The 55737-nt window shown below is 61.7% G+C and carries 55 protein-coding genes (1 of these 55 only partly in view); 14 read left to right on the forward strand and 41 right to left on the reverse strand.

Going from position 1 to position 55737, the window contains the following annotated elements:
- Window positions 1-380: 380 nt before the first annotated feature.
- Complete coding sequence (locus tag BQ4888_RS04495) at window positions 381-1085, forward strand: DNRLRE domain-containing protein (protein WP_092054201.1); 705 nt, start codon at window positions 381-383, stop codon at window positions 1083-1085.
- A gap of 105 nt (window positions 1086-1190) precedes the next feature.
- Here the strand turns inward: BQ4888_RS04495 and BQ4888_RS04500 are convergent, their stop codons facing one another.
- Window positions 1191-1883, reverse strand: coding sequence for a superoxide dismutase (locus BQ4888_RS04500; RefSeq protein ID WP_092054204.1), 693 nt, complete (start codon window positions 1881-1883; stop codon window positions 1191-1193).
- Window positions 1884-2079: 196 nt separating this feature from the next.
- Here BQ4888_RS04500 and rlmD point away from each other — a divergent pair, with 196 nt between their 5' ends.
- Window positions 2080-3492, forward strand: coding sequence for a 23S rRNA (uracil(1939)-C(5))-methyltransferase RlmD (gene rlmD, locus BQ4888_RS04505; protein WP_092054206.1), 1413 nt, complete (start codon window positions 2080-2082; stop codon window positions 3490-3492).
- Window positions 3493-3498: 6 nt separating this feature from the next.
- Here rlmD and BQ4888_RS04510 read toward each other — a convergent pair whose 3' ends face one another.
- Complete coding sequence (locus BQ4888_RS04510) at window positions 3499-3711, reverse strand: tetratricopeptide repeat protein (protein WP_092054209.1); 213 nt, start codon at window positions 3709-3711, stop codon at window positions 3499-3501.
- Window positions 3712-3840: 129 nt separating this feature from the next.
- On the opposite strand from BQ4888_RS04510, the gene yedF reads away from it, so the two are divergent.
- The 4 genes from yedF to selD all read left to right on the forward strand — a co-directional run bounded on the left by yedF (window position 3841) and on the right by selD (window position 8249).
- Complete coding sequence (gene yedF / locus BQ4888_RS04515) at window positions 3841-4422, forward strand: sulfurtransferase-like selenium metabolism protein YedF (RefSeq protein WP_092054211.1); 582 nt, start codon at window positions 3841-3843, stop codon at window positions 4420-4422.
- Between the two features lie 470 nt (window positions 4423-4892).
- On the forward strand, window positions 4893-5093 hold the full coding sequence (locus BQ4888_RS04520) for a hypothetical protein (RefSeq protein WP_092054214.1): 201 nt from the start codon (window positions 4893-4895) through the stop codon (window positions 5091-5093).
- Window positions 5094-5281: 188 nt separating this feature from the next.
- Complete coding sequence (gene selB / locus BQ4888_RS04525; protein WP_092054217.1) at window positions 5282-7201, forward strand: selenocysteine-specific translation elongation factor; 1920 nt, start codon at window positions 5282-5284, stop codon at window positions 7199-7201.
- A 7-nt stretch (window positions 7202-7208) separates the two neighbouring features.
- On the forward strand, window positions 7209-8249 hold the full coding sequence (gene selD / locus BQ4888_RS04530) for a selenide, water dikinase SelD (protein WP_092054218.1): 1041 nt from the start codon (window positions 7209-7211) through the stop codon (window positions 8247-8249).
- Between the two features lie 87 nt (window positions 8250-8336).
- Here the strand turns inward: selD and BQ4888_RS04535 are convergent, their stop codons facing one another.
- Both BQ4888_RS04535 and BQ4888_RS04540 read right to left on the reverse strand, forming a co-directional pair.
- Window positions 8337-9266, reverse strand: a complete 930-nt coding sequence (locus BQ4888_RS04535; protein ID WP_092054221.1) for a GGDEF domain-containing protein — start codon at window positions 9264-9266, stop codon at window positions 8337-8339.
- Window positions 9263-12562, reverse strand: a complete 3300-nt coding sequence (locus BQ4888_RS04540) for a PAS domain S-box protein (RefSeq protein WP_092054222.1) — start codon at window positions 12560-12562, stop codon at window positions 9263-9265. The genes BQ4888_RS04535 and BQ4888_RS04540 overlap by 4 nt, the downstream gene beginning before the upstream one ends.
- Before the next feature lie 342 nt (window positions 12563-12904).
- Between BQ4888_RS04540 and BQ4888_RS04545 the strand changes: the two genes are divergently transcribed.
- The 4 genes from BQ4888_RS04545 to BQ4888_RS04560 all read left to right on the forward strand — a co-directional run bounded on the left by BQ4888_RS04545 (window position 12905) and on the right by BQ4888_RS04560 (window position 17558).
- Window positions 12905-14002 carry a methyl-accepting chemotaxis protein gene (locus BQ4888_RS04545; protein WP_092054225.1) on the forward strand — a complete coding sequence of 366 codons (1098 nt, stop codon included), beginning with the start codon at window positions 12905-12907 and terminating at the stop codon, window positions 14000-14002.
- Window positions 14003-14089: 87 nt separating this feature from the next.
- The gene (locus BQ4888_RS04550) at window positions 14090-15385 is read left to right on the forward strand and encodes a diguanylate cyclase (protein WP_092054226.1); all 1296 of its coding nucleotides are present in this window, start codon (window positions 14090-14092) and stop codon (window positions 15383-15385) included.
- 119 nt (window positions 15386-15504) lie between these two features.
- Complete coding sequence (locus BQ4888_RS04555; RefSeq protein ID WP_092054229.1) at window positions 15505-15960, forward strand: Fur family transcriptional regulator; 456 nt, start codon at window positions 15505-15507, stop codon at window positions 15958-15960.
- 137 nt (window positions 15961-16097) lie between these two features.
- Window positions 16098-17558: a catalase gene (locus BQ4888_RS04560; RefSeq protein WP_092054230.1), complete on the forward strand. Its 1461-nt coding sequence runs from the start codon at window positions 16098-16100 to the stop codon at window positions 17556-17558.
- A gap of 90 nt (window positions 17559-17648) precedes the next feature.
- Here the strand turns inward: BQ4888_RS04560 and BQ4888_RS17490 are convergent, their stop codons facing one another.
- Entirely contained in the window at window positions 17649-17795 is a 147-nt protein-coding gene (locus tag BQ4888_RS17490) for a hypothetical protein (protein ID WP_170232953.1), read from the reverse strand.
- 67 nt (window positions 17796-17862) lie between these two features.
- Window positions 17863-18117, reverse strand: a complete 255-nt coding sequence (locus tag BQ4888_RS04565; protein WP_092054233.1) for a GSU3529 family protein — start codon at window positions 18115-18117, stop codon at window positions 17863-17865.
- Window positions 18118-18304: 187 nt separating this feature from the next.
- On the opposite strand from BQ4888_RS04565, the gene BQ4888_RS04570 reads away from it, so the two are divergent.
- Window positions 18305-18655: a PilZ domain-containing protein gene (locus BQ4888_RS04570; RefSeq protein WP_170232954.1), complete on the forward strand. Its 351-nt coding sequence runs from the start codon at window positions 18305-18307 to the stop codon at window positions 18653-18655.
- 46 nt (window positions 18656-18701) lie between these two features.
- On the opposite strand, the gene BQ4888_RS04575 is transcribed toward BQ4888_RS04570, so the two are convergent.
- From BQ4888_RS04575 to BQ4888_RS04705, 27 genes are all read right to left on the reverse strand, one after another.
- The gene (locus BQ4888_RS04575) at window positions 18702-19106 is read right to left on the reverse strand and encodes a hypothetical protein (protein WP_092054237.1); all 405 of its coding nucleotides are present in this window, start codon (window positions 19104-19106) and stop codon (window positions 18702-18704) included.
- Between the two features lie 131 nt (window positions 19107-19237).
- Entirely contained in the window at window positions 19238-19735 is a 498-nt protein-coding gene (locus BQ4888_RS04580; protein WP_420841976.1) for a DUF2442 domain-containing protein, read from the reverse strand.
- On the reverse strand, window positions 19678-19905 hold the full coding sequence (locus tag BQ4888_RS17950) for a DUF4160 domain-containing protein (protein WP_092054240.1): 228 nt from the start codon (window positions 19903-19905) through the stop codon (window positions 19678-19680). The genes BQ4888_RS04580 and BQ4888_RS17950 overlap by 58 nt, the downstream gene beginning before the upstream one ends.
- A 213-nt stretch (window positions 19906-20118) precedes the next feature.
- Entirely contained in the window at window positions 20119-22047 is a 1929-nt protein-coding gene (locus tag BQ4888_RS04590) for a RecQ family ATP-dependent DNA helicase (RefSeq protein ID WP_092054241.1), read from the reverse strand.
- A gap of 62 nt (window positions 22048-22109) precedes the next feature.
- The gene (locus BQ4888_RS04595) at window positions 22110-22544 is read right to left on the reverse strand and encodes a hypothetical protein (protein ID WP_240746402.1); all 435 of its coding nucleotides are present in this window, start codon (window positions 22542-22544) and stop codon (window positions 22110-22112) included.
- Between the two features lie 33 nt (window positions 22545-22577).
- The gene (locus tag BQ4888_RS04600; RefSeq protein ID WP_092054244.1) at window positions 22578-22925 is read right to left on the reverse strand and encodes a DUF6172 family protein; all 348 of its coding nucleotides are present in this window, start codon (window positions 22923-22925) and stop codon (window positions 22578-22580) included.
- Between the two features lie 53 nt (window positions 22926-22978).
- Entirely contained in the window at window positions 22979-24175 is a 1197-nt protein-coding gene (locus BQ4888_RS04605) for a vWA domain-containing protein (RefSeq protein WP_240746404.1), read from the reverse strand.
- 74 nt (window positions 24176-24249) lie between these two features.
- Window positions 24250-25311 (reverse strand): hypothetical protein, encoded by a 1062-nt coding sequence (locus tag BQ4888_RS04610; RefSeq protein WP_092054248.1) that lies wholly within the window; start codon window positions 25309-25311, stop codon window positions 24250-24252.
- Window positions 25312-25452: 141 nt separating this feature from the next.
- The gene (gene tpx, locus BQ4888_RS04615; RefSeq protein WP_092054250.1) at window positions 25453-25971 is read right to left on the reverse strand and encodes a thiol peroxidase; all 519 of its coding nucleotides are present in this window, start codon (window positions 25969-25971) and stop codon (window positions 25453-25455) included.
- An 88-nt stretch (window positions 25972-26059) separates the two neighbouring features.
- The gene (locus BQ4888_RS04620) at window positions 26060-27793 is read right to left on the reverse strand and encodes a radical SAM protein (RefSeq protein ID WP_092054251.1); all 1734 of its coding nucleotides are present in this window, start codon (window positions 27791-27793) and stop codon (window positions 26060-26062) included.
- Between the two features lie 154 nt (window positions 27794-27947).
- On the reverse strand, window positions 27948-29096 hold the full coding sequence (gene ftsZ / locus BQ4888_RS04625) for a cell division protein FtsZ (protein ID WP_092054253.1): 1149 nt from the start codon (window positions 29094-29096) through the stop codon (window positions 27948-27950).
- A gap of 89 nt (window positions 29097-29185) precedes the next feature.
- Window positions 29186-30418 (reverse strand): cell division protein FtsA, encoded by a 1233-nt coding sequence (gene ftsA / locus BQ4888_RS04630; protein ID WP_092054255.1) that lies wholly within the window; start codon window positions 30416-30418, stop codon window positions 29186-29188.
- A 22-nt stretch (window positions 30419-30440) separates the two neighbouring features.
- The gene (locus BQ4888_RS04635; RefSeq protein ID WP_092054257.1) at window positions 30441-31292 is read right to left on the reverse strand and encodes a cell division protein FtsQ/DivIB; all 852 of its coding nucleotides are present in this window, start codon (window positions 31290-31292) and stop codon (window positions 30441-30443) included.
- Window positions 31293-31308: 16 nt separating this feature from the next.
- A complete protein-coding gene (locus tag BQ4888_RS04640; protein ID WP_092054259.1) occupies window positions 31309-32244 on the reverse strand; it encodes a D-alanine--D-alanine ligase in 936 nt (311 codons plus the stop codon).
- A 37-nt stretch (window positions 32245-32281) separates the two neighbouring features.
- Window positions 32282-33187 (reverse strand): UDP-N-acetylmuramate dehydrogenase, encoded by a 906-nt coding sequence (gene murB / locus BQ4888_RS04645; RefSeq protein WP_092054261.1) that lies wholly within the window; start codon window positions 33185-33187, stop codon window positions 32282-32284.
- A gap of 4 nt (window positions 33188-33191) precedes the next feature.
- Window positions 33192-34562, reverse strand: coding sequence for a UDP-N-acetylmuramate--L-alanine ligase (murC, locus tag BQ4888_RS04650; protein WP_092054264.1), 1371 nt, complete (start codon window positions 34560-34562; stop codon window positions 33192-33194).
- Between the two features lie 62 nt (window positions 34563-34624).
- Window positions 34625-35695 (reverse strand): undecaprenyldiphospho-muramoylpentapeptide beta-N-acetylglucosaminyltransferase, encoded by a 1071-nt coding sequence (gene murG, locus BQ4888_RS04655; RefSeq protein WP_092054266.1) that lies wholly within the window; start codon window positions 35693-35695, stop codon window positions 34625-34627.
- Entirely contained in the window at window positions 35692-36798 is a 1107-nt protein-coding gene (ftsW, locus tag BQ4888_RS04660) for a putative lipid II flippase FtsW (protein ID WP_092054268.1), read from the reverse strand. Before ftsW ends, murG begins: the two co-directional genes overlap by 4 nt.
- A 9-nt stretch (window positions 36799-36807) precedes the next feature.
- On the reverse strand, window positions 36808-38157 hold the full coding sequence (murD, locus tag BQ4888_RS04665) for a UDP-N-acetylmuramoyl-L-alanine--D-glutamate ligase (protein WP_092054270.1): 1350 nt from the start codon (window positions 38155-38157) through the stop codon (window positions 36808-36810).
- A gap of 1 nt (window position 38158) precedes the next feature.
- A complete protein-coding gene (gene mraY / locus BQ4888_RS04670) occupies window positions 38159-39235 on the reverse strand; it encodes a phospho-N-acetylmuramoyl-pentapeptide-transferase (RefSeq protein ID WP_092054272.1) in 1077 nt (358 codons plus the stop codon).
- 9 nt (window positions 39236-39244) lie between these two features.
- Window positions 39245-40633, reverse strand: coding sequence for a UDP-N-acetylmuramoyl-tripeptide--D-alanyl-D-alanine ligase (locus BQ4888_RS04675; RefSeq protein ID WP_092054274.1), 1389 nt, complete (start codon window positions 40631-40633; stop codon window positions 39245-39247).
- Window positions 40630-42141 (reverse strand): UDP-N-acetylmuramoyl-L-alanyl-D-glutamate--2,6-diaminopimelate ligase, encoded by a 1512-nt coding sequence (locus tag BQ4888_RS04680; RefSeq protein WP_092054386.1) that lies wholly within the window; start codon window positions 42139-42141, stop codon window positions 40630-40632. Before BQ4888_RS04680 ends, BQ4888_RS04675 begins: the two co-directional genes overlap by 4 nt.
- A 46-nt stretch (window positions 42142-42187) precedes the next feature.
- Window positions 42188-44149 (reverse strand): penicillin-binding protein, encoded by a 1962-nt coding sequence (locus BQ4888_RS04685; RefSeq protein ID WP_092054276.1) that lies wholly within the window; start codon window positions 44147-44149, stop codon window positions 42188-42190.
- On the reverse strand, window positions 44149-44466 hold the full coding sequence (ftsL, locus tag BQ4888_RS04690) for a cell division protein FtsL (RefSeq protein WP_170232955.1): 318 nt from the start codon (window positions 44464-44466) through the stop codon (window positions 44149-44151). The genes BQ4888_RS04685 and ftsL overlap by 1 nt, the downstream gene beginning before the upstream one ends.
- A 22-nt stretch (window positions 44467-44488) precedes the next feature.
- Entirely contained in the window at window positions 44489-45442 is a 954-nt protein-coding gene (rsmH, locus tag BQ4888_RS04695) for a 16S rRNA (cytosine(1402)-N(4))-methyltransferase RsmH (protein WP_092054280.1), read from the reverse strand.
- Between the two features lie 3 nt (window positions 45443-45445).
- Window positions 45446-45916, reverse strand: a complete 471-nt coding sequence (gene mraZ, locus BQ4888_RS04700) for a division/cell wall cluster transcriptional repressor MraZ (protein WP_170232956.1) — start codon at window positions 45914-45916, stop codon at window positions 45446-45448.
- A gap of 179 nt (window positions 45917-46095) precedes the next feature.
- Complete coding sequence (locus tag BQ4888_RS04705; RefSeq protein ID WP_092054284.1) at window positions 46096-47355, reverse strand: HlyC/CorC family transporter; 1260 nt, start codon at window positions 47353-47355, stop codon at window positions 46096-46098.
- 149 nt (window positions 47356-47504) lie between these two features.
- Here BQ4888_RS04705 and ligA point away from each other — a divergent pair, with 149 nt between their 5' ends.
- Window positions 47505-49526: an NAD-dependent DNA ligase LigA gene (gene ligA / locus BQ4888_RS04710; RefSeq protein ID WP_092054287.1), complete on the forward strand. Its 2022-nt coding sequence runs from the start codon at window positions 47505-47507 to the stop codon at window positions 49524-49526.
- Between the two features lie 2 nt (window positions 49527-49528).
- On the forward strand, window positions 49529-49807 hold the full coding sequence (locus tag BQ4888_RS04715; protein WP_092054289.1) for an acylphosphatase: 279 nt from the start codon (window positions 49529-49531) through the stop codon (window positions 49805-49807).
- Here BQ4888_RS04715 and BQ4888_RS04720 read toward each other — a convergent pair.
- The 5 genes from BQ4888_RS04720 to rnhB all read right to left on the reverse strand — a co-directional run bounded on the left by BQ4888_RS04720 (window position 49804) and on the right by rnhB (window position 54095).
- Window positions 49804-50187 (reverse strand): response regulator, encoded by a 384-nt coding sequence (locus BQ4888_RS04720; protein ID WP_170232957.1) that lies wholly within the window; start codon window positions 50185-50187, stop codon window positions 49804-49806. The genes BQ4888_RS04715 and BQ4888_RS04720 overlap by 4 nt on opposite strands.
- A complete protein-coding gene (gene rsmI / locus BQ4888_RS04725; RefSeq protein ID WP_092054295.1) occupies window positions 50159-51028 on the reverse strand; it encodes a 16S rRNA (cytidine(1402)-2'-O)-methyltransferase in 870 nt (289 codons plus the stop codon). Before rsmI ends, BQ4888_RS04720 begins: the two co-directional genes overlap by 29 nt.
- Before the next feature lie 3 nt (window positions 51029-51031).
- The gene (locus BQ4888_RS04730; RefSeq protein WP_092054297.1) at window positions 51032-52987 is read right to left on the reverse strand and encodes an NAD(+) synthase; all 1956 of its coding nucleotides are present in this window, start codon (window positions 52985-52987) and stop codon (window positions 51032-51034) included.
- 107 nt (window positions 52988-53094) lie between these two features.
- Window positions 53095-53457, reverse strand: coding sequence for a YraN family protein (locus BQ4888_RS04735; protein WP_092054300.1), 363 nt, complete (start codon window positions 53455-53457; stop codon window positions 53095-53097).
- Window positions 53454-54095 (reverse strand): ribonuclease HII, encoded by a 642-nt coding sequence (gene rnhB, locus BQ4888_RS04740; protein WP_092054302.1) that lies wholly within the window; start codon window positions 54093-54095, stop codon window positions 53454-53456. Before rnhB ends, BQ4888_RS04735 begins: the two co-directional genes overlap by 4 nt.
- Window positions 54096-54190: 95 nt before the next feature.
- Between rnhB and BQ4888_RS04745 the strand changes: the two genes are divergently transcribed.
- Entirely contained in the window at window positions 54191-54382 is a 192-nt protein-coding gene (locus BQ4888_RS04745) for a hypothetical protein (protein WP_092054304.1), read from the forward strand.
- Between the two features lie 84 nt (window positions 54383-54466).
- Here BQ4888_RS04745 and rplS read toward each other — a convergent pair whose 3' ends face one another.
- The 3 genes from rplS to trmD all read right to left on the reverse strand — a co-directional run.
- On the reverse strand, window positions 54467-54814 hold the full coding sequence (gene rplS / locus BQ4888_RS04750) for a 50S ribosomal protein L19 (protein WP_092054307.1): 348 nt from the start codon (window positions 54812-54814) through the stop codon (window positions 54467-54469).
- A gap of 95 nt (window positions 54815-54909) precedes the next feature.
- The gene (locus tag BQ4888_RS04755; protein ID WP_092054309.1) at window positions 54910-55464 is read right to left on the reverse strand and encodes an RNA methyltransferase; all 555 of its coding nucleotides are present in this window, start codon (window positions 55462-55464) and stop codon (window positions 54910-54912) included.
- Window positions 55461-55737, reverse strand: the 3' end of a protein-coding gene (gene trmD / locus BQ4888_RS04760) for a tRNA (guanosine(37)-N1)-methyltransferase TrmD (protein ID WP_092054312.1). The gene runs 467 nt beyond the window's last position; only the last 277 of its 744 coding nucleotides appear in the window; its start codon lies beyond the right edge, outside the window; it ends in the stop codon at window positions 55461-55463. Before trmD ends, BQ4888_RS04755 begins: the two co-directional genes overlap by 4 nt.

Consider the following 55737-nt stretch of genomic DNA (forward strand, 5'->3'; position numbering starts at 1 on the left):
AGAACATCGGAAAGCCGTGTGCGGGAAAACCGCACGCACGGTTTGATGAGGGAGGGCTGGTCCAAACAGCCACGGCAAGGCCATTTAGACACCGTCGGACGAAAGGGACGGAAACGGATAAGCCGAGCCTAAAGCTGTGTAAACCTGCCCTCTACTCTACCCGACCATGGAGGCTTGAACCGGCTCGTGATTCGTCGAGAAGAAACCTTTGTTTACCGTAAGGAAATCCGGACATGACCGTCGGGAAATCTTACACATTATCGAGGCAACGTCGCCACCGAGAACCAAAAAGATCGAAAAAACGGCAGATTAGAAAAAGGCGCGGTTCTTGCTAATCTTTCTGATAGATATGCTTTCTTTTCCTCAAAAGGATGGAGCCCATGAGACATTTAATGACCGTTCTTGCCGTCGCCCTCTTCACGACCCTCAGCTTTTCCACGGCTCAGGCCCTGACCCTGACCGCCGCGAAAGACTCTTATATTGAAAGCGGCCTGCCATCAACGAACTTCGGTACCGCCCCCGTGGATCTCATCAAACGGCAGGACAATACCGTCTGGACCCGCATCAGCTATTTCGGTTTTGATCTGAGCAGTCTCTCCCATACGGCGATTGCCGATGCCACGTTTTCCCTTAATTTCATCGACAGCGCTCGGGGGATAACCAGCGACACGATCAACTATTCGTTCGAACTTTTCGGCCTGACCAATGAGAGCCTCGACGGATGGGGAGAGAACAGCATCACCTGGGACAACTCCCCCAGCCGGGTTTATACGAACGCCGACGGCCTTGCCTCACTCGGCACCTTCAGTCTCACCGGCAAGGGGTTAGGCGCTTTCGACTTTACCAGCCAGGCATTTGTCGACTTCCTGAACAGCGATACCAACGACATCGCCACCCTCGTCCTGGCGCGAACCACCAACCAGATCGGCGACAACAATTACATTCACGCCGTGGCCTCCCGGGAAAATACCGCCGTTGCCGGCCCCAGGTTGGCGGTAACGCCGATTCCCGAGCCCTCGACCCTGCTCCTTCTCGGCGCGGGGCTGGTCGGAATCGGGCTGATCGGCCGGCGCAAGAGAAACTGAAGCCCCACGCCCAGGGACAAGCGCTCCTAACAAAAACAGCCGCTCGCGGGATTCGCACCCCGGAGCGGCTGTTATTTTTGACAGTTCTTGTAAACGGCTTGCTTTCTAGCGTAGCGCCTCGGCGAAGCGGCGGTTGACTTCGTTCCAGTTCACCACCTGCCACCACTGGTTGAGATAGGCCGCCCGGCGGTTCTGGTAGCTGAGATAGTAGGCATGCTCCCAGACGTCGATGGCGAGGATCGGGGTACCCTTGACCTCGGCGATATCCATGAGGGGGTTGTCCTGGTTGGCGGTGGAGGTGACGGCGAGTTTCTTTTCAGGAGTGACGATCAACCATGCCCAGCCCGAGCCGAAACGGGTCGCGCCGGCCTGGTTGAACTGTTTTTTCAGCTCATCGAGGGAACCGAAGGCCTGGTTGATCGCCGCACTCAGTTCCGCCGAGGGCGCCCCGCCGGTTCCTGCCGGCGCCATGACCTTCCAGAAGAAATCGTGATTGTAATGGCCGCCGCCGTTGTTGCGTACCGCTGGGTTGAAGCTGGAGATTTTCGCCATCATGCCTTCGAGGGCCATCCCTTCCAGTTCGGGAAAGGTCTTGACCTGGGCGTTGAGATTGTTGACGTAGCCCTGATGATGCAGACCGTGGTGGATCTCCATGGTCAGTTTATCGACATAGGGCTCCAGGGCATCGCTGGCGTAGGGCAGCGCGGGCAGCGTAAAGGGCTGCGCCAGGGCGGCGCCGGTCATCACGGCCATGGCACAAAAAAGGGCCAGGGCGAGGAGGAAAATGCGTCTTTTCATTTGCTGTCTCCTTGGTTGAATGGGGATTGTTCGTTGACCTCTCTCATAATTTGACCAAAAAAGTCAGAAAATGCAAGGAGGAGCCGAACAAAGGGGGTGCCGTGCTGAAAAACACCCTTTCGAACAAATTGACAGCATCCGGGACACAAGGTAAGGTGCCACATCCCTTTACCCCGATCCGACAGGTATGAAATAGATGGCCAAACCACCGGTAAAACCACCGAAAGATCAGAAATCGAAACGCCGCGTTCCGGAGCCTCCCATCGAGTTGGATATCAACCGCCTCGACGACGAGGGGCTCGGGATCGGCTATTACCAGACCAAGGAAGTGCTCATCGCCGGCGCCCTGCCCGGCGAAAAGGTGACCTTCGCCATCGAGCATGAAGGGCAGCGGCGCATCATCGGCCAGTTGCGCAAAGTGCTCCGCAAGAGCGTCGAGCGAGGCGTGCCGAGTTGTAAACGCGCCCAGGACTGCCAGGGCTGTTCGCTCATCGCCATGAACTACCCGGCCCAGTTGCGCTTCAAGGAAGCCAAGGTCCGTCGCCACCTGAGCAACCGGACGCTGCTTGCCGAAGTGCCGGTACTCCCCATCCTGGAAGCCGAGCAGCGCCTCGGCTACCGCACCAACGCCAAACTGGTGATGGCCAAGGAACGGGGGGAAGTCAAGATCGGCCTCTATCGCCGGGGCAGCCACGCGGTGGTGGATATCGCCGACTGCCCTCTGCATCATCCCCTGATCAACCGCATCGTCGCCGTGGTCAAGGAAGAGATCGCCCGGCAGGATGTCTATCTATATAACCCGCGCAGTAAACGGGGTCTGTTGCGCTACCTGACGATCAAGGTCGCTCCGGCGGCGAACCGGGCGATGGTCACCTTCGTCTGCTCCGAGCGCAATTTCCGGGATCTCACCCATCTCGGCAAGTGGCTGATGAAAAAGGTGCCGGAGGTCGTCTCGGTGCAGCAGAACATCAACAGCGCCGAGGGGAATGTGATTTTCGGGCGGGAAACGCTGAAAATGCTGGGAGTGCCCGATCTCATCGATCAGGTGGGGGAGATCCGCCTGCGCATTGCGCCGACTTCTTTCTTTCAGGTGCACAACGAGCAGGCGGCACGCATCTATGCCCAGGTGCGCCAGTGGGCCGGACTGAAACCGGGAGAGATCGCCGTCGATCTTTACTGCGGCATCGGCGGTATCGCCCTCAATCTGGCCCGGGACGCCGCCCGGGTGATCGGCATCGAAGTCAGCGAAGAGGCGGTACGCAATGCCCGAGAAAATGCCCGCATGAACGAGCGCAACAACTGCGCCTTCATCGCCGGCGACGCCGCCGAACTGATCCACGACCTGGCCGGGGAGCTGCCGCCGGGGAGCGTCGCCGTGCTCAATCCCCCCCGGGGCGGCTGCGCCGAGGAGGTTTTGACCGAACTGGCGGGCCTGGAGCCGCGCACGATCATCTACGTCTCCTGCAATCCCGAGACCCTGGCCCGGGACTTGGAGATCCTGCACCGCCTCGGCTACGGAACCGAAGCGGTCCAGCCGGTCGACATGTTCCCCCAGACCCCACACGTGGAATCGATCGCCCGGTTGGCGCCGCTACCAAGAACAATCTGAACGGCTTTAGGGTTTTTCCAGTTCCGCCAGACGCTCCCGGGCCTGGGCGGCGTAGGGGGAATCGGGATATTTTTGCAGGATTTCCCCGTAAAGCTGCCGGGCGTGCTCAGCGTTATACTGCCGCTCTTCGAGTTGGGCGGTGTCGTAAAGATCTTTCGCCCGGTCGCCACAGGCGCAGAGCAGAAGCGCCAGGCACCCGGCCAAAAACATTTTTTTCATGACAATCCTCCGTGATGGCTGTTGACGTTCGCGACCGGCCCTGCCGATCCCCGACACCATGCCGCGCCAGGAAACGCTTGTCAAAAAGATTTCGAATCCCAAGCCCAGGAAGAAGGAGGTTTTTCGCCGATGAAAACCCTTGATTGCCGCTTGCAGAAATGCCCCGGCCCGGTGGTCGAGACCCGCAAACAGTTGCTGGCCGATCCGGATGAACCCCTGACCGTGCTGGTCGGCGACGACACCGCCCGGCAGAATGTCTCCCGCCTCGCCCTGAACCTCCGTTGTCAGGTCCAGGCCACTGCCAACGAAGACGGCTTCGCCCTGGAGATTACCCCCGGCGCCCTGCCTAGCGCAGAGGCCGTCGTCCCGGCCCAGGGAAAAACCGTCGTTTATGTGGCCGCCGACGTCATGGGTGCGGGGGATAACGACCTTGGACATATTCTGATGAAAAACTTCATTTTCACCCTGGCCGAACTGGAGACACCTCCCGACGCCATCCTCTTCGTCAATGGTGGGGTCAGACTGACCACCGAAGGCTCCGACGTCATCGAACCGCTGGAAAAACTCGCCTGCAACGGTGCCGACATCGCCTCCTGCGGCCTCTGCCTGGAATTTTTCGGGCTTAAAGACAAACTCAAAGTCGGCCGCCCCACCAATATGCTCGACACCGTCGAGCAGCTGACCCGCGCCGGGCGCGTCGTCCGCCCCTGATCCGTCCCGCCTCCCCCATGCCGCCGGGATGTTCCATTCCGGCGGCATTTTCACAAACACCTCTTCAATCTTCAAAACACTCTCCAAGAACGAACCGTTCATCTTCCCCCCAACGGCATCCGGCACGATCCGCCACCACGGAATCTTTCAAATCTATTTGATTTATAAGAAAATTCTTTCTTGTAAAATAATAAAACGATGTATCATTGTTACCAGGTACGCGGCATCGCGGTTTCGAGTCGGGCATTTCACCGCCTACCCCGGGATGGATCAAAATTGATCAGCGATGGGGCATTTTGACTCACAAATAGACCAAGAGGGCGGAAGAACAAGCATTCACTGCGCGCGAAGACCGGACTTTTCCTGGCTTCATGCTCAACAAGAATCTTGGCCCGCATCTTGCTAACATATAGTTTCAACCTTGGTCATCATCAAAAATCCATCATCTTCAATAAAGAAAGGCTCAACCCATGCGCGTCGACTTTCCTCTGGAACAGATTTTCGGCCGACCTCCCCGCGAGGTCGAACAACTCTTTCGCTCCCAAGGGATCGATCCTGAGCTGCCCTACAGCTCCAAAATCACCTTCGCCGGAGTGACGATCGAGCAGGATGTCCCCCGCGACCAGCGGCCTTCACGCTTCTTCATCCCCATTCCGGCCCGCACCTACTGATTCATCCTTCGGGGTGTCCCGTCACCGACGGGACACCCCGCCCCCTCCGCCACGCCTGCCTTGTGCTTTTCCCCCCGCCATGCTATTTTTCCCCGACTGATCCATCGCATTATCTCTATCTATCAACCTGAAGACCGACTCCGGCCCCAGATTTACAGGGGCGAGAGCCTCCGCGGGAATCCAGACGCATGTCCCAACAGCGCCATATCATCATCGGCACCGCCGGTCACGTCGACCACGGCAAGACCGCCCTGATCCGCGCCCTCACCGGCCAGGAAACGGACCGCCTCAAAGAAGAACAGGAACGGGGCATCTCCATCGACCTGGGCTTCGCCGCCTTTCGCTTGCCCGGCGGCCAGGTGGCCGGGGTGGTCGACGTCCCCGGTCATGAGCGTTTCATCCACAACATGCTCGCCGGTATCGGCGGCATCGATCTGGTGCTGCTGGTGGTGGACGTCAACGAAGGGGTCATGCCCCAGACCCGTGAGCACTTGCAAATTCTGCAACTGCTCGACGTCCGCCAGGGGATTCTCGTTCTCACCAAATGCGACCTGGCCGAGCCGGACTGGATCGACATCGTCGAGGAGGAGATCCGCGAGGAGGTCGCCGCGACCTTTCTCAAAAACGCCCCCTGCCTGCGGGTTTCGTCTCTGACCGGCGAAGGCATGCCGGAACTGACGACGGCCATCGCCGAGGCGGTGAAACACCTGCCGCCCAAGGATGCCGACGGCCCCTTGCGTCTGCCGGTCGATCGCCACTTCAGCGTCGCCGGTTTCGGCACCGTCGTCACCGGCACCCTGCTCTCCGGCACGGTGCGGCCGGGGGACGCGGTGGAGGTCATTCCGCCCGGGCTGACCGTGCGCGTGCGGGAAATCCAGGTGCACGGCAACAAACTGAGCGAGGCCCGGGCTGGGCAGCGGGTCGCCCTCAACCTGGCCGGACTCGACCGCGACCGCCTGCAACGCGGGGCGGTAGTCGGCGCGCCGGGCATCTTCGAGCAGACCGAGCGCCTCGACGCCCGACTGACCCTGCTCCCCTCGGCCCCCCGCCCGCTCAAGTTCCGCGATCCCGTCCATTTCTATCTCGGCACCGCCCGGGTCATCGGCATCGTCGCCCTGCTCGACCGCGACCAACTGGAGCCGGGGGAGAGCGCCCTGGTGCAGATCCACCTCGACCGGCCGCTGGTCGCCCACCGCCAGGACCGCTTCATCATCCGCTCCTATTCACCGATGACGACCATCGGCGGCGGGCTGGTGATCGACCCGGCGCCGATCAAACATAAACGCTTCCGCGACGAGGTGATGGCCGCGCTCAAAGCGCTGGAATCGGGGGAGATGGCCTTTCTGCTGCAAAAGCTCAGCGAACAGACCTGCGCCCGGGTCAAGGATCTGGAACTCGCCTCGGGCCTGGGACGGGAGCGCATCGAGCAGCACCTGGCGAGCCTGGGTGAGGACGGCCGCGCCGCCCGCCTGGGGGATCAATGGCTGACGACGGAGACCTCGCGCGCCTGGCGGCGGCGCCTGACCGAGGCAACCCGCCAGTATCACGAGCAGCACCCCTTGCAGCCCGGCATCCCCCACGCCACCCTCAAGGGAGCGCTCCCCACCAAGCTCGCCCCCAAGGGCTACGAGCAACTGCTGGCCGAGGCCCTGGCCGCCGGCGAACTGGTCCAGCAGCAGGAATGGCTGCGCCTGCCGGACTTCGCGCCGACCCCGACGGCGGCCCAGCAAAAGGTCATCGACCTGCTTGAAGCGACCTACCGCGCCGAGGGAGTGCAGGCCAAGAACCGCAACGCCATGCTCGAACAGCTGCGCCTCGACCCGGACACGGCCGAGGACTGCTTCACCCTGCTCTTCGCCGACGGTCGGCTGATCAAGCTCAACGAAGAAAGTTTTCTCCACCGGGACTGCTATAATCAGGCCCTGACCCAATTGATCGGGCACTTCGCCGCACATGAGACCCTGACCATGGCCGAGTTCCGCGACCTGCTCGGCAGCGCTCGCAAACAGACCCAAGCGCTGCTCGAATATTTCGACCGGCAGAAATACACCCTGCGCAAGGAAGACCTGCGGGTGGCCTGGCAACTGCCGAAGGTTCCCGAAAGATGAGGATAAGATGACCGATCAGCCGATCAAGCTCACCGCGCTCTCCAAAACCAGCGGCTGAGCCGCCAAGCTGGCCCCCGGGCCACTGGCGCAGGTGCTGCGCCAACTGCCGGTTTTCGAGGATGAAAATCTCCTTTCCAACGCGATCCCCTACGCCGACGCCGGGGTTTATCGCCTCAGGCTGGATTGCGCCCTGGTCCAGTCGATCGACTACTTCACGCCGATCGTCAACGATCCCGCCACCTTCGGCCGCATCGTCGGGGCCAACGCCCTGTCGGACATCTACGCCATGGGCGCCCGACCGTTGACGGTGATGAATCTCATCGGCTTCCCCCGCTGCCTGCCCCAGGAGATGCTGGTGGAAATCCTGCGCGGCGGCGCCGAGAAGGTGCGGGAAGCCGGGGCGGTGATCGTCGGCGGGCATACGGTGGAGGACGACGAACCCAAGTACGGCATGGCCGTCACCGGGCTGGTCGACCCGGCGCGACTGGTCTCGACCCTAGGCGCGCTCCCCGGCGACGCCCTGATTCTGACCAAGCCCCTCGGCACCGGCATTCTGGCCACCGCCCTCAAGGGGGAGGTGCTGAGCGAAGGGGATATCGCCGACGCCATCGCCGGCATGCAGCAGCTCAACAAGGCCGCCGCCGAAATCATGCTCGACATCGGCATCCATGCCTGCACCGACGTCACCGGTTTCGGCCTGCTCGGCCATGCCCTGGAACTGTCCGAAGCCAGCCGCGTCCAGATCGAGATCGAGGCGGCCGCCCTGCAGGTCTATCCCCACGCCGTGGAGATGGCCGCCATCGGCCTGGTCCCCGAGGGGAGCTACAACAACCGTCAGCATTACCTGCCCCAGGTCGTTAACGGCGCCGACCTCCCCCCGGAACTACTCGACATCCTCGCCGACCCCCAGACCTCTGGCGGCCTGCTCATCGCCGTTGCCCCGGAAAAGGCCGCCGAGTTGCAAGGGCGGCTGCGCGCCGCAGGCCTTGGCGACTTCCGCATCGGCACGGCCAGGGAGGGGCAAGCGGGCAGCGTGAAAGTGACCTGATTCGCCGCAACCCGCCACCTTTCCAATAAAAAAAAGGGCCGTCGACGCGGCCCTTTTTTGTTTCCCTCAAACTGTCTCTGAATTTATCTAGTCGCCCGGCGCGGCATCCGCCGCCTCGCTGCGGTTGCGCCCGTTCGCCTTGGCCCGGTAGAGGGCTTTGTCGACGGCCGTGATGCACTCTTCCAGGCTCATACCGGGGCGATAGGAGCCGACCCCGAAGCTGAGGGTGACGGCTATGGGCTTTTCTTCCCAGACCGTCACTAGGTCCGCCACCGCCAGGCGCAGCTTTTCCGCCGCCGACAGCGCCGCCTCCTCGTCGGTATTGGCCAGCATCAGCAGAAACTCCTCCCCCCCCCAGCGGCCGCAGACATCCTCGGCGCGGCTCGATTTCGCCAGCACGGCGGCGACGCGCTTGAGCACCTGATCCCCCGCCGGATGGCCGAAGGTATCGTTGACCAGCTTGAAGTGATCGATGTCGGCGAGCAGAAAGGAAAAGACGCCGCCATGCCGCTCCACCCGGGCGCTCTCGGCCTTGAAGCGGTTCATCAGTTCGCGGCGGTTGGCCAAGCCGGTCAGGGGATCGGTCTGAGCGGCGCTGTGCAGATCATCTTCCAGGCGCAGACGGCGCGCGCATTCCAGCAGGGTCCGTTGCAGGTGCAGGCCGTCGACCGGCTTGGTGACATACTTGTCGACACCGATGTTGATCGAATTCTTGAGATATTCGATCTGCTCGAAGGCGGTCAGCAGGATGATCGGGATTTTCCGGTCGACGGCGCGGATCTCCCGGGCCATCTCCAACCCGTCCCGAACGGGCATGAGGATATCGGTGAGGATCATGTGCGGCGCCTGGTCATGGTAAATCGCCAGCCCCTCCTCGCCGTCGCAGGCAACCAGCAGCTTGCCGACCAGTCGCGAAAGAAACCGGACGAACTGCGCCCGCACCTCCTCCTCATCCTCCACATACAGGAGAGTGAGCCCCTTCAAAAATGCTTGATCCTTTTCATCGATAGTCGTCATGGCTGCTCCGCGAGCGGCAGGGCCACGGAAAATTCGCACCCGCCTTCGATATTACGGACAGAGATGATCCCGTGCATATTGCGCTCGATGATCGTCTTGGACATATAAAGGCCGATGCCGGTCCCCATGCTCTTGGTGGAAAAATAAGGGTCGAAAATCTTGTCGATAATCTTTTCCGGCACGCCGCCGCCGTTGTCGCGCACCCGCGCCACCCCCTGCCCCTGCTCGACGGCAAGGCTGACGACCACCTGCCCGGAGTCCGGACGGCGTTGCAGAATGGCATCCTTGGCGTTGCCGAGCAGGTTCAGCAACACCTGGGAATATTCGTTGGGAAAGCCCTTGACCAGGCAATCCTCCTCGTCCTCGACGGCAAGGGCGATGTTGTTGGCCTTGAAACCCGACTCCACCAAGGCGATTGCCTGGCGGATCTGGCTGAGAGCGGAGAAGGTCGTCAGCACCTTGTCGGGGCTGAAGAAGTCGCGGAAATCGTTGATGGTGGTCGACATCTTCTGGATCAGGCGATGGGCGGTGGCGGCCGATTCTTCCAGATAGTCGTCGCTGAGGTCCCCGTCCCGCCAAGCGAACTGCAGATTGGTGATGAGCATGGCCAGGGCGTTCAAGGGCTGCCGCCACTGGTGGGCGATGTTGCCGATCATTTCGCCCATGGCCGCCTGCCGCCCCTGGCTGATGAGCACCTGATCCTTCTGCCGCAGCTCGGCGACGGACTTTTCCACCTGATCGCAGAGGGAGCGATTGAGCATTTCCAGCTGCTCCTGCTTTTCTCTCAGCTCCTCTTGCGTGAGAATACGCTGGTTGATCTCCTGCTTGAGCATGGCGCTCTTGGTCTGGAGTTCTTCTTCGATCATTTTACGCCGGGTGATGTCGGCGTGGGTGCCGGCGGCGCGCAGCGGCTTGCCGGCGGCGTCCCATACGACGATCTTGCCCCGGTCGAGAATCCATTTCCACTCCCCCTCCTTGGTTTGCACCCGGTATTCGGCCTCGATGTAGGGAGCGTGTCCCTCCAGATGGGCCTGAATTTTTTCCATAGCCTCGGGCATGTCCTCGGGATGCACCAGCCGCTCCCAGGACTCGCCGTACGGTTCGAGTTCTTCATGGGTATAGCCGAGCATCGCCGCCCAATGGCGGCTGAAGTCGATCCGGTCATGGACCAGGTCCCAATCCCAGAAGGCGTCTTGGGCGCCGTCCAGCACCAGATTGAGCCGCTCTTCACTTACCGCCTTGGCCCGCTCGCTCGCCTCGGCGGCCTCCTTCGCCCGACGCAGTTCGCGCTCGGCCAGGATGCGCTCGCTGATATCCGTGGACATGCCGCAGACCCCATTGACCCGCCCTTCGGCGTCGTGGGTAGGGAACTTGATGGAGAGGAAGTGACGCACGCCCTGGGGTCCGTCCATAGTTTCATCGAAGACCACCAGCCGACCGCCGGCCATAACCTCTAAATCGTTTTCCCGGAAGCAGCTTGCAACCTCCCCAGGAAAGAGCTCCTCATCGCTGTGCCCAAGGACGGCCTCCCGGGCCATCCCCGTCACCTTTTCGAGGGAACGATTGACGATGGTATAGCGCAGCTCGCGATCCTTGACGAAGATCACCGTGCCGCTGTTTTCGATAAGGTCGGCCAGAAAGCGGCGATTTTCCGCAAGTTCGGCGGTACGTTCGGCGACCCGTTCCTCCAGGCACTCCTTCATGACGGTCAGCTCGTCGAAACTTCCCTGCAAGGCCTCTTCCATCCGCCGAAAGTTCTCTTGCAACTCCTCTTCTTCCCGGGCGATGGCCGGTGCCCAGTCGATGCGCTCCCCCCGTAGAAGGCGATCGGGAAGCTGTCGGGTCGCCTGGCCGAGAACGGCGATCGGTCGTAGCAGCCGCCGACTGGCCCAACGGGACAAGGCAAAAACGAGCAGCATCACCAGGGCGAGCGCCCCGAGGTTGAGCGAGGTCTGGTGGGTGAGAAGCCGGATGGTGGGGGCGACGGATATCTCCACCACCAGCTGAAAATCGTCGTCCGCAGAAAGATCGACCTCGCGCAGGAGGAAGGAGCGGCTCCAGCGTTTTACGGCCCCGACCCCGGGGCGGGCCTCGGGAAGCCATTGCATGACAGCGCCGGAAGGAACCAGCTTGCCATCGGCGGGGAGGGTGAAAGGTTCGAGGGTTTTCCGCTCCGACCGCGTCGAGAGAATCACCTGGCGATCGTTGTCGACCAGCGTGATGTCGATGACTCCTTCCCGATGTACCACCAACCCGCGCAGCAACTCTTGCGGATGCTCCAGGGACAGGGCATGAGAGATGGCTCCCCGGTATTCGTTCCCCGACCAGAACGGCGCGAAGACGAGCAAGCGGGGGCCGGGCGTGCCGATGCTGCCAACAAAGGCCTCATGCAGCACGGGGCGCCCCCGTTTGCGCAGATGCTCGACATAGGGGCGATCGCCGAGATCGATTCCGACCGTGCTCCGGCCGAGGTCATCGCGAGCCGGAGAAAAGGCGCGGGTGACATGGCGGCCGTCTAGCACCCCGATCCGGAAGGAATCACTGTGCGCCGCGCGGAAAGCGTCGAGAATCCGTTGCATCTCTTCAGGAGAAGCGGTCTCCGGATCGCGGATCAGGTCGGCGAGAAAAAGAACCTTGTGCCGCTCCTCCGCGAGCCAGTTGGCGACGGCCAGCCTGGCGACATCCGTGGCGCGGACGGCCGTTTGCCGCATGAATTCCATCTGTGTGCCAAAAGAGTCGGCGATATCCGCATAGACCACGAGAAAGGCTGGGACCAGCACCACGCCCTGCAAGATGATGCGTAAGCGTTCGTGGAGGGAAAAGAGAGGCCCCCGCTCCCGCCCACGCCGGATCAGCAGGAAAACGAGCTCGGCGATAAGCACATTGAAAATGCCGTTGACCCCCTGCTTGAGGGCGATGAGCAGGGCCGAGCCGTGGGGCAGATCGAGCAGATGATGATAGCAGAACCAGACCAGTACCAGGCCAACCGTGCTCCAGAAAAGCAGGGCGCCGGCCATCAGCCCCATCCGCCGACGGGTCAACAGCAGCCCGACGCAGAGGGCTTCGACACTGAAGGAGAGGATCGCCCAGGGATGCAGCCAATGGAGCCAGGTGCAGCTGGCGGCAACCACCGCCGCGAGCACGCCCGCCCCCAGGCCAAAGCGCAGCAGGGCGTACATGCTCAGAATCGAGCCAAAAAGGAAGTCGACGTCGAAGAAGAGGGGCAGCTTGAACCAGTTGACGGCAAAGCCGACCAGTCCCAGCAGCAGTCCGGCAATCAGGTCACGACGCGACATGGATGAAGTCCTGAAGAGCAAGGGGAGGCCACAGTCGGACGAATGACACGGCAGGGAAAGAGTCGATGTCAAATTTCCGGCAAATGACCCAAAATATCCTTAATTGTCTTTTTTCGAGCAACTAGCGTACCAACGGCAATACTCAGATCGAATTGAAGAGGCCAGAATCCTGGAAGAAAAGCGCCAAACCCCAGAAAAAGAGGTCCGCTAATTGCAAATCATCGCCACCAAACCCCGGTTCAAAACCGTAAAACCTTTCTATCCTTTCAAAGAAACCATTTACCTTCGCCCTATCGCCCGAACCAACCGGCGATTACGCGGCTGAAGAGGGGGAAATCGCGGATGGCGCTCTTTCGTTTCTACATGGATCTCAGCATCAAAGCCAAACTGGCCCTGATGGTCGCCTGCTACTCCTGCGGGTTGGCCGCCACCGGAATTCTCAGCAACTTTCTGCAGAACCAGCGGTGGCTGTCGGCCTTCGTCGCCGCCGTCATCCTGCTCGGCCTCTTCTTCGGCTACATCATCATGCGCAGCATCGTCGTCCCCCTGCAACAGGCCCTGGCTCTGCTCGATCAGGTCGCCCAAGGGGATCTGTCGGTGCGCATCGCCGCGACGGCGCAGAACGAAACCGGCCATCTGCTGACCTCATTGCAAGGGATGATTGACCGTCTGCGGAGGACCATCGCCGACATTCGCGCCGTGACCGGACGCCTGACCGAAAAGAGCGCGCAGATGAACGAGACCTCCCGGGAATTGTCCCAGGGGGTCTCCGACCAGGCGGCGTCGGTGGAGGAGACCTCGGCCTCCATGCATGAAATGGCTTCGAATCTGCGCCAAAACGCCCACAATGCCGCCCAGACCGAGACAATCGCCAACCGGGCCGCCAAGGACGCGGCCTTCGGCGGCGATGCCGTCGGCAAAACCGTCGACGTCATGAACGAGATGGCCCGCAAGATCACCATCATCGAAGAGATCGCCCGACAAACCAACCTGCTCGCCCTTAACGCGGCCATCGAGGCGGTCCGGGCCGGCCAACAGGGCAAAGGCTTCACGGTCGTCGCCGGGGAAGTCCGAAAATTGGCGGAGCGGTGTCAAAAAGCCGCCAGGGAGATCAACGACCTGGCCGGCGGCAGCGTCCGGGTCGCCGGTGAAGCCGGAGAGTTGCTGACGCAGATGGTGCCGGAAATCGAGCGCACCGCCACCCTGGTTCAGGAAATTTCCAGCGCCGTCAAGGAGCAGGATCTCGGTCTGGCGCAGATGACCGTCGCCATCGACCGCCTCACCCAACTGACCCAGAAAAACAGCCATGCGGCCGAGGACATCGCTTCGGCGGCGGAAATTCTCGACGCCTATTCGCAGGAACTTGAAGCGTCCATCGATTTTTTCACCCTCGGCGAAGCGCAAACTATTAAAATACAACGATGTGAAGAACGAGGATAAACGCCCCCTGACTGACGCGGCCTGTTCTCGGCGACAAATTATGATAGAATCTCTCCCAAATAGCTCACGCCGACAGAGGCCCCCCACATGATCGAACCGCGCTTGACCGATTCCCTTGAGCACTCTTCCAGCAGCAGCTTCGTCCGCAAGTATCTGGGGGGGATCTTTCTCGCCATCTGCCTGATTCTGGTCTCGGTCTTCTGGGGCTTCAGCTACAAGGCCAACCAACTCATCGAAGACCAACTGCGCCAACAAGGGCAGGCGTTTTTCCAGGAGGTGGTGCTGACCCGCGACTGGCTCGCCCAGCACGGCGGGGTCTACGTTCCCCTCACCCCGGGAATGGAGGTCAACCCGTACCTGCTGAAAGTTCCGGGACTGAAGGTCGTCATCCAGGACCAGGAGGGGAACCATTACACCCTGAAAAATCCCGCCCTGGTTACCCGCGAAATTTCCGAGATCGCCGCCGGTCAGGGGCTCTTCCGTTTCCACATCACCAGCATCTTGCCCCTGAATCCGCAAAACTCCCCCGACGCCTTCGAGCGCCAAGCCCTGGAAAAGTTCGCCCGGGGAGAGACGGAGGCTTACGGTTACGTTGAGGAGGGCGGGCGAAGCATTTTCCGCTACATGGCGCCGCTCCCCACCAAGGAGAGCTGCATGGCTTGCCACGCCGCCCAAGGCTACCGCCCCGGAGTGGTTCGCGGCGGCATCAGCGTTTCTCTCGACGCCACGGCGACTCTGACGCAGATGCGGGAAAACCGCTTTTACCTCATCGCCTCGGCGATCGGCCTGGTCGCCCTGATCCTCGCCGTCATCCTCTTTATCTCCCGGGTCTTCATCAAGGATTTGAAAAAAGCGGAAGAACGGCTTCTGGAGATGGCCACCCGCGATTTTCTCACCGGCCTGCTCAACCGCCGTGAAACCTACCGCCGCCTGCAGGAGGAATCCCGGCGCGGTACCCGCTTCGGCGACCCCCTTTCCGTCATCCTGCTCGACATCGACTTTTTCAAAAAGATCAACGACAACCACGGACATCTCATTGGCGACCGTTTTTTGCAGGAAACCGCCGAGGTGCTTCGCAACACCTTGCGCGAATACGACATTCTCTGTCGGTACGGTGGGGAAGAATTTCTCGTGGGGGCGCTCAAGGCCAACCTGGAGCAGGCGGCGCAGGCCGCGGAGCGGGTACGCCTGCGGATGAAGGATCTGCGGGTGCCCGGCGGAGACGGCGGCGCCATCGCCGTCACCATCAGCGCCGGGGTCGCCCAGTTGCGCCCCGGCGAAAGCATCGACGGCCTCATCGCCCGCGCCGACGAAGCCCTCTACCGGGCCAAGGGCACCGGCCGCGACCGGGTGGTGACCAGCGGAGAAATCGAGACGCCATGAGCGATTTTTCGAAAATTGCCCGCAAAAGAAGTAAACAATGGGTGCTGCACTTGACATATAATTCTTTTTAGTTATTTTTCTTATCAAATAACAATTCGTGACAGATCAGGAAAACGATTATGCCTGGCACAGTGAACATCCCCGGAGAAATACTGGCCGCCCTAGAAGAGGCCCTGAAAGCCGCCGGTCTGCGCCTCACCCACCAGCGTCTGGAGATTTATCGGGAACTGGTGGCGGCCTGCGATCACCCCTCGGCGGAAACCTTGCATCAGCGCCTACGCAAGCGCATTCCGACACTCTCCCTGGATACGGTCTACCGCACCCTGGCGACCCTCGCCGAACAGGGGCTGATCAACCGGGTCGAAACCCTGGAAAGCCAGGCGCGCTTCGAGGCGACGAGCCGCCGCCATCACCATTTGATCTGCCGGAAATGCGGGAAGATCGCGGATTTTCAGTGGCCGGACATCGACTCGGCGGCGTTGCCGCAAGAAATTTCAGAGTGGGGACGGATCGATCTGAAAAATGTGGTGATTCACGGCATCTGCCGCAACTGTCTGGAGGGGGAGGAAAAGTAAATTTTTTTCTTCATTATCAGGAATAATTACTAACTTGTAAATATCAGCAAAAGCCTGTCGTCCTCTCGAATCGTTCGAGAATCTCGTCGTTGTGACCTTGGCCCCTGGGCCGCAACCGTCCCTTTCAAGGAGGAAAAATGTCCAAGAAAAAACTCACCACCAATGCCGGTGCCCCCGTCGTCGACAACCAGAACATCATGACCGCTGGACCGCGCGGACCGGCCCTCTTGCAGGACGTCTGGTTCCTGGAAAAACTCGCTCAGTTCGACCGCGAGGTCATTCCCGAGCGGCGCATGCATGCCAAGGGCTCGGGTGCCTTCGGTACCTTCACCGTCACCCACAACATCACCCAATACACCCGGGCGAAGATTTTTTCCGAGATCGGGAAGAAGACCGAGCTCTTCGTGCGCTTCTCCACCGTCGCCGGCGAGCGCGGCGCGGCGGACGCCGAGCGGGACATTCGCGGCTTCGCCATGAAGTTCTACACCGAGGAGGGAAACTGGGATCTGGTCGGCAATAACACCCCGGTCTTCTTCCTCAAGGACCCGAAGAAATTCCCCGACCTCAATCACGTGGTCAAGCGCGACCCGCGCACCAACCTGCGCAGCGCCAAGAACAACTGGGATTTCTGGACCCTGCTCCCCGAGGCCCTGCACCAGGTCACCATCACCATGAGCGACCGTGGCATCCCCCGCTCCTACCGGCACATGAACGGCTACGGCAGCCATACCTACAGCCTGCTCAACGCCAAAAACGAGCGGATCTGGGTGAAGTTCCACTTCAAGACCGAGCAGGGCATCCAGACTCTAACTGACGCCGAGGCCGAGGCGATCATCGGCAAGGATCGGGAAAGCAATCAGCGCGACCTCTACGAGAGCATTGAAAAGGGGGATTTCCCCCGCTGGAAGATGCAGATCCAGGTGATGACCGATGAGCAGGCGAAGAGCTGCCCCTTCAATCCCTTCGATCTTTCCAAGGTCTGGCCCCACGGCGACTATCCGACGATCGACGTCGGTGTGCTCGAACTCAACCGCAACCCCGACAACTACTTTGCCGAAGTCGAGCAGGCCGCCTTCAATCCCGCCAACATCGTCCCCGGCATCGGCTTCTCGCCGGACAAGATGCTGCAGGGGCGGCTCTTTTCCTACGGCGACGCCCAGCGCTACCGCCTCGGCGTCAACCATCACCTGATTCCGGTGAACCAGCCGCGCTGCCCCTTCCACAGCTACCACCGCGACGGCGCCATGCGCGTCGACGGAAACCATGGCAGCACTCTCGGCTACGAGCCGAACGGCTACGGCGAATGGCAGGAGCAGCCGGAATTCGCCGAACCGCCGCTGGAACTCTCCGGCGCCGCCGCTCATTGGAACCACCGAGAAGACAATGACGATTATTACAGCCAGCCCGGGAATCTCTTCCGGCTGATGAGTCCGGCCCAACAGGAAGCCTTGTTTGGCAATACCGCCCGGGCCCTGGGCGATGCCCCGAAAGAGATCAAGATCCGCCACATCGGCAACTGCCTGAAAGCCGATCCGGCCTACGGCAAAGGGGTCGCCGACGCCCTCGGCATATCCTTGAACGAAGTTCCCGGGAACTAAGACTTTCCAGGATTGAACCAAAAAGAAAGGCGCTCCGCTTGGGGCGCCTTTCTTTTTAGTATTTCGCGAAGAAGCGTTCGGGATTTTCGCTTACTTGCCCAGGGGTTTCCCGACATGAGAATGACACTCACCACAGGTCTTGCCGGTCTTTTCCGCCCGGTCAGGGGTCGCCAGGGAGTTCCCCGCCAAGAGACAGATCATGCCCAGTACCGCCGCCATCGCCAAAAACTTTTTCATTTGCCACCTCCCGGTAAAGTATTTAAAGCGTTTATAATAAATAAAGTCAAACAATGTCAAGGGCGGATTACAGCGACGGGTCCAGTTCTTGCAGAGTTCTCTGAATATCGGCGGCGCTGGCGCTCTCGCAGAAGCAGCCGACCCCGGCGTAAAGGTCGAAAGAGACGAGTTGACCGACGAGTTTGTCGACCAGTTCCTCTTGTCGGGAATATTTCTCCGGCTGCGCGGCAACGGCGCGCAGTGCGGGAAGAAGGGTCTCCGGCAGTTCGCCCACGACGGCGGGATCTTCAAGCAATTGCAGCAGTTTCTTCCACGAGCCCATAGGGTACCTCCTGATATGTTGCGATGATGTGCCCGCTCGCGTACGCCAAAATCTCGACAGGAGCATCGAGCCGGGACGGGGTCCTCACGACCAAGAACAAAGACGGACAAAATAGCTGGAGTCCATGAGGGAAGATAGGTTACCTTCAGTATAAACCCTTAGCCTATGAACCCGAAAGGAGATGTTCATGCAGGAAAAACGTAGGTTCGGCCGCATTCCCTTTGGCGCCATCGTCAGCCTTTCAGCCCAGGACCAGACCTACAAAGGGGCTTTGCACGACATTTCCCTGAACGGCGCCAAAATCCTGCTCGACGCCCCCGACAGCCCCGAGCTGAACAGCCACTGCCGACTCAAGTTGCCCCTCTCCGAGGATCTGGTCCTGGAATTCGCGGGTGAAGTCGTGCACGCCTTTGAGAGCGTGGTCGGTCTGCGCTTCACCGAGAGCGATCCGGAAAGTTTCGGCCACCTCATCCGCCTGATGGAACTGAACACCGGCAACGCCGAAAAAGTCCACGACGAGTTGCACCACATCGATTGACGGCGGCGCGCCGCCCGCCAACCATTCACCACCCAAAAGGGGACCGTTACAGGTCCCCTGTCAGTTTCTGCAGCAGGAAAATCTTCGGATTGAGGTCGCGAACGCAGGCAATAAGCGCGGCGAGCGCCGCTTCGTCGAGTCCTTCCTCGCTGTCCCGCCCCTGAAAGTAGGCATGCCCCTTGGGCAGGGTCGAAAAACGCCCGTCCCGCAGCAGGGAAACATCGACCTGATCGTTGACCCGCCCCTGCTCCTCCCAAGCCTCGCGATAATTGAACTGGCGGGCAACCACATGCAGCATCAGCCCGTTGGCGAAAGCGCCTTTGACTTCAAAGGTGAATTCCCGCGGCGCCCCGTAACTCTCGGTACGCCCCCCTCGGGAAGCGACCCGCGCCCCCGCCTCTTCCAGCATCCGCCGCACCGTTTCCTCGGTCATCGGCTTGGGTTGATTCATAATGAAACCTCCATGTGCAAATCATCGAAGCAGATCAAAGCGACCTTGTCAAAGCCAACCCCCTTCAGAGGGTACCCGCCGGCGCAATCCATCCCGCGCTGCGCTCCATTGAAATCGGAACCGTTAACCTTTCAAGCGGATTTCCTTCGTTGTTCTTCTTCCCAGCCAATACATGCAAGTTCGACCGTGCGCGGAATCGGGCGAGCACCGGAACCATAGGCGCTTACCGTGCGGACGGTGACGCCGAGCTCACGACCGGCGGCCGCCAGAGACAGGCCATTTCGGATTCTCCAAGCGGTGAAACGATCCGCCGGAGTTTGCGAATGCTGATCGAGCATATCCGCGAAGAGCGTGTCGGCGCCAATCTGAATGTCAAACCGAGGCCACTCGGCTTCCCACCCGTATTCTCCTAAAACGGCGGCGGAAAAAGCCTCCGGATCGCGAAGCGGGGCAAGACCGGGCAAAGAAAAGACGGAGTCCTTAAGGCTCACAATGCCGCCGGACCCGTCGGCAAAGCACACTTCGAGAGCATAGTCGGACACAGGTGTTACAGCCGTCAATCTCGGACGTGTTATCCGTGTAGCGCGTGCCATTGTTCCATCAACTCCTCTCTGTTGTCCGCAATCCATTTCAGGGCATGACGCAACACCTTTGTCGGCGCGGAACCATCCATGACCGCGAGCGTCATAAGACTTATTACCGCTTCAAAATCAGGCCCCATAAGGTGAACATGGGGAGGATTATGATCTTTCGCCCGCAAGGTGATCCTGAAATTTGAAAAGCGATATTTTGTCGTCATAATCAGAATTATAGAAATTTTTTCTATATGTCAAGAGAGTACCGACAGAAAAGGAGAAACTTGGGCTGCAGCGAAAAAGCGAATTCGAGAATTGAAAAGCCTGCCTCCTTGAACCTTTTTCGCATTGACCAATGTTTTCATCTGGTCTCGCTTGGCCTCTGGCAGGGCTAGACCTGGCCCCGCGTCTCTGCTGCTTTTCGACCGGGAATTTGGTCAATCGGGTCCAGGGGAAACCAGATCCATCACCTTGCGAAAAGGAAACTGCTCCAGAGCACCGAAATCGCTGTGGCGGCCGAGGCGGGCGCGGTTGGCAGCGGGGCTGGTGATGCCGCAGAGAAAGCGGGCAAGTTGGCGGGGATGGGAGAGGGGCGCATGGCCTTCGTCCTGTACCCGGCGGGCGATGGCGGCTTCGGCGGGGCCCGGCTCGAGGGGAGCGGTGCGGGAGAGGCGCGCTCCTTGTCCGCTGCGGCAGCGACTGCAGTCGCCGCAGTCGGCATCGATCGCCTCGCCGAAATAGTTGAGCAGGTGGCTGGTCAGGCAGCGGCGCTGCTCGGCGTAGGCGAGCACCTCGCGCAGTCGGGCGATGTCCTGGATTTCCCGTTTGGCGAAGGTCTCTTGCAGGCCGGCGATGAGGGTTTCAGGATCAGCCTCCTGCCGTTCTCGGCGGTAGCCGTGGCGCAGGCCGGTGACCTGTACCTGGATCTCCCCTTGCTCCTCCAGGTAGTTGATGGCGGCGGTGATCCGCCGGCGCGGCTCGTTCAAGGCCGCCGCGCTCTCGCCGGGCATCAGCTGATACCAGAGCCGCCCCTTTTTTGCAGTGGCGAAGAGGGCCTGCAGGAAGGCGACACGCTGCGGGTCGAAGCCGGCCAGGATCTCTTCTTGCGGCCGGTTGAACCGGATCTTGTAGCCGTCGTAGAAGGGCCCGGTTGAGCGCAGCACCCCTTGCAGTTCCAGGTAGGTGAAGACGGTGGCGATCACCAGCGGGCGGATGTCGAACTCCCCTGAGAGATCGTAAAGGGAGACATCGAAAACCTCGCCCTGGCGCAGCAGCTGTTCCACCAATTGCCGCAGGGCCTCGGGGGTGGGGGTATCGCCGTAGCTGAAATTGGCCAGCACGGTCAAGTCATCGGCGCAGGCCAGAATCTCGCAGCGGGAGTCGCGACCGTCGCGGCCGGCGCGGCCGATCTCCTGCATGTAGTTTTCCAGGGTCTTGGGGAGGTTGTAGTGGTAGACGGCGCGAATATCGGCCTTGTCGATCCCCATGCCGAAGGCGATGGTCGCTACCACCACCTGCAGGGTTCCAGCCATGAAGGCGTCCTGCACCGCCCCGCGCACCTCGTTCTGCATCCCAGCGTGGTAGGCCTTGGCGGCGATCCCCTCCGCCTCCAGAAACTTCGCCACCGCTTCGGCGGTGCGCTGCAAGGTGACGTAGACGATGGTCGCCCCGCCCCCCTGTTCGCGCAGCCGTTGCAGCAGCAGGGCGCGGCGCTGCGGGGCCGGGCAAGGGGTCACGCTGAGATGCAGGTTGGGGCGGTGAAAAGAGGTACGGATTTCGTCGCCGTCGGCGATGGCGAAGGCGCGGCGAATGTCGGCAGCCACCCCAGGGGTGGCGGTGGCGGTCAGAGCCAGCACCCGACCGACGCCGATCTCCTGGGCGAGGCGGGCGATCTTCATATATTCGGGGCGAAAGTTGTGCCCCCATTCGGAAATGCAGTGGGCCTCGTCGATGGCCAGCAGGTCGATGGTGCTGCCGCGCAGGCGGTGCAGAAAGCGCTCGTTGGCCAACCGCTCCGGGGCGATGTAGAGCAGCTTCAGGCTGCCGGCTTCGAGCTGGCGGTAGATCGATTGCACCTCGGCCGCGCTGATACTTGAGTCAAGGCGGGCGGCGGCGATGCCGCGAGCCTGCAGGGCGTCGACCTGATCCTTCATCAAGGCGATCAACGGCGAAATGACTAGGGTCAACCCGTCGAGGAGTAGGGCCGGCAGTTGGTAGCACAGACTCTTGCCGCCGCCGGTGGGAAAGATCGCCAGGGCCGAGCGCCCGGCCAGCAGGCAGTCGATGACCGCCTCCTGCCCGGGGCGAAAGGTGGAAAAACCGAAGTTCTGTTGCAGGCAGTGGTGAAGCGATGGTTCGGCGGGCATGGGAACCTTCCTTAACTCGACAGACGTTTCCAGATCAGTCGCAAGCCCTTCGCTGGGATGGATCAGACCGTTTGCCAATAATCCTGCCAGTTCCGTCTCGCCGCCTTCCGACTGAAAGCTTCGGGCACCCGGCAGAGACAACCCTGGGGTTGAGCAAGGGTCGCTATCAACGGGATCAGTGCCAGGCACTGGCAAGGCCGCTCGGCGACCGAGAAGCCACAACCGTCGGAGCCTTGAAACGCGCAGCCAGTGGCCAACGACCGGGGGGCGGGAACCGGCACCCCCGAGTTCTCCCAGAGCACCAACCCCAATTCAGGCAGACGACCGCGCAGTTGATCCAGCGTCAACCGTTGCGCGGCAAAAAAAAGCGCAAAAAACCGCCCTGGGTCGACCCAGATACCGGGACTGCCCTGGCAGCAACGCCCGGCGCATTCCTGGCAGAGGGGCAGATCCAGGGATATCCTTTCCTCTAACAACAACAGCGGCTGTTTGCTCAAAGATCCCCCACCAGCGGCCCAAGGCCCCGTTTCCTACTCGTCTCGCTCTTGGTCCTGACCGGCTGAATCCTCTTCCTCGATGACCTGCCCGTCCTTTGGTTTCTTGCTGCGATGACCGGGCTTGGCCAGAACTTCAAGATAAAAAGAGGGGAGTTCTTTGGCTTCGGCCTCGGAAATGGACTTGTTGATGGCGGAGATGTGAATCACCTCGGCACTGGCTTCATTGGCGCCAAAGCGGCAATCAAAATCCCAGAAATCGACTCCCGGGGGGAGGGGTTTTCTCCGCTCTCGTTGGATGTATTTTTTGACTTCATGCTTGATGGCTTCGACCAGACGAGGAACCTTGATCTTCGGGTGGCTCATTTGAAAGGTTTTTTTCATAGGGCTTCCTGTAAGTGCGAAGAGCGTGAATAAAAAGAATTCTGGAGCGGGAATCAGACATCGAGCCGCAGCTCGACGCCCCATTCCACCGGTTTTTCACCCTCGCGGGTCAGCACCCAGAGGGTCGGATAGTCCATCTGTTCCGGCGCCGGGCCGATGCCATCGGTGAGGTAAATGACCGCCGCCGGGCGCGGCTGCATGGTGCGGGCGTAGTCGAAGACCGGACGCAGGTCGGTGAAGCCCCCGCCCTCGAAGACTTCCACCACTTCGGGCGCCCCGCGAAAGCTGTCAATGCGCTGGATACGGCTGCCGGCATAGAGGACGGTCAGACGGCTTTCCCGCCCCCGGGCGATCTGGACCAGTTCCCGGGCAAAGGTTTCGCGCATATCCTTCTGATTGGTCGAGTCGCTGACATCGACACCGATGAGCAGATTCAGCCGTTGCCGCTTGCGGATGCCCGGGGTCTCGTGGACGAAACGCCGGTGCTCGCGCTTCCAGGTAGAGCGGCGTCCGACCCGGCCGGCGGCGGCGACGAACTGGCGCAGCACCTCTTTCCAGGGGATTGGCGACGGCGCCAGCAGCCCCTCGACCAGCGGGCGCAGATCGCCCGGCACTTCGCCGCCGCTCTTGCGATAGGCTTCCCGGGTCAGACTGCGGACCATTTCCTCGGCCAGCGCCTCGGGAGTGCTGTCCGCCTCGGCCCAGATCTCGTGATCGTCGATGGTGGACAGCTCCGCCGCAGTTTCAGGCAAAGGCGCGTCCTCCCCCTCGCCGCTCCCCTGGCCGGCGTCGACGGAGGCATCCCCCAGTCCCTGTCCTTCGAGGTTCCCGGGATCGAAGCGCCGGGTGAGCAATCGATAGTATTCCTCCGCCGCCAGGCCTTCTTCGAGCTTGAGCTTCCAGGGAAAAGCGGCCTGGAGGGGCAGATCCTCGATGGTCGGATTGATGGCGAGATCGCAGGCGATGTCCCAGTCGTAAAGGTGGCGCCCCTTGCGCCGCGCCATATGCAGATGGAGGACATGCTTGATCAGGTGTTCGAGCAGCGCCCGCTGTTCCTCCGGGGAGAAATCGGCCAGCCGCGCCGGATTGACGCAGAGCACCGGCGTGCCGTTGGCGATCGTCACCCCCAACGCGGTGCCGTCGGCCGTCTCGCGCCGGCGAAAGCCGATGAGAAAATGGCCGTAAAAAGGATGGCTCTTGAGCAGCCGCACCAGGGCATTTTCCAGGCCCCGCAACCCTTCACTCCTCACTCCTCACTCCTCACTCCTCACTCCTCACTCCTCACTCCTCACTCCTCACTCCTCACTCCTCACTCCTCACGCGCTCAAGAGGCTTCCCGGCTGATTTCGCTGATGGCGTCGAGAATGACCGCATCGTATTTGTCCTGCACCAGCACAGCGGCCACCGGTGGGTTTTTGACCAGGGACTTGACCAGGGCGAAACGCATGTCGCGGGGAAGGATAGCGATATAGGCGACCAGATTCTCCTCCTGACTCGACGAAAGCCCCGGCTCGACTTCGAGACTGGTGATGAGATCGTTCATCGTCACCGCCTGGGCATCGTCCCGCTGTTTCCGAACGCGCGGAGCGACCTCCTGCCAGTGATCCAACACCTCCCGGGCGAGCACCGGGCGGGCCTGCTGATCGGCGCACCAGCGCAGAAACATGATCGCCGCCTCTTTCCCGACGATCCCGGCGTAGACTTCCATCTCCAGTTCGGCGGGGAAACGACAGCTCTGGCGCAGGGTACTTACCATCTCCCAGGCCCGCTCCGTCGGCTCCATCTGCATATCCAACGAGCTGCCCTGTTTGGCCAGCAGTTGGGGATGGCCGGCGAGAAACTGCTGCACGCCGCTGTCCAGCTCCCGGGACTTGGCGTAGCGGGCCCAGCAAGCGTAATCGGTTTCCACGTAGAGCATAACCATGCGGTCGAGCAGAGCGCGGTCGAGGGTCGCCACCTGATAGGTACCGTCGGGGGGATTGATCGACACCACCACCTTGTGCTTGGGATCGAGCTGGTGGGTGTGGAGGGCGCGACACTGCCCTTCCGAGGGGGGCTCGACGAACTGGAAAATCGCCTGCAAGGTATCCTCCTGCTGGGCGCGGTTGAGCTCGTCGCAATGGATGACGGTCTCGGGAGCCTCGGAAGTTGGCCACCAGCTGGGGCGGGACCAGTGCATCACCTCTGCCTGCCGGTAGGGGATGCCGACCAGATCGCCGACCTCCATCTGACCGAGGCGCAGCGAGGTATAGCGGCGGCCGATTTCCCGGCAGACCTGAATGATCCCCGCCGTCTTCCCCACCCCGCGATGGCCGACGACGCAGGGGGTGAGGCTGGTTTTGACGAGGATTTCCTTGAGCACGATTTTCATCTGTTCGACGTTCATGATTCACCTTTGTCCAGGGGATCGGCAATCGGCCGAGCATAGCGCGAAAGGACCGGCCAAGTCCATCCTTGAAGGACTCACGCAAAACGGGGAAGACCGCGCGGCCTTCCCCGTTTGTTCCTGAAGAAGCGCTCCGCTCGCCTAGAGCAGGGCGCGGGCCGCCGCCAACGCCGCAGTGTAGTCGGGCTCGGCGGTCACTTCCTTGACGATTTCCTGATAGGCGATCGTCCCCTTCTGATCAATGACCAGGACCGCCCGGGCGAGCAGCTTGAGTTCGTCGATAAGCAGGCCGTAGTTGAGGCCAAAGGACCGCTCCTGGTAATCGGAGAGGGTCTTCACCTTCTCGATCCCGGCATTGCCGCACCAACGCTTCTGGGCAAAGGGGAGATCGAGGCTGACGGTGTAAACGACGACGTTCTCGGGGAGCTTGGCCGCTTCCTCGTTGAACTTGCGGGTCATGGTATCGCACACCGGGGTATCAAGAGAAGGGACTACGGTAATCACTCGCACCTGCCCCTGGCTGTCGGCCAGGGTCACCGGCTGCAGGCCGTTATCGACGACCTTGAATTCGGGAGCGGCGGCACCGATCTTGAGCTCGGGGCCGAGCAGGGTCATGGGGTTGCCTTTAAAGGTAATTACGCCGGTCTTTTTCTGAGTCATGTCAATTCCTCCTGGGATAATTATGATCTTTTTTGTCTTCTTTTACCGTCCTTTGCCCAATTTGTCAACCGTCAACCCGGAAAATAATTCATTTTTCCCGGCAGACCCCGCAATCCACACAGCCATCAAAGCAGCGCCGGGAGCGCGCATGGGTTAGGGCCGCCTGGTATTCGCGGTAGAGAAAATCCCGACGCACGCCGCTCTCGATGATCTCCCAGGGGAAGACTTCATCAGCGCCGCGCTCGCGACTGACGTAGAAATCGGGATCGAGCCCTTGCTGACGGCAGGCGGCCTTGAGATTCTGCCCCGCGGCAAGCAAAGGAAGCAGACGCCCGACCCGACGGTCGCCGCGCGCAAGGAGCGCCTGCAACGCCGCGCTGCGGGCCGATTCGAAAATGATGTCCGTATTGGCCATGCGCCCCACCGCCGCGCGCAGTCTCTGAAAAATCCCCTTGAGCCGCTTTTCGGGAGCCATCCCCGCCCATTGAAAGGGGGTAAAGGGTTTGGGGATGAAGGGATTGACCGAGATCGTCAGGGTGCCGAGACGCCCCTGCTTTTTTCCTTCCTCAACCCAGATGCCGCGAATCTCCGCGAGCAGATCGAGCATTTCGTCGATATCCCCGTCCGTCTCGCCGGGCAATCCGACCAGGAAATAGAGCTTGAGGTTGAGGATCCCCCCCGCGCCGAGCAGCCGGACGGCAGCGAGAATCTGCTCGCGGGTCAGACCCTTGTTGATGGTATCGCGCATGCGCTGGCTTCCCGCCTCGGGCGCCAGTGCCAGGGTGCGGTGGCCGGAGGTCTTGAGCGCCGCGACCTCCTCGGGCGTCAGGGAATCGATGCGCAGGCTTGCCACCGAGACCTTGCCCCCCCGATCGAGAATCGCCTGATCGAGTTCGGCGATGCGCGAGTAGTCGGAGACCGCCGCACCGACCAGCCCGACCTTCTCCCGTTCACAAAGACCAAGATCGACCTGCGCCAGCAGCACATCGAGAGAACGCTCCCGGGGGGGCAGGTAGATGTAACCGGCGGCGCAGAAGCGGCACCCTCGACCGCAGCCCCGGGAAATCTCGGTCAGGGCCATGTCGGAGAATTCCGTCGCCTCGGTCAGGACGAAGGAGCGGCTGGCACTGCGATCCAGATCCCGCACCCATTGGCGCGCCACCCGCGCAGGGACCACCGGCTGCCGGAGCCAACCCTGGAGCGTGCCGTCTGCGGCCCATTCGCATTCGTACAGGGAAGGGACGTAAATACCGGGAGTGCCGGCCAAACGGTCCAGCAACTCAGGACGCGTCAGCTCGCTCCCGGCTTTGAGCGTCGCGACCAACTCCGGCAGCATTACTTCCCCCTCGCCGACGGCGAAAAAATCCATGATCTCCGCCAGGGGTTCGGGATTGAGAAAGGCGCAGACCCCGCCGGCCAGGAGCAGCGGGTAGGAGTCGCCCCGATCAGCGCGCCACAGGGGGAGCCGGGCCAGTTCAAAAATAATCGGCAGGTTCAGATAGTCGTTTTCGAAGGAGATGGAAAAGGCGATGAGGTCGAAATCGGTGAGAGGATGTCCCGATTCGAGGGAAAAGAGGGGATAGCCGGTCTTGCGATGTTCCGCCAGGGCTTCGGCGTCGGGCAGGAAGAAACGCTCGCAGAGCACATCCTCCCGCTGGTTGAGCAGATGATAGACGGTGAGAAAACCGAGGTTGCTCATCCCCTGATGATAGGTGTTGGGAAAAACCAGGGCGACGGTCAGCCGCCCCCCCCAGGGTTTGACCTGGCTCCCCGATTCCCCGGCCAGCAGCTTCCGGGCCTGGTCGATCAGCTTACGGGACATGGGCTCCACGATCCGGCATTCGGCCGTCTGAAATAGAGACGGGGACCGCGCTCCGCGGCCCCCGTGTCGAGTGAATCATCTGTTGCTTTCATTCCGCCGGCCAGCCGGCATCGTACCAAGCCAGGCACCGAAACAAGCCCTCGGGCCGCGCGGATCAGTCGACCCGGCGGCGGAGGAAGGTCGGGATGTCATATTCCTGCTCTTCGCTCATCGGAGCGCGCATCACGCCTCGGGCCGGCTCGCGGGGAGCCCGGTCGCGCAGGAAGGTCGGAACGTCGTGCTCGTTCTTGCCCGGGGGAACAATCGTACGCCCCATGAAATCGCCCGGCTTGCGCGCCTTGTCGAAGGAGGCGCCGAAACCGGTGGCGATGGCGGTAATCTTCAGCCGGTCGCCGAGATCCTCGTCGATGACCAGACCGACGATGATGTTGGCGTCTTCATGGACCTTTTCATGGATGATGCGGGAGGCTTCTTCGAACTCTTCCATGGTCATGTTGGAAGAGCCGGAAATGTTTACCAGCACCCCTTTGGCGCCAGAGATGTCGATATCTTCGAGAAGCGGGCTGCTGATCGCCTGATGAGCGGCCTCGGAAGCGCGCTTTTCCCCTTCGGCCATGCCGATACCCATCATCGCCATGCCGCGCTCGCTCATGATCGCCTTGACGTCGGCAAAGTCGACGTTGATCAAACCGCTGGTGGTGATCAGGTCGGAGATGCCCTGCACCGCCTGGCGCAGCACATCGTCCGAAGGCTTGAAGGCATCGAGGATGCTCATATTTTTGCCGGCCAAGCCGAGCAGACGGTCATTGGGGATGACGATCAACGAGTCGACCACCTTCTTCAACGCCTCGACGCCATCCTCGGCTTTTTTCAGGCGCTGACGCCCTTCCCGGCTGAACGGCTTGGTCACCACGCCGACAGTCAGGGCGCCCAGTTCCTTCGCCACCTCGGCGATGACCGGCGCGGCGCCGGTGCCGGTGCCGCCACCGAGACCGGCGGCGATGAAGACCATATCGGCCCCCTCCAGAAGCTCGGCCAGCCGCGTCCGATCCTCCAGAGCGGCTTCCCGCCCCATCTCGGGGTTGGCGCCGGCGCCGAGTCCCTTGGTCAGTTTGCCGCCGAGTTGAATCTTTATCGGCGCACGGCTGACACGCAGGGCCTGGGCATCGGTATTAGCACTATAAAATTCGACCCCGTCAATCTTTGAGGTGATCATGGTATTGACGGCGTTGCCGCCACCACCGCCAACGCCAATCACTTTAATCCGCGCGGTCTGATCTATTTTTTCGTCAAATTCGAACATGAAACCCTCCGTTCGCTATGCTCGGGCGCCACTCTTCGCGGCGGCGTCCAATCGGTTGGCATCCTAACATATTCCGAATGTTGATTGCCTTAAAAAAACTCTCCGAACCACTCTTTCATCCGCCGGAAAACCTTGTCGAAAACATTCTCCTGACCGATGCTGAAATTCTTGGTCTGCAGGTTCTTGCTGCCGTATCTCACCAGGCCCACGCCGGTAGCGTAGACCGGAGAATTGACCACGTCGGAGAGCCCGCCAATGTCCCGGGGCAGGCCACGACGTACCGGCAGATTGAAGACCTGCTCGGCCAGTTCGGGCATGCCCGGCAGGATGCAGGTGCCGCCGGTGATAACCACGCCCGAGGCGATGAGATCAGAGAACCCACTCCGCACGATTTCGCGGTTGACCAGGGTAAAGATCTCCTCGACCCGAGGTTCGAGGATCTCCGCCAGCAGCTGTCGGGAGAGGATGCGCGGCTCGCGCCCGCCGACGGAAGGGACTTCGATCGTTTCGTCCTTGCCGACCATGGAGGTCAGGCAACAGCCGTACTGCTGCTTGATCTTCTCGGCCTCACCGACCGGGGTGCGCAAGCCGACGGCGATGTCGTTGGTCAAATGGTTGCCGCCCAGGGAAAGGACGGCGGTATGCTTGATGGCGCCGTCGACGAAGATGGCGATATCGGTGGTGCCGCCGCCGATGTCGATCATCGCCACACCCAGCTCTTTTTCGTCCGCTGACAAGACCGCTTCGGCCGAAGCGAGCTGCTCCAGGACGATGTCGGCCACGTCGCAACCGGCCCGTTGGCAGCTTTTGACGATATTCTGGGCGCTGGCGATGGCGCCGGTGACAATGTGCACCTTGGCTTCCAGCCGGACCCCGCTCATACCGAGCGGTTCCTTGATCCCGTCCTGGTCATCGATGATGAATTCCTGGGGGAGGATGTGAATCACCTCGCGGTCCATGGGGATGGCAATAGCCTTGGCCGCATCGATGACCCGACGCACGTCGTCGCTCGTCACCTCGCGGTTCTTGATGGCGATCACCCCCTGGGAATTGAAGCCTTTGATGTGCCCGCCGGCGATGCCGGCGAAGACCGACTTAATTTCACAGCCGGCCATCAGTTCGGCCTCGCGAATCGACTTCTGGATCGCCTCGACGGTGCTGTCGATGTTGATCACCATCCCTTTGCGCAACCCCTTCGACGGGCTGGTGCCGATACCGACAATATCCAGGCCGTCCTCGGTCAGATTACCGATGATCGCACAGATCTTGGTGGTGCCGATGTCAAGACCGACAATCAAATTGTCTCCTCTTCTGCTGCTCATATCACTCCCTTCCCCCTGGATGCTAACCCTTGCGGGTGATCCCGGTTTCCACTTTGACAACAATCCGGTCGATGACGTTCAGATCGATATATTTGAGAGCCCGCAAGCGCGGCTTGAGTTCCGCGTAAATGCGTTCCAGGTGATCCAGCTTGGCGCCGTAGTTTCCGTCGCCCATGCGTACCGGCACCCCGCCGGCACAGGTATACAAAACGATTTCCCCTGTTTGGTCAAGGTGAATTTCCGAAACATCCTGCAGTCCGAAAATCCGTCTGCCCGTCAGTTCCCCGACCAACCCCACCATCTCCTTCAGACTGCTTTGCGCCTCTTCCGGTTTCTCCAGCAGGTCCTTGCGCTCCAGGCCGGTGATGACGGGGAAGTCGAGGCTGTCGTCGGCTTCGAGAACTTTGAAAATCTCGCCGTCGCCATCGACATAATAGAGATAGTCGAGATTGATGACCGCTTTCGGGCTGCGTTCCTCGACCTTGATGACCACCGTTCGCGGGAAGAGCCGCCGTACTTCGGCGCTCTTGACCCAAGGGTTCTCCTCGATCTTCCGACCGATGCGGGGAAGGTCGAGCTCAAAGATGTTGTGCCCGAGGCGCACATCGGAAAGGGCGGCGATCTCCTCTGCGGTCACCCGGGATTCGTTCTCGACGCGAACCTCGCTCACCTTGAAATAGCGGGAATCGAAGAGCGATTTAGCCATCAGTCCGCCGCCAGCAACAATCAGCACCAGGCTGACCGTCGCTGCCGTGACATAAAAAATCTTGCGAAAGAGACCGGCCCAGTCGCGGGGAGGCCGAGGCGGCCGCTTCGGCTTGAGCCTCCGGTTGCTCTTGACCTTGGCATTCTTCGCTGGCTTGAAATCGCGCATAGGTTCCCGCTCTCCGTCAGGACTTCCCGACCCGCGCTCCGTCAAGGATGCGCTGGACAAGTTCGCCAAAGGAGATGTCGGCGTGCCGTGCCGCTTTCGGCAAGAGGCTGGTTTCGGTCATGCCGGGGATGGTGTTGACTTCCAGGCAGAAAAACTCCCCTTGCTCTTCCCGAACCATGAAGTCGATGCGCGCCGCCCCTTCGCAGCCAATCGCCCGGTAGGCGGCGACCGCCGCCTCTTGCAAGCGGGCTTGCAGAGCGCCGTCGAGGGGAGCGGGGAGCAGGTATTCGGTCTGTCCCACCGTGTATTTGGCGTGATAGTCGTAAAATCCACCTTTGGGCACGACCTGGATAATGGGCAGAGCCTCGCCGGCCAACACCCCCACGGTGACTTCAGCGCCGGCGATGAACTCCTCGATCAGGATCAGTTCGTCGTGCCGGAGGGCGGCGGCGATGCCGGCAGCCAATTCGTCGCGGTCGCGGACGATGCTGATGCCGATGGTCGAGCCTTCGCGGGCGGGCTTCACCACCAGCGGGAAGTTGTGGCAGCCGTTGAGCAGCAGTTCCAGATCCTCACCGCGCCGGTAAGTGCAAAAATCGGGGGTCGGCAACTGGTGATAGCGCAGCAGTTTCTTGGTCGTCACCTTATCCATGGCGACACTCGACGCCAGGACCCCGCTGCCGGTGTAGGGAATGCCGAGCATCTCAAGCAGGCCCTGCACTGTGCCGTCCTCGCCAAAACGCCCGTGCAGGGCGATAAAGGCAACCTCGATGCGCTCCTGCGCCAGGCGCGCGGGCAGATCGCGCCCGGCATCGATGGCCACCGCCAGGTAACCGGACTCCAAAAGGGCGTTCAATACCGCCTTGCCGGTACGCAACGAGACCTCCCGTTCGGCCGAGAGTCCGCCCATGAGTACACCGATGGTCTTTTCCTGAAGTTCCTCGCGGGTCATAATTTTTCCTTATCCATGCCGGTTCACTTTCGGTCGCTCAGCGATCCTCGCCGACAATTTTGACTTCCGTTTCCAACTCGATGCCGCTTTGTCTGCGGACCTGGTCGCGAATCCGTTCGATCAGCCGCAAGATATCCCCGGCGCAAGCGGTTTTTGTGGTGACGATAAAATTGCTGTGCCGCTCGGCGACCTGCGCTCCACCTTCGACGGCGCCGCGCATCCCGGCGGCGTCGATCAGTCGCCAGGCGGAGGCCCCGGGGGGATTCTTGAAGACCGAGCCGGCATTCGCTCCGCCGACCCGTTGGGCCGCCGCCCGCTCGGCCAGGCGCCCGGCAAAGGCCGCGGCGAGCGCTCGGGGATCGCCCGGGTGCAGGCGTAGTCGCGCTTCGCTGATGATCTGCCCCGCGCCCACCGCCGAAGAGCGGTAGCCGAAAGCCAATCGGTCCCGGCTCCAGACTTCCGGCCCTTCCGGCCCGACCAGGGTCGCCCCTTCGACCACGTCAGCCAGCTGCTGACCACCAGCCCCGGCGTTCATGACGACCCCGCCGCCGACCGTGCCGGGAATCCCCGCCAGCCCTTCCAGCCCGGCCATTCCGCGCTCGACAGCGGCGCGGATCAGGGTCATCAGCGGCAAGCCCGCCCCGGCCGTCACCCGGCCGTCATCGCTGATTTCGAGCCGGCGCAGCCGGGTCGGATGGAGAACCGCACCCCGAATGCCGCCGTCTTTCACCAGCAGATTGCTCCCCGCGCCGACCGTCAGCCAGGGGCAGCGGGCAGCGGCTAGAATTCGCAGGGTTTCACCAAGATCCTCGCCGTCGGCCGGTTCGATGAAGAGATCGGCCGGCCCGCCCACCCGCCAGGTGGTATGCCGGCTCATCGGCTCGTCCCGCAGAACCCGCCCGCGCAGCTCGCGCTGAAGTTGCTCGAAGAGCACGTCGATCATTCCACTAGCGATCCTTGAGCAGTCGGATCAGGCTTTCCCCGACCTTCCAGACATCCCCGGCACCGAGGGTGATGACAATATCCCCGGGTTGAACCGCCGCCATCAGATGCGCTGTAAGCAGATCGCGATCGCCGACGTAATGGGCATTTTTATGGCCGTGTCCGGCCACTTTCTGGGCCAGCAGCTCGGCACTCACCCCTTCGATCGGTGCCTCACCCGCCGCATAGATGTCGGTGACAAGAAGGTAATCGCACTGGTAGAAGGCGGTGGCGAAGTCTTCCATCAGAAACTTGGTGCGGCTGTAGCGATGCGGCTGGAAGACCGCCACCACCCGCCGTTGCCAGCCAGCACGGGCGGCCGCCAAGGTCGCCTTGATCTCCGTCGGATGATGACCGTAGTCGTCGACGACCATGACATCCTGATCGTACTTGATCTGGAAGCGCCGCTGCACGCCGCCGAAATCCTTGAAACCTTCGCTGATGACGGCAAAGTCCAGCCCCAGCTCCATGGCCACGGCCACCACCGAGAGGGCGTTGAGAACGTTATGCCGGCCCGGCATGCGGAAGGAGATCCGGCCCAGGGACTCACCCCGTTTAACCACGTCAAAAGCGGTGCCGCCGGCCTCATGGACGATGTTGATCGCCTGATAGTCGGCCTGGTTTTGCAGCCCGTAGGTGGTGAAACGCTTTTTCACCCGGGGGATGATCTCCTGGATGTTGGCATCGTCAAGACAAAGGACCGCCAGTCCGTAAAATGGCACCTTGTTGATGAAATCGACGAAGATGTCCTTGATCTCGTCCAGGCCGCTGTAATAGTCGAGATGATCGGCGTCGATGTTGGTGACGACGGCGATGGTCGGCGACAGGTGCAGAAAGGACCCGTCCGACTCGTCGGCCTCGGCCACCAGGAACTTGCCCTGACCAAGCTTGGCGTTGGAACCGAGGGAATCGAGCTTGCCGCCGATCACCGCGGTCGGGTCGATACCGCCGTGGGAGAGAACCGTCGCCACCATGCTGGTGGTGGTGGTCTTGCCATGGGTGCCGGCCACAGCGATGCCGTACTTCATGCGCATCAGCTCGGCCAGCATCTCGGCCCGGGGGATGACGGGAATCAGCCGGCGCTGGGCTTCGAGGACCTCGGGGTTGTCGGCCTTGACCGCCGTCGAGGTCACCACCACGTCGGCCTCGCCGATATTTTCCGGCAGATGGCCATAGGCGATGCGCCCGCCCAGGGAGGTGAGTCGGCGGGTGATGTCCGACTCGCGCAGGTCCGAACCGGAGACCTGGTAGCCGAGATTGAGCAGGACCTCGGCGATGCCGCTCATGCCGATGCCGCCGATACCGACGAAGTGAATGGTGCGAATTTTTCCGTACATATCAAAACCTGTGATGGGTGATTAGTGATTGGTTAAATCCATCTTCGTCTTTTCCGAACCACTCAGCGTCTGATCGCTCGGCATTCTTCCAGGATGCGTTCGGCGGCGCCTTTTTTGCCCAGGGCCCAGGCCGATCCGGCCATATCGAGCAGCCGCTCGCGGTTTTCCAGCAGATCCCCCACCAGGTGCGCCAGGACTTCCGGGGTCATTTCGCTTTGCGGCAGCATCAGCGCTGCCCCCCGCGCCGCCAGGGCCTGGGCGTTGGCGGTCTGATGGTCGGCGGCGGCATGGGGATAGGGAATCAGGATCGCCGGGCGACCGCAGGCGGTCAGTTCCGCCAGGGTCGTCGCCCCAGCCCGACAAAGGACCAAGTGGCTTTGGGCATAGGCCGCGAGCATATCGTCGATGAAGGGCACCACCCCGGCGGCATCCCATCCCGCTTGCAGGTAGCCCGCGCGCACCGCCTCCAGATCCTCACTGCCGGTCTGATGGAGAATCCGCAGGCGACCGTTGAAGCGTTCCAGATGGGGGAGCATGGCCACCACCGCCTGATTGATCGCCCGCGCCCCGCGACTGCCGCCGAAGACGAGCAGGTGGGGTTCACCGTTGGGCAGCGGCGGGCAGTTATCCATGCCCAGGCGCAAAGGATTGCCGGTCACCACCATGCGTCCGGGTGAAAGGGGACAGTGGGTCTCATCGAAGGAGAGACAGACCCGGTCGACCCAGCGACCAAGAAGACGATTCGTCAGTCCCAGTGCGGCGTTCTGCTCATGGATCAGAGTCGGCAGTCCCAAGAGTTTGGCGGCGAGAAGGACCGGCCCCGAGGCATAGCCACCGACCCCGACGACCACGTCCGGACGGAATTTTTTAAGTATCTGCCGGGATTGCCAGACGCTCGTCAGCAGCCGCGGCCCCATCGCCAGTTGCCGCAGCAGCCCCTTGCCAACGAGGCCGCCGATCTTGATCGTAGCCAAAGGCAGCCCCAGCTCGGGCAGAATCCTCGCTTCGATCCCCTGGGCGGTGCCGACGAAAAGGACCTCGGCGTCGGCCTCGTTCGCCAGCAGCCGTTGTGCCAAGGCCACGGCGGGAAAGAGATGGCCACCGGTGCCGCCACCGGCCAAGAGCAGTTTCATCGGACCTCCCCGGGGGCATGGCTGGAGATGTTGAGGAGAATGCCTACCGCTAAAAGCGTCGTCAGCAGGCTGGTACCGCCGTAGGAGAGAAAGGGGAGCGCCATCCCTTTGGTCGGCACCATCCCCATGACGACGGCGATATTGACAAAGGCTTGCAGACCGAGCAGCAAGGTCATGCCGAAAGCGAGAAACCGGCCGAAATCGTCGGGCGCGAGCAAGGAAGCGCGCATCCCCCGCACAATCAGCACCAGGAACATGGCGGCCACGACGAAGACTCCGGCATAACCGAGTTCCTCGCCGATCACCGCGAAGATGAAATCGGTATGCGCCTCGGGCAGAAAAAAGAGTTTCTGGTGGCTCTGCCCCAGTCCGTTCCCCCCAAATCCGCCGGAACCGAAGGCGATCCAGCTCTGAATGATCTGGAAGCCGGTATCGGAAGGATCTTCCCAAGGGTTGAGAAAGGCCAGAATCCGCCGCCGCCGATAATCAACGTTCATCACCGCGTAGTAGAGCAGGGGCGCGGCGATGATGGCGATGGAAACCAGGTAGGTGAGTCGGGTCCCGGCGACCAGCAGCATGATCATCGCCACCGCCCCCATGGCCAGGGCGCTCCCCAAATCCGGTTGCAGCAGCAGCAGCGCCAGCAGCAGGGCGAGGACGATCATGTAGGGGATAAAGCCCTTGGTCAGGCTCTTGACTTTATCTTTCTTCTTCGACAGGGAATAGGCCATGTAGATGACCAGCCCGAGCTTGGCGACCTCGGCGGGCTGGATGGAGATCGGGCCGAGCCGGATCCAGCGTGAGGCCCCCCCGGCCTGGTTGCCGATGCCGGGAATCAGCACCAGAATCAGCAAAAAGAGGCAGAAGAAGAGGAAGGGCACGGCCAGGTGCCGCCAGTTGCGATAGTCGAAATGCATGGCCACGGTCATGACCACAAAGCCGGCGATGGCATAGATCCCTTGACGCTTGAGAAAGTAGAAACCGTCGGCGTAGCGCTTTTCCGCCATGATCGAGGAGGCCGAGTAGACCATGACCACCCCGAAGCAGGTGAGCACCACCGCCAGCAGCAACAGCGTCGTATCGAAGCCTTTCCGGATCTCCATACGCTTTCCCTAGTCCGCCAGATCGAGGACGGCGCAGGCGAAACGGTCGCCGCGCTCCTCATAGTTTTTGAACATATCGAAACTGGAACATCCCGGTGAGAAAAGAACCGCCCCCCCCGCCGGCGTCAGATCCTGTGCAAGACCGACCGCCTCTTCGAGGGAGGCGGCGCGCAGGGTATGGGTCAGACTGCCGAGGGCCTGGTCGATGCGCGCGCTCGCCTGACCGATGAGAATAAGATGGGCGACCTTCGTGCGAATCAGATCGGCCAGCACCCCGTAATCCCCCCCTTTGTCCTTGCCGCCGGCGATCAAGGTTACCGGCGCGGAAAGACCGGAAAGGCTTTTCAGCACACTGCCGACATTGGTTCCCTTGGAATCGTTGTACCAGGGGACTCCGTTGAGAACTCGCACCTCCACCATACGATGGGGCAGACCGGCAAAGGCCCGCGCGGCGCCCCAGGCAACGGCGGCGGGGCAGCCTTCAAGCAACGGCGGCAGCAGCGCGGCCATGACGTTTTCCACGTTGTGCAGTCCCTTCAGGCGCAGTTCGGAAACGGGGAAGCGGGTTTCCACGCCGGCGCGCCGCCAGACGATGTGGCTGCCGTCAAAACCCATCCCCTCGTCGAGTACCCGCGCCGAGGAAAACCACTCTTTGCGTGGACGGATGTCGCGGACGGCGTCCACCACCAAAGGATCCTCGGCATTGAGAATCGCCACATCGTCAGCGCCCATGTTTTCAAAAATACGCAGCTTGGCCGCCACATAGCTCGCCATGTCGGGATAGCGATCAAGGTGGTCCTCGGTCAAATTGAGGAGCAGGGCGTAGCGAGGACGGAAAGAAGCGATCGCCTCCAACTGGAAGGAGGAAAGTTCCGCCACCCCCCAGTCCCAGTTGCCTTCATCCACCGCTTCGATCAGCGGGGTGCCGAGGTTGCCACCAACAAAAGTGCGCTTGCCCCAAGCCCGGAAGATCTCGCCCATGACCGTGGTCGTGGTCGACTTGCCGTTGGTGCCGGTGATCGCCGCCAGGGGCGCGGTAAATTCGTCAAAGGCGATCTCGATTTCCCCCAGCACCGGCACGCCGGCGACGCGCGCCGCCGCCACCGCCGGGACGCTCAACGGCACACCAGGGCTGACCACCACCAGATCGGCGGCACAAAAAAGGGCTTCGTTATGTCCACCCAGATCGAGAGCGACCGGCAGCCCGGCCAGGAGTTCGAGTCCTTCGATCTCTTCGCCGCGCCGCCGGTCGGAGAGGGTCGTCGCCGCACCCCGCTGGGCAAAATAAGCGCATAGAGCCAGCCCAGTACGGCCGGCGCCCACGACAATTACATTTTTTCCCCGGTAATCGCGGCGCATATTACCTCAGCTTCAGGGTCGAAAGGGCGACCAGGGCGAGAATGATGCTGATAATCCAGAAACGCACGATGATTTTCGGTTCCGGCCAGCCCTTGAGTTCGAAATGGTGATGGATCGGGGCCATACGAAAGATCCGCTTGCCGTAGAGGCGAAAGGAGGTCACCTGAAAAATCACCGACAGTGCCTCGACCACAAAAATACCGCCGACGATCACCAGCACGATCTCCTGCTTGGTGATGACCGCGATGATCCCCAGCGCCCCACCAAGGGAAAGGCTGCCCACATCCCCCATGAAGACTTGGGCCGGATAGGTGTTGAACCAGAGAAAACCGAGCCCCGCTCCGACCATCGCTCCACAGAGCACGGCGAGTTCACCGGCCCCCTGCACGCTGCTGATCTGCAGGTATTCCGCGAGCCGGGCGTTACCGGCCATATAGGCGAAGAGCAGATAGGTGCCCGAGGCGATAATCATCGGGCCAATGGCGAGACCATCGAGTCCATCGGTGAGGTTCACCGCATTTCCCGACCCGACCACGACGAGCAGAGCAAAGGGGATGTAGAAAATGCCAAGTTCGGGACGAACGCCCTTGAAGAAAGGGAAAGCCAGGGTCGTTTGAAAGGGCGGATAATAGTAGAGAGCCAGGGCCGCCAGCAACGAAATAAACATCAACCAGAACATTTTCTTGCGGGCCGAAAGCCCATCGCTGTTCTTGTATTTGACCTTGCGGTAGTCGTCGATAAAGCCGACAACGCCAAAACCGACCGTGACCAGCAGCGTCACCCAGACATAGATGTTGGTCAGATCGGCCCAAAGCAGGGTCGGCAGGACGATGGCCAGCAGAATCAGGGTACCGCCCATGGTCGGCGTCCCCTCTTTTTTGAAATGGGACTCGGGCCCGACCTTACGGATGCTTTGGCCAATCTGCAGGCGTTGCAGCTTGTCGATCAGCCAGGGGCCAAGGATGAAGGCGATCACCAGCGCGGTGATGGTGGCATAGATCGTCCGGAAGGTAATGTAACGGAAGATGTACAGTACCGAAAATTCCGTATGTAGCGGATATAGCAGATGATACAGCATGCGCGGCTCCTAGCCCTGGCCCTCGGCGCCGACCTTGTTGCGAAGGGCGCTACTGATTTTTTCCATTTTCATGCCACGCGAACCTTTGATCAGCACCCGGTCGCCGCTTTGCAAACGTTCACGCAGGACGCCAATGGCCTCCTCGTGGGAAGCAACCACGACGATAAATTCCTCGGTCAGCCCTGACTGGCGAGCGCCGCGCGCCACTTCACCGGCCTGCTCGCCGAGCAGCACCAGCAGGTCGACCCGATGGCCGGCGAGTTCACCCACCTCGCGATGGAGTTCGCCGGTATTCTTGCCCAGTTCGAGCATGTCACCGAGCACCGCCACGCGTCTTCCTTCCCCCCCCAGCTCATCGAGGGTAGCCAGAGCCGCCCGCACCGACAGGGGGTTGGCATTATAGCTATCTTCGAGAATCAGAATGTCGTTCTCGATTTCCACCAGTTCCATCCGCCCCGGCGAAGACCGGAAATCCTCCAGCCCCTGGGCGATCAGCTCCCCGGGCACCTCCAAGGCATTAGCGGCGGCGGCGGCGGCCAGGGCGTTCTGAACGTTGTGCCGTCCGGCCACTTCCATCCGCACCGGGTAGCGCTTCTCCCCCAGGCAGAGTTCAAAGCGGATGCCGTCGCGAGTGGTGGTCACCTGCTCCGCCCGCACTTCCGCACTGGGGTCGAGCCCGAAGAAGACCCGACGCACACCGTTGGCTACCGGAAGTCGGGCAACGCGTTCGTCGTCGGCATTGAGGATGGCGATGCCCCCCGCTTTCATTCCGGCGAACAGCTCGCCCTTGGCCCGGGCAACCCCTTCGATGTTATGCAGGGTTTCCAGATGCGCGGGCCCGACGTTGGTGACGATACCGACGAAAGGCTCGGCGATTTCCGTGAGCCGGGCGATTTCACCGCGCGCGCTCATCCCCATCTCCAGCACCACCCAGCGATGTTCGACGGTGAGGCGCAACAGAGTCAGGGGCAACCCGATCAGATTGTTGAAGTTGCCTTCGGTCTTGAGCCCCGGTCCGGTCAGGCCGAGGATCCGCGCGATCATCTCTTTGGTCGAGGTTTTACCGGTCGAACCGGTGAGTCCGATGACTGGTCCGGAAAATTCCCGACGCCGAGCCGCGGCGAGATCGCCCAAAGACTTGAGGGTATCTTCCACCTTGATCAGGGGGACGGGGAAGGCGCCGACCACTTCCTCGCTGAGACAGGCCGCCGCACCGTTGCGCAGGGCGCGCAGCAGAAAATCATGGCCATCGAAGTTGGGGCCGCGCAGGGGAATAAAGAGTTCCCCGGGCTTGAGGGTGCGGCTGTCGGTGGAAATCCCGGTGATCCTTACATCCGCCCCGGCCGGGGTCAGGCGTCCGCCGGTGATGCTGGCAATGGTCTTGACGTCGAGATTCATGCCGCACCCCTTTCTGCCCGATCCAAAGCGTTCCGCAGTTGTTCGCGATCATCGAAATGGATGCGGCGGGTGCCGAGAACCTGGTAATCCTCATGCCCTTTGCCGGCAACGAGCAACAAATCCCGCTCGCCGAGCAATCCCACCGCGAAAGCGATGGCCGCGGCGCGGTCGGGAATTGTCACAAATCCTCGTCCCGCAAGAGCCCGCGCCTCCTCGTGTGTCCATTCCCGGGAATGGACACGCAGCGCCCCGGCGCGAACGGCGTCGATAATCGCCAGGGGATCTTCGGTCCGGGGGTTGTCCGAGGTAATGATCGCCAGGTCGGAAAGCCGCGCTCCCACTTCCCCCATAATCGGGCGTTTGCGCGGATCGCGGTCGCCGCCGCAACCGAAGACAGTGATGACCCGGGCCGGGCCCAAGCCGTTGAGAGTTTCCAGTACCTTCTCCAGGGCATCACCGGTATGGGCGTAATCGACAAGAATCAGGGCACCGCGGCGATTCTCGATGCGCTCCAAGCGTCCAGGCACCGCCGGAGCTTCGGCCAGGCCGCGAACGATGGCCTCTGCCGGCAGATCCAGGGCGATTCCTCCCGCTACAGCGCAGAGCAGATTCTGCAGATTGAATTCGCCGACCAGATGGGAGCGGACCGACAGTTCACCGATGGGCGTCGCCAGCTTCGCTTCGATGCCGTCGAGGGAGAGACGCGCTTCCAGCGGCCGCACCGCCGCCTCGGGATGGCGGCCGCAGGTGATGACGGAGGGGAAACGCTGGGCCAGTTGTTGTCCGTAGGGATCGTCCAGATTGACCGCGCCCCCTCGGCCGTTGTCGAGCAAATCGCTGAAAAATCGGGATTTGCTCGCGAAGTAGGCTTCCATGGTGCCGTGATAGTCGAGATGTTCCGGAGTGAGGTTGGTGAAGATCCCCACGTCGAAGTGCACCCCCTCCACCCGGTACTGATCGAGGGCGTGGGAGGAAACCTCCATAACCAAGGCATCAGCCCCCGCCGCGCGGAAGCCAGCCAGGATCCGGGCGAGATCGACCGATTCGGGCGTGGTATGTAAAGAGGGCAACTGCTGCTCGCCGAAACGGTAGTTGATCGTTCCCAGCACCGCCGGCTGGCGTCCGGCGGCTTTCAACATGGACTCGAGCAGATAGGTGATGGTCGTTTTGCCGTTCGTTCCGGTCACGCCGACGACGGGAATATCGACGGTCGGTCCGCCGAAAAAGCGCTCGGCGACAAGGGCCATCGCCCGGCGGGCATTGTCGACCCGCACCGCACTCACGCCCGGCGGCAGTTCGCGCATTTGCTCCAGAAAAATCGTCCGCGCACCCCGAGCCAGAGCCGTGTCAATGAACTCATGGCCGTCGACAGTGGCTCCCCGCAGCGCGAAAAAGGCTCCATCCGCCTCGACTTGCCGCGAGTCGTAATAGAGCCCAGTGACTTTCTGGCCAGGATCGCCGGTCAGGTGCGCATCCGGCAGGGCCTCGATCAGCGTTGCGAGCTTCATCATGAAAAGAGTGCTCCTTGATAAGCAATCAAAGGTCTCGACCTCCTCAAGTCGGCGGCGCCAGCCGGACCCATATCTCCTTGGAATAACGGATTGCTCCTCCTGGCGGGGGAGACTGCTCGATGACCCGCCCGGATCCGCGCAACTTGATATTCAATCCTTTATCCGCCATGGTCTGCAGAACCTGTCGATAACTCATGCCAGCAAAATCAGGCATCTGCAACTCGCCCTCAACAAGGTTTTCAAGCATTGCCTGTACCGGCTGGGCGAGAGCCTCCTCGGCGGGAGGAAGCGGCAGAGGCATGGCAGGAGAGGCCTCGGTCGGCGAAATTTTCAATTGCCGCAAGGTTTTAGTAGCGATTTCGGAAAAGACCGGTGCGGCCACCAGTCCGCCGTAGACCTGCTTCGAAGGCTCGTCGATTTCCACCACCACCACCAGTTGCGGTTTCTCGGCCGGAACCATGCCGATGAAGGAGGCCACCCGTTTATCCACCGAATAGCCGCCGGTCACCGGATCGACCTTCTGTGCCGTCCCGGTCTTGCCCGCCACCCGAAACCCCGGGACCGACGCCAGAGTGCCGGTTCCCCCCTGGCCGACGACCAGCGCCATCATTTCCCGCACCTGGCGAGCGACCTCGGCGGAGACTACCTGCCGTACCATTTCCGGCTTCCGTTCTTCGATGACATCCCCGCGATCGTTGACGATCCGTTCCACGATCGGCATATCGATCAGCTTTCCGTCGTTCGCGATGGCAGCGGTTGCCCGGGCCAACTGCAGAGGGGTGGCGGTCATCCCCTGGCCGAAAGCGATGGCCGCGAGGTCGACCTCAAACCAGGCATGGGGTGGCCGTAGCAGGCCCGAGGCTTCCCCCGGCAGATCGATTCCAGTCGAGCGGCCGAAACCGAAATCAGTCAGATAGCGGAAAAGTCGCTCACGCTCCAGAGCCTTGCCGATTTTTGCCGAACCGATATTGGAACTGACCTTGATTACCTCCGAAGCGGTGATCCGACCGTAGGGATGATGGTCGTGAATCGTCTTACCCCCCACCCGGTAGGAGCCCTGTTCGCAATCAATGATCTTGTTGGGGGTCACCAACTTCTCGTTGAGCGCCGCCGCCATGAGAAAGACCTTGAGGGTCGAGCCCGGCTCGTAGGTATCGCAGACCGCCCGGTTGCGCCAGTGGCTGGGGCGGTACTTTTTGATGGCATTGGGGTTGTACAGGGGATAGTTGGCCATGGCGAGGATCCTGCCCGTTCGCGGATCCACGACCACCGCGCTCCCCCCCTTGGCCCCGGCTTTGGCCACGCCCTCGGCCAGCTCTTTCTCGGCGATGTACTGCACATGCTTGTCCAGGGTCAGATAGAGATTCGCTCCGCGCTGGGATCCTTCCACCACCAGACTTCCGCTGCCGAGGCCACGCCCAAGGGCGTCGCGCTCGACCACCAGATAGCCTCCTTCGCCCTGCACGACACCATCGTATTTCAGTTCCAGCCCTTCCAGCCCCTTGGGGTCGATGCCGGTAAAGCCCAGCACATGCGCGCCAAGTTCGGAGTTAGGGTAAAACCGCCGGTGTTCCTTGGTGAAGCCGACCCCAGACAACTTGGCGGCCCGGATTTTCTCCCCTTCGGCCTGGGAAATTTGCCGTTTCACCCAGAGAAAACTCTTCTTCGAGCGGACTTTCTCGCGCAGACTCGATTTGGGCAGAGACAGGGTTTTGGTTAGCACCTCAACCACCTTTTCCGGCTCGGCAATTTTTGTCGGTTCCAGATAGATGGAATCAACCTCGATGCTCAGAGCCAGTTCTTCCCCCCCCTGATCGTAGATCGTTCCCCGCTTGGGGGTCAGGGGCACGGATTTCTGATGCTGACGGTCAGCCCGCTTGCGCCATTCCTCCTGCCCCAGAACCTGGAGTTGAAAGGCCCGGACCACGATAAAGCTGAAAGCGATCAGGAAACAGAAGCCGACCAGGCGGATACGGATGCGAACCCACTTCTCCAGTTTGTCCATCAGTCGACAAGGATGACCTGTTCAAGGCTCGGCATCCGCAGCCCGAGTTCGTTAATGGCGACTCTCTCGATCCGCACCGGACTCCGCAGGTGGGCCGATTCGAGACGCAAGCGTTTATGCTCCTGCTCGACCTCACGCAACTCGACACCGAGACGGGAGATATCATATTCGAGATTGACGACGGTGATGCGCGACCAGACGAAGAAGAGAGAGACCGCGAGCAGCAGCGCCAGATAGATAAAAAGCGGCAGCAATGCGGGTCGCGCCAGGTGAAATCCATTGATTTTGGGAAGCGACCTTACCGTGGCTTCGGACACAACAACCTCCTTGAGCAACACTTCAATCCATGGGCAGGCGTCGTACCGCCCGCAATACCGCACTGCGCGCCCGCGGGTTTTCCTCCACCTCCTCCGCCGAGGCCCGCACCGCCTTGCGGGTCAGCACTTCAATCCGGGGGTGCACATCGCAGGAACAGACCGGCAGGGCCGGAGGACAGATACAGGTTCGGGCTTCGCCCTGGAAAAGACGTTTGACGATCCGGTCTTCCAAGGAGTGGAAGCTGATTACCACCAACCGCCCCCCCGGCTTGAGCAGGCCGATGCCGGCAGCGACGCCATGGGCCACATGCTCCAGTTCCTGATTGACATGGATGCGCAGCGCCTGAAAAACCCGGGTCGCCGGGTGGATGCGCCCCGGCACATGGCCGCCGGGAACCGTATCCCTGATCAGTTCGGCCAACTCCAGCGTGGTGCGCAGCGGTCGTTCCTGACGAACCCGAACGATGCGGCGGGCAATGCGCCCGGCCCAACGTTCCTCGCCGAACTCCCGGAAGATCCGTGCCAGCTCGTCGTCGTCCGCCCGCTCCAGAACATCGGCGGCGGAAGGACCGCAAGTCGGGTCCATGCGCATATCCAGGGGCGCGTCGCCGCGAAAGGAGAAGCCGCGCTCGAGGCTATCCAGCTGATGGGAAGAGACGCCGAGATCGAGGAGCATGCCGTCCAGACCGGCGATCCCCAATTCGGCCAGGACCTCAGACGCCTCGGAAAAGTTGGCGTGGTGCAACAGGGCGCGTTCCCCGAAGGGGGCGAGGACCGCTCCAGCCTTGCGCAGGGCGGCGGGATCGCGATCCAGACCGATCAGACGACCATCGGGGGACGAAGCTTCAAGGATCAGACGGGCATGACCGCCCCCACCCAGGGTTCCGTCGAGGTAAATGCCGCCCGGTCGCGGCGCCAGCCAGTGAAGGACTTCGGCGGCCAGCACCGAGCGGTGCTCGAAAAGAACCTCCCCCACGAGCTACAGCCCCACACCGGAAACGAAGTCGGGGCTATCCTGCAGCAACGCCTCGGAATGACGGGTCACTTCGGCGTACTTGATCTGGCTGTAGAGATCGATCTTGTCGAACATCCCCACCACCACAATTTCTTTTTCCAGACCGGCGTGGGAACGCAGCGCGGGGGGGATCAACACCCGCCCCTGTTTATCGAAGGCGCACTCCGTCGCCGGTGCGACGATCAGGCGGATGACCGCATTCTTCTCGGGGCCGGGCGGACTCTGCTGAACCCGTTCGACGATCTTGCCCCAACTGGAAAGGGGATAGGCCGACAGCCCGCCTTCGACATTCTTGGTCACCACCAACACCTCATCCCCATAGGCATCAGCCAGCACTTCCCGAAATTTGGCGGGAATACTGGCGCGCCCCTTGGGGTCGATAGAGTTGTTGAATTCACCTTGGAAGATCATCGGCGGCCCCTTTTGGCCTAACATGTCACTATTCCCCACTTTTTGGGAACTATAACGGCGGCCCTGGGGCATGTCAAGGGATTTTTACAGTTTTCCAATAGTTTAGGCGTCCCGGGAAAACAAAAAAAGACCCGCGCTGCGGGCCTTAAGGGAGAGATTAAAAAGAGTTTTGTCGAATAGGGAAAGGCTCGCCCGTCTCGGGCTCAGTCGGGGGAGACCAGAGGGGGAAGGCGCATTTCGATTTCTTCAACCCGCCGGTCGACGACCTTGCGCACCGTCAGCTCCGCGCCATTCGCCTGACAGCGATCCCCCTCTTGGGGAATGGTGCCGAGTTGACGCAGCATGAATCCGGCCAGGGTATTGACATGTTCCTCGGAAAAGTCGAGACCGAAGCGACGATTGATCGCCCGCAACGACGTGCTGCCGTCGATCAGGTAGCGGCCTGGCTCCAATTCTCGCAGCAGGACGTCGTCATCATCGTACTCGTCCTGAATTTCACCGACGATCTCCTCGACGATATCCTCCAAGGTGACGATCCCTTCGACTCCGCCATACTCATCGACGACCACCGCCAAATGGGCATGTCGACGGCGGAAAGACTGGAGCAGGGTTTCGATCCGTTTCGAGTCGGGCACGAAATACGGGGGGCGCATGATTCGTTCGAGGGCGAAATCCCCCGCATGCTGCATGACCAGCAGAACATCCTTGGAATGAATGATGCCGACGACACTGTCCATCCCCCCCTGATAGACGGGGAAGCGCGAGTGCCGCGACTCCCGGATGAGGGTCATCGCCTGCTCCAGGGACGAGCCGATATCGATGCCGACCACCTCAGTGCGGGGAATCATGACGTCCCGCACCCGCGTCTGGGAGAGCTCGAAAACTCCGTGCAGCATCCGCCGCTGGGCGCTGGCGACCACTCCGGTCTGTTCACCAACATTGATCAGAGAACGAATTTCATCTTCGGAAATGATCGGCCGGGTCGCCGCCTCCCCGGGAAAGAGGCGGGAGAGGAGGCGGGTCAGGACGGTAATCACCCAGATCACCGGCGTCAACAGCCAGATAACGAACAGGATCGGGCGCAACACCAAGAAGGAAACCCGTTCCGGATTCTGGGCGGCGTAGGATTTGGGGCTGATTTCGGAAAAAAGGAGCAGAAAGGGGGTGATGAAGAGAATCGTGTAAAGTTCGCCGCGCTCGCCGTAATAGTGCACGAAGAGTCCGGTAGCTAAGACCGAGAGGGCGATATTGACGAGATTGTTACCGATGAGAATGGCGCTCAGCAACCGATCGGGTTGTTCGAGCAGGACTTCGAGATGGCGGGCGCCGCGCCGCTTTTTTTCCACCAGGTATTTGATCCGCAGACGGTCAAGGGACATCAGGGCGGTCTCCGAGCCGGAAAAAAAACCCGACAGCAGAAACAGCACCCCCAGCAAACACAACCTTAACGAGTTTTCTTCCACCCTTGGAATTCCTCCTTGTCGATTGCCGGAGAGTTTACCCGATACATGAAGACAATTCAATGGATTCCCACCCTCCCGCCGCTTGCCGCTGGCGATCGGGCATGCTATAAAACCCTGGCCAAATCCCGCCCCTCGCCGAGGAGACCCCTGTGCCCGAACCGACCCCCGCCGCCAGAAACCGTCACGCCGAACTGCGCGAAGCCCTGCGCCGTCACAATCACAACTATTACGTGCTCGACGCACCGGAGATCTCCGACGCCGAATACGACGAACTCTTTCGCGAACTGCTCGCTCTCGAAACGCGCTATCCGCAACTGGCCGAGACCGACTCCCCCTCTCGGCAGGTCGGCGCCCCGCCTTCGGAAAAATTTGCACCGGTTCTCCACGCCCTGCCTATGCTCTCCCTACGCAACGTCAAGAGCGAAGAGGAATTCATGGAGTTCGACGCCAGCCTGCGCAAGACCTTCCTCGCCCAAGGAAGTGACATCGACTACCTGTGCGAAATGAAACTCGACGGGGTAGCGGTGGAGCTGACCTACGAACAGGGGGAGCTGGTCCTGGCGAGCACCCGGGGGGATGGACAGACCGGCGAGGACATCACCGAGAATCTGCGCACCCTGGCGAGCGTCCCCCGGCGACTGAATCCGCCCTTCCCGGCACTGCTCGATGTGCGCGGCGAGGTTTATATCGAACTGGCCGACTTTCAGCACCTCAATCGCGAACAGGAAGAAGCGGGGGAGCGCTCCTTTGCCAACCCCCGCAACGCCGCCGCCGGCAGCCTGCGTCAACTGAACTCGGCGATCACCGCGCGCCGCCCGTTGCGCATCTTCTGTTATGGCTTCGGCCGCTGGGAGGGGCCCCTGCCTGCCACCCAGGGCGAGGCCCTGGCGGAGCTGCGGCGCCTGGGCCTGCGTGTCAACCTCGAAGGAACGAGCCGCGCCCGGGGCGCGCAAGAGGTCGTCGCCCGCTTCCGGCAGCTGCTCGCCGGCCGCGAGGAGCTCCCCTTTGAAATCGACGGCATGGTGGTCAAGGTCGACGAACTGGAGTTGCAGCGGGAACTGGGGGAGCTCAGTCGCTCGCCGCGCTGGGCGGTGGCCTACAAGTTCCCCCCCCGCCAGGCCGAAACGGTTCTGGAAAAGGTCGTCCTGCAGGTGGGCCGCACCGGTGCCATCACTCCCGTGGCGCAGCTGCGGCCCGTCAACGTCAGCGGCGTTAACGTGAGCCGCGCCAGCCTGCACAACTGGGATGAAATCGCCCGCCTCGACATCCGCGTCGGCGATCATGTGCTGGTGGAGCGGGCCGGGGATGTGATCCCCGACGTGGTCAAAGTCCTCACGGAAAAGCGCACCGGTGCGGAAATCCCGATCCCTTTGCCGGAGAGCTGTCCCGAGTGCGACGGGCCGGTGACCCGTAAGCCCGGCGAAGTCGTCCCCCGTTGCGTCAACCCTCACTGCCCGGCCCAGGCGCTGGAGCGTCTCAAGCACTTCGTCTCCCGCGACGCCATGGATATCGATGGGCTGGGGGAAAAACAGCTGCTGCAACTCATCGACCTGGGCAAGCTTCAGACCGTTGCCGATCTCTACCGCCTGACCCGGGACGATCTCTTCCGGATGGAGCGCATGGGCGAGGTCCTGGCAGACAAACTCCTGCAGGCCATCGCCGCCAGCAAAACCCGTCCCCTCTCCCGCCTCCTCTTCGGCCTTGGCATCCGTCACGTCGGCAGCCACACCGCCCGCCTGCTGGCCAAGCGCTTTTCCGGGCTCGACACCCTGGCCGCCGCCGAACCTGGGCAACTGACGGAAATCCATGAAATCGGCGACAAGGTCGCTGAATCGTTACGGGACTATTTCGCCAATCCGGCCAATCTGCTGCTCTTGCGTGAACTGGAGGAACTCGGCCTGCGCCCGACGGATGAAGCGGTGGTGCAAAGCGACGGCCCCCTGCGCGGCAAGACCCTGGTCATCACCGGCAACCTTGCCAGCCTGAGCCGCAAGGAGGCGGAGGCGCTGGTGGAGCGCCTGGGGGGACGCGCGAGCGGCTCGGTGAGCAAAAAGACGGACTTCGTCATCGCCGGCCCTGGCGCTGGCGGCAAGTTGGAAAAAGCCCGACAGTTGGGGCTTCGCATTATCGACGAGGAAGAATTCCTGCGCATGACGGAAACGGGAGAGTAGAGATGAGAAAGGTTCGTGCCAAGGTGCGTTTCAAAGGGCGGGTACAGGGGGTGGGCTTTCGCCATTTCACAACCTTGCAAGCCAGGAGCAACGAACTGACCGGTTGGGTGCGCAATCTCGGAAATGGGGATGTGGAGGCCGTCTTCGAGGGGCGAGAATCAGCGATCCGCCGCACCTTGGAGGAATGTCGACAGGGGGCACCCAGCGGCGAGGTGGCGGAACTGCTCATCGATTGGGAAGAATTTCAGAACGAATTCGTGTCCTTCGAAATTCGCTATTAAGAGCTATCCCGACTGCGTAGCAACCCGTCCAGAACCTCGATAATCTGCTGGCTCTTGAACGGCTTATGGATAAATCCCGCGCCGCCGACGGCCTTGGAGCGATCAACGGCGGGCGCCTCTCCCCGGGCGGAAATAAAGACGACGGGAATATCCCGGGTCCGCTCATCGGCCTTGAGCGCCTCGCAGACATGAAAGCCGTCCATTTCCGGCATCATGATATCGAGCAGAATCAGCGCCGGCGCTTCCCGGCAGGCCAGTTCCAGCCCCTCCTTGCCGGTCTCCGCATAAAGAACCCCGTAACCGTGCAAACGCAGGACGTTCTCCAGCAACATCCCCACCGGCCGATGGTCGTCAATGATCAGAATCGTCGGATTGTCCATCCCCTTCATCCCCTTCCAACTCCAGACTGCGGCGGTAGACCTCGCTCCCCGGCAAACCAAAGCGCTTCGCCAGGGACTTGACCATCTCCTTGCGGGAACACTCAGGGGCGGCATGCCAGCGCGCCAACGCCTCTTCCAGGCTCTCCCGTTCGGGCTCTGCCTCCGCTGGGGCGACCAGCAGGACAATCTCTCCCCGCACCCGCCCGGCGCCGAAATGCGCCAGCGCCTCTTCAACGGTACCACGAAAGAGCTCTTCGTGCAGCTTGGTCAGCTCCCGGGCGACCGCCACCCGGCGCTCGCCGCCCAGTTCCTCGCGCAGATCGGCTAGGGCGGCCAACAGGCGATGGGGCGCCTCGTAATAGACCAGGGTGCGTTCCGTCTCCCCGCGCGCGGCGGCGAGGAGCGCCCGCCGGTGGGAGCTTTTGGCGGGCAGAAAGCCCTCGAAGGCGAAACGCGCCGTCGGCAACCCGGAAAGGGCGAGGGCGGTGATTACCGCCGACGGGCCAGGGACGACGGTCACCGGCAAGCCCTCATCCCGGCAACGGCAGACCAGCAGATAACCGGGGTCGGAGATGGCCGGAGTGCCGGCATCGGAAATCAGCGCCACTGATCGCCCCTGGGCCAGAAGTTCAACGATCCGCTCCCCCTTGCGCGCCTCGTTGTGCTCGAAGCAGGAGGTCAGCGGTGTCGTGATGCCGTAGTGATTGAAGAGCTTGCGGCTGTGCCGGGTATCCTCGGCGGCGACCAGATCGACCTCCTTGAGAATCCGGAGGGCACGCAGGCTGATATCCTCAAGATTGCCGATGGGGGTGGCTACCAGATAGAGGGTGCCGCAAGCCATCGTTCAGGTCTCCCCATCCAGGCCGTCCAACTCCCGCAGCCAGAGTTCGACAGAGGCGTCGCTCGGCATACGCCAATCCCCCCGGGGAGAAAGGGCGACACTGCCGATCTTCGGCCCATCGGGGAGACAGGAGCGCTTAAACTGCTGGGAAAAGAAGCGCCGGTAAAAGACCCGCAACCAGCGCAGGATGGTCGCAGGCGAGAACTCTTCGGCAAAGGCCTGGCAGGCCAGGAAGTAGATCTTGGCGGGAGGATCGTGCCGGCGGACCAGATGGTAGAGAAAGAAGTCGTGCAGAACGTAGGGGCCGACCTGGTCCTCGGTCTTCTGAGCGATCTCCCCCTCGGCGGTGGGCGGCAACAGCTCGGGCGAAACCGGGGTGGCGCAAATGTCTTTGAGGATGGCCGCGGCCTCGTCGCCGAATTCGCACTCGGCGCACCAGGCGACAAGATAGCGCACCAGGGTCTTCGGCACGCCGGCGTTGACCCCGTACATCGACATGTGATCGGCATTGTAGGTGCACCAGCCGAGGGCCAGTTCGGACAGGTCGCCGGTGCCGAGCACCAGCCCACCGACCTGATTGGCCACATCCATGAGGATCTGGGTGCGTTCCCGCGCCTGGGCATTTTCATAGGTGATGTCGTGCAGCGTCTCGGGGTGACCGATGTCGGCGAAATGGCCGCGCACCGCGCCATCGATGGGGATCACCCGCAGCCCGACCCCGAGAAGTTCAGCCAGACGTTCGGCATTCCCTCGAGTGCGGGCGGTGGTGCCGAAACCGGGCATGGTCAGGGTGACGATACCTTCACGGTCGAGCCCGAGACGATCGAAGGCCTTGACCGCCACGAGCAGCGCCAGGGTCGAATCGAGGCCGCCGGAGATGCCGAGGACCACCCGCGCAACCCCGGTATGGCGCAGGCGTTTGGCCAGGGCCGTGGTCTGCAGGGCGAAAATCTCCCGGCAGCGGGCGGCGCGCTCGGCATCGTCGGCAGGGACAAAAGGGGTTGCGTCGAGAGGGCGACAGAGGGTGCCGGCCGCAAGCTCGGCTAGGTGAAAAGGGATTTCTCGGTAGCGGGGGCCGATCGCGCCCATGGCTAAACTGCTGGAGCGAGCCCGTTCGGTGCGCAGGCGCGCCAGATCCACATCGGCCAGAACCAGTTGTGAATCGAAACGAAAACGCTCGGTTTCCGCCAGCAACAGCCCATTTTCGGCGATGAGCGAATGCCCAGAAAAGACCAGATCGGTACTCGACTCGCCAGGCCCCGCCGAAGCATAGGCGTAAGCAGCTATACAGCGCGCCGACTGACTGCGCACCAGCTCCCGGCGATAGCCTTCTTTGCCGAGGGTTTCCGGACTGGCCGAGGGGTTGAGCAGCACCGTCGCCCCTTGAACCGCCATGGCTCCGCTCGGCGGGTCGGCGACCCACAGGTCCTCGCACAACTCGATACCGATCAGGCATTCGGGACGATTGACGGCGCGGAAAAGCAGATCGGCGCCAAAGGGGACCGCCTCACCGTTCCAGTCGAGATGATCACAACGGCTCTCACGGGCCGAAGCGAACCAGCGCTGTTCGTAGAATTCGTGGCTGTTGGGCAGGTGGATTTTGGGGACGATGCCGAGGATGCGCCCCTGACCGAGAATGACCGCGCAGTTGTAAAGCCGGTCATCCTGACGGATCGGCGCGCCCACCACCAGGGTCAGGCCGCGGCCCCGGGTGTCGGCCGCCAGTTCAGCAACGGCGCGCCGGGTCTGTTCGATGAGCAGGGGCTGGAAGAAAAGATCACCACAGCTGTAGCCGGTGAGCGCCAGTTCCGGGCAGAGCAGCAGGGAACAGTCGGCCGCCTCAGCCTGATCGACAACCCGGCGTAACTGGGCCAGATTGAAGGCGACATCGGCCACCCGCAATTCCGGGACGGCGACCCCGAGACGGCAATAGCCCCATTCGGACAAGGATTTCATCATCGCTGCACCTCTTTCGTCACCGCTGCCCAGGCAAACGCCGGGGGTCGGCGTTTTGTCAGCGCAGCTTAACAAAGAATCGCCACTCACCGCAAGGGACGCGACGTCGGTCAGTCCAGCCCGAAGGCATTGACGATATGCTCAATGACCGGCTCGCCAGGACCGGCCAGGATCGCCACCACATCGAAACGGACGGTCGTGCGCGGCGCGGCCCCGGACAAATGCCACTGAGCGGCACGCAGGATTTGCCGCTGCTTGGTCGGCCCCACCGCCTCCTGGGGACTGCCGAAAGCCAGGCTCCGGCGGGTTTTGACCTCAACGAAGACCAGGGTCTTCCCTTCCCGGGCGAGAATATCGATCTCCCCCACCGGGGTGCGCAGGTTCCGATGCAACACCCGCAATCCGCGCCGCTCCAGATAACGGGCGGCCACTTCTTCCCCCCAGCGGCCCAGGCTTTGTCGCGCCTCGGTCATGGCCGCTCCAGATGTTCACGGACCCCGGCGAAACTTTTGCGATGCAGCGGGGTCGGCCCGAGGTCAGCGATGGCAGCTAAGTGGGCGGCACTGCCGTAACCCTTGTGCCGAGCCAGGCCGTAACCGGGATAGCGCTCGTCATAGGCGATGAGGATGCGGTCGCGCACCACCTTGGCGATGATCGACGCGGCGGCGATGGCGGCGCAGCGGCTGTCCCCCTGCTTGAGGGTCTGTTGCGGCACGGGCAGGGGAACAGGGGTGATGCCGTCCACCAGCAGGTAGTCGGCCGGGACTTTGAGCCGCCGTACCGCCAAAGACATGGCCTGCAGAGTGGCTTGGAGAATGTTGATCCGGTCGATTTCCTCGGCCGAGACGATGCCGACGCCGATGGCGCGGGCTTGGGTACGGATCAGAGGAAAAAGATGCTCGCGACGGGCAGCCGAAAGTTTTTTGGAATCGTTCAACCCCGTCAACTCGTAGGCCTTGGGAAGGATCACCGCCGCCGCCACCACCGGGCCGGCCAACGGCCCGCGACCGGCCTCGTCGATCCCGGCGATAGCGCCGTAACCGAGGGCACGGGCCCGTTCCTCAAAGAACCCCGAAGAAAGTTCGGCGCTAGGGAAAAGCTCCAGGCTCATCAGGCCCCCAAGAAAAATTCCGGCTGGATTTCACGGCGCCCTTGGTATACAATTGCGCTGGTGTTTAACATATCTTTAATGAGAGGAGAGAGTTCATGGGTATTTTCTTCGCACTGGTGGCCGTCGTTGCCTATCTGGGATTTTTCGTTGACTGGAAGGAATTCATGGGTGTTTTCCGGCTGGGAGGTTGGGCAACGGTCGGTGTCTATATCGTCCTCGCCATCCTGATCGTAGGCATCCTGTCCACCCCGGAAACCGCCGCCGTCGCCCCGGCTGTTCATCACTAAGCCATAGCGCCGCGACAATTCCCTCGCTCACAACGAAAAAGCCCCGGTTTATCGCCGGGGCTTTTTCGTTGTCTGGCGAAACGCTTAGGCGAGACGCTTTTCCTTGATGCGAGCGGCCTTGCCGTGCAGGTTGCGCAGGTAGTAGAGCTTGGCCCGGCGCACCCGGCCGACCATAATGTTTTCAATCTTTTCCACCGCCGGGGAGTGCAGGGAGAAAATCCGCTCCACGCCGACACCGTTGGAAATCTTGCGTACGGTGAAGGTCGAACCGGCGCCGCGGTTGACTCGTTTGATACAGACACCCTGGTAAACCTGGATGCGCTGTTTATCCCCTTCAACGATCTTGACGTGAACCCGCAGGGTATCCCCGGCCTTGAACTGGGGAATATTCTTGCGGATCTGTTCCATCTCCAGACGATCAATGATATTCATGAATTCCTCCTCTATAGAGATCCTTTTCCAGGATTCGTTAGTCGTTTTTCGTGTGAGCGGACAGGGTTGATATACGTTATTTTTTAGTCTCGTTCTCAGGATAGGTGCAACCGGTCAAGAATGATCGCCGCCGCCGCCCGCACCGAGAGATGATTGTAATCGGCGACGCCGCGCACCGGCTCCAGCACCGTCCAGCCCCGCTCGAAGATCTCGGGGGCAAGCCCCCAACCGGTACCAAAAATCAGTAGCAGCGGATGTTCGGCGCGCAATTGTCGGCAAGCTGCAAAGCTGATCCCGTCAGGGCGCGCGGCACCGGTCAGGATCGGACGCACCGGCCGACCGAGTTCTTCTTCCCAGGCAGTGACGGCCGCCTCCAGACTGGAAACAGTTTCAATCAGCCGCAGCGCTTCGGCCCGGTCGGCATGATAGGCGGCGCCGTGTCCTTGACACCAGTGGCGCGCTATCCGCTCGACCAAGGCCACCTGCTCCCGCGCCGGGGTCACCACATAAAAGCGCCGCGCGCCGTAGGTCCGGGCGCTGCGGGCAATATCGTGAAGATCGAGGTTGGTCACGGCGGAAACGACCCGATCCCCCCGCCGATCAAGCACCGGCGCATGGACCAGGGCGACCGCCAGCGGCTGCCCGCTCACGGCGTGCGCTCTCCGGACTCATCCCGCAGGCACGCGAGAAAAGCCTGATCCGCCTTGCTCAGAAAGGCTTTGCCCAGCAGTTCCGGGCGCCGCTCTAGTGTCCGGCGCAACTGCTGCTGGCGACGCCAGCGGGCAATCTCGCTATGGTTCCCGGACAACAAGACATCGGGAACCCGCTCCCCTTCGAACTCCACCGGTCGGGTATAGTGGGGATATTCGAGCAGGCCGTCAGAAAAGGAGTCGCTTTCGGCACTACCGCTGTTTCCCAGCACC

It is taken from the genome of Desulfuromonas acetexigens (genome assembly GCF_900111775.1).
Lineage (GTDB): Bacteria > Desulfobacterota > Desulfuromonadia > Desulfuromonadales > Trichloromonadaceae > Trichloromonas > Trichloromonas acetexigens.

What these genes read in the sequence shown, in the direction of transcription:
- BQ4888_RS04680 (WP_092054386.1), bottom strand. Translation starts at nt 42,141, where the DNA reads ATGAAGCTCGCAACGCTGATCGAGGCCCTGCCGGATGCGCACCTGACC.
- mraY (WP_092054272.1), bottom strand. Translation starts at nt 39,235, where the DNA reads ATGCTGTATCATCTGCTATATCCGCTACATACGGAATTTTCGGTACTG.
- BQ4888_RS04575 (WP_092054237.1), bottom strand. Translation starts at nt 19,106, where the DNA reads ATGAATCAACCCAAGCCGATGACCGAGGAAACGGTGCGGCGGATGCTG.
- BQ4888_RS17950 (WP_092054240.1), bottom strand. Translation starts at nt 19,905, where the DNA reads ATGACGACAAAATATCGCTTTTCAAATTTCAGGATCACCTTGCGGGCG.
- mraZ (WP_170232956.1), bottom strand. Translation starts at nt 45,916, where the DNA reads ATGTTAGGCCAAAAGGGGCCGCCGATGATCTTCCAAGGTGAATTCAAC.
- BQ4888_RS04675 (WP_092054274.1), bottom strand. Translation starts at nt 40,633, where the DNA reads ATGAATCTCGACGTCAAGACCATTGCCAGCATCACCGGCGGACGCCTG.
- BQ4888_RS04635 (WP_092054257.1), bottom strand. Translation starts at nt 31,292, where the DNA reads ATGCGCGATTTCAAGCCAGCGAAGAATGCCAAGGTCAAGAGCAACCGG.
- BQ4888_RS04570 (WP_170232954.1), top strand. Translation starts at nt 18,305, where the DNA reads ATGCAGGAAAAACGTAGGTTCGGCCGCATTCCCTTTGGCGCCATCGTC.
- murC (WP_092054264.1), bottom strand. Translation starts at nt 34,562, where the DNA reads ATGTACGGAAAAATTCGCACCATTCACTTCGTCGGTATCGGCGGCATC.
- BQ4888_RS04715 (WP_092054289.1), top strand. Translation starts at nt 49,529, where the DNA reads ATGAGAAAGGTTCGTGCCAAGGTGCGTTTCAAAGGGCGGGTACAGGGG.
- BQ4888_RS04640 (WP_092054259.1), bottom strand. Translation starts at nt 32,244, where the DNA reads ATGACCCGCGAGGAACTTCAGGAAAAGACCATCGGTGTACTCATGGGC.
- BQ4888_RS04535 (WP_092054221.1), bottom strand. Translation starts at nt 9,266, where the DNA reads ATGACGACTATCGATGAAAAGGATCAAGCATTTTTGAAGGGGCTCACT.
- yedF (WP_092054211.1), top strand. Translation starts at nt 3,841, where the DNA reads ATGAAAACCCTTGATTGCCGCTTGCAGAAATGCCCCGGCCCGGTGGTC.
- tpx (WP_092054250.1), bottom strand. Translation starts at nt 25,971, where the DNA reads ATGACTCAGAAAAAGACCGGCGTAATTACCTTTAAAGGCAACCCCATG.
- BQ4888_RS04510 (WP_092054209.1), bottom strand. Translation starts at nt 3,711, where the DNA reads ATGAAAAAAATGTTTTTGGCCGGGTGCCTGGCGCTTCTGCTCTGCGCC.
- BQ4888_RS04550 (WP_092054226.1), top strand. Translation starts at nt 14,090, where the DNA reads ATGATCGAACCGCGCTTGACCGATTCCCTTGAGCACTCTTCCAGCAGC.
- murD (WP_092054270.1), bottom strand. Translation starts at nt 38,157, where the DNA reads ATGCGCCGCGATTACCGGGGAAAAAATGTAATTGTCGTGGGCGCCGGC.
- ftsZ (WP_092054253.1), bottom strand. Translation starts at nt 29,096, where the DNA reads ATGTTCGAATTTGACGAAAAAATAGATCAGACCGCGCGGATTAAAGTG.
- ftsA (WP_092054255.1), bottom strand. Translation starts at nt 30,418, where the DNA reads ATGAGCAGCAGAAGAGGAGACAATTTGATTGTCGGTCTTGACATCGGC.
- BQ4888_RS04730 (WP_092054297.1), bottom strand. Translation starts at nt 52,987, where the DNA reads ATGATGAAATCCTTGTCCGAATGGGGCTATTGCCGTCTCGGGGTCGCC.
- BQ4888_RS04560 (WP_092054230.1), top strand. Translation starts at nt 16,098, where the DNA reads ATGTCCAAGAAAAAACTCACCACCAATGCCGGTGCCCCCGTCGTCGAC.
- BQ4888_RS04610 (WP_092054248.1), bottom strand. Translation starts at nt 25,311, where the DNA reads ATGAACGTCGAACAGATGAAAATCGTGCTCAAGGAAATCCTCGTCAAA.
- BQ4888_RS04590 (WP_092054241.1), bottom strand. Translation starts at nt 22,047, where the DNA reads ATGCCCGCCGAACCATCGCTTCACCACTGCCTGCAACAGAACTTCGGT.
- BQ4888_RS04745 (WP_092054304.1), top strand. Translation starts at nt 54,191, where the DNA reads ATGGGTATTTTCTTCGCACTGGTGGCCGTCGTTGCCTATCTGGGATTT.
- BQ4888_RS04555 (WP_092054229.1), top strand. Translation starts at nt 15,505, where the DNA reads ATGCCTGGCACAGTGAACATCCCCGGAGAAATACTGGCCGCCCTAGAA.
- murG (WP_092054266.1), bottom strand. Translation starts at nt 35,695, where the DNA reads ATGAAACTGCTCTTGGCCGGTGGCGGCACCGGTGGCCATCTCTTTCCC.
- rplS (WP_092054307.1), bottom strand. Translation starts at nt 54,814, where the DNA reads ATGAATATCATTGATCGTCTGGAGATGGAACAGATCCGCAAGAATATT.
- BQ4888_RS04565 (WP_092054233.1), bottom strand. Translation starts at nt 18,117, where the DNA reads ATGGGCTCGTGGAAGAAACTGCTGCAATTGCTTGAAGATCCCGCCGTC.
- BQ4888_RS17490 (WP_170232953.1), bottom strand. Translation starts at nt 17,795, where the DNA reads ATGAAAAAGTTTTTGGCGATGGCGGCGGTACTGGGCATGATCTGTCTC.
- BQ4888_RS04735 (WP_092054300.1), bottom strand. Translation starts at nt 53,457, where the DNA reads ATGACCGAGGCGCGACAAAGCCTGGGCCGCTGGGGGGAAGAAGTGGCC.
- ftsW (WP_092054268.1), bottom strand. Translation starts at nt 36,798, where the DNA reads ATGGAGATCCGGAAAGGCTTCGATACGACGCTGTTGCTGCTGGCGGTG.
- BQ4888_RS04580 (WP_420841976.1), bottom strand. Translation starts at nt 19,735, where the DNA reads ATGGATTGCGGACAACAGAGAGGAGTTGATGGAACAATGGCACGCGCT.
- BQ4888_RS04685 (WP_092054276.1), bottom strand. Translation starts at nt 44,149, where the DNA reads ATGGACAAACTGGAGAAGTGGGTTCGCATCCGTATCCGCCTGGTCGGC.
- rnhB (WP_092054302.1), bottom strand. Translation starts at nt 54,095, where the DNA reads ATGAGCCTGGAGCTTTTCCCTAGCGCCGAACTTTCTTCGGGGTTCTTT.
- BQ4888_RS04500 (WP_092054204.1), bottom strand. Translation starts at nt 1,883, where the DNA reads ATGAAAAGACGCATTTTCCTCCTCGCCCTGGCCCTTTTTTGTGCCATG.
- BQ4888_RS04540 (WP_092054222.1), bottom strand. Translation starts at nt 12,562, where the DNA reads ATGTCGCGTCGTGACCTGATTGCCGGACTGCTGCTGGGACTGGTCGGC.
- BQ4888_RS04520 (WP_092054214.1), top strand. Translation starts at nt 4,893, where the DNA reads ATGCGCGTCGACTTTCCTCTGGAACAGATTTTCGGCCGACCTCCCCGC.
- BQ4888_RS04600 (WP_092054244.1), bottom strand. Translation starts at nt 22,925, where the DNA reads ATGAAAAAAACCTTTCAAATGAGCCACCCGAAGATCAAGGTTCCTCGT.
- BQ4888_RS04545 (WP_092054225.1), top strand. Translation starts at nt 12,905, where the DNA reads ATGGCGCTCTTTCGTTTCTACATGGATCTCAGCATCAAAGCCAAACTG.
- BQ4888_RS04720 (WP_170232957.1), bottom strand. Translation starts at nt 50,187, where the DNA reads ATGGACAATCCGACGATTCTGATCATTGACGACCATCGGCCGGTGGGG.
- BQ4888_RS04495 (WP_092054201.1), top strand. Translation starts at nt 381, where the DNA reads ATGAGACATTTAATGACCGTTCTTGCCGTCGCCCTCTTCACGACCCTC.
- murB (WP_092054261.1), bottom strand. Translation starts at nt 33,187, where the DNA reads ATGATCGACGTGCTCTTCGAGCAACTTCAGCGCGAGCTGCGCGGGCGG.
- rsmI (WP_092054295.1), bottom strand. Translation starts at nt 51,028, where the DNA reads ATGGCTTGCGGCACCCTCTATCTGGTAGCCACCCCCATCGGCAATCTT.
- selB (WP_092054217.1), top strand. Translation starts at nt 5,282, where the DNA reads ATGTCCCAACAGCGCCATATCATCATCGGCACCGCCGGTCACGTCGAC.
- rlmD (WP_092054206.1), top strand. Translation starts at nt 2,080, where the DNA reads ATGGCCAAACCACCGGTAAAACCACCGAAAGATCAGAAATCGAAACGC.
- BQ4888_RS04620 (WP_092054251.1), bottom strand. Translation starts at nt 27,793, where the DNA reads ATGTCCCGTAAGCTGATCGACCAGGCCCGGAAGCTGCTGGCCGGGGAA.